At 66.4% G+C, this 57671-nt stretch carries 44 protein-coding genes (2 of these 44 only partly in view); 25 read left to right on the forward strand and 19 right to left on the reverse strand.

From position 1 onward, the window contains the following. The 3 genes from IHV84_RS05330 to glnE all read right to left on the reverse strand — a co-directional run. A protein-coding gene (locus IHV84_RS05330; protein WP_370541205.1) for an efflux transporter outer membrane subunit crosses the window boundary here: on the reverse strand, positions 1–1293 show its 5' portion. 126 nt of this gene lie to the left of the window's left edge; the window shows 1293 of its 1419 coding nt (coding positions 1–1293); the start codon lies at positions 1291–1293; its stop codon lies off the left edge, out of view. 41 nt (positions 1294–1334) lie between these two features. Then, a complete protein-coding gene (locus IHV84_RS05335; protein ID WP_198846113.1) occupies positions 1335–2006 on the reverse strand; it encodes a CerR family C-terminal domain-containing protein in 672 nt (223 codons plus the stop codon). Positions 2007–2296: 290 nt separating this feature from the next. Further along, positions 2297–5056: a bifunctional [glutamate--ammonia ligase]-adenylyl-L-tyrosine phosphorylase/[glutamate--ammonia-ligase] adenylyltransferase gene (gene glnE / locus IHV84_RS05340; RefSeq protein ID WP_198846114.1), complete on the reverse strand. Its 2760-nt coding sequence runs from the start codon at positions 5054–5056 to the stop codon at positions 2297–2299. 194 nt (positions 5057–5250) lie between these two features. On the opposite strand from glnE, the gene IHV84_RS05345 reads away from it, so the two are divergent. The 4 genes from IHV84_RS05345 (at position 5251) to IHV84_RS05360 (ending at position 13022) form a co-directional block, all read left to right on the forward strand. After that, entirely contained in the window at positions 5251–9465 is a 4215-nt protein-coding gene (locus IHV84_RS05345) for a YhdP family protein (RefSeq protein WP_198846115.1), read from the forward strand. Further along, complete coding sequence (locus IHV84_RS05350; protein WP_198846164.1) at positions 9465–10283, forward strand: carbon-nitrogen hydrolase family protein; 819 nt, start codon at positions 9465–9467, stop codon at positions 10281–10283. The genes IHV84_RS05345 and IHV84_RS05350 overlap by 1 nt, the downstream gene beginning before the upstream one ends. Next, positions 10280–12319 (forward strand): ATP-binding protein, encoded by a 2040-nt coding sequence (locus IHV84_RS05355; RefSeq protein WP_198846116.1) that lies wholly within the window; start codon positions 10280–10282, stop codon positions 12317–12319. The genes IHV84_RS05350 and IHV84_RS05355 overlap by 4 nt, the downstream gene beginning before the upstream one ends. Positions 12320–12392: 73 nt before the next feature. Continuing rightward, the gene (locus IHV84_RS05360; protein ID WP_198846117.1) at positions 12393–13022 is read left to right on the forward strand and encodes a response regulator transcription factor; all 630 of its coding nucleotides are present in this window, start codon (positions 12393–12395) and stop codon (positions 13020–13022) included. 71 nt (positions 13023–13093) lie between these two features. Here IHV84_RS05360 and IHV84_RS05365 read toward each other — a convergent pair whose 3' ends face one another. Both IHV84_RS05365 and IHV84_RS05370 read right to left on the reverse strand, forming a co-directional pair. Continuing rightward, entirely contained in the window at positions 13094–13738 is a 645-nt protein-coding gene (locus tag IHV84_RS05365; RefSeq protein ID WP_198846118.1) for an OmpA family protein, read from the reverse strand. A gap of 167 nt (positions 13739–13905) precedes the next feature. Continuing rightward, complete coding sequence (locus IHV84_RS05370) at positions 13906–14070, reverse strand: hypothetical protein (RefSeq protein WP_198846119.1); 165 nt, start codon at positions 14068–14070, stop codon at positions 13906–13908. On the opposite strand from IHV84_RS05370, the gene IHV84_RS05375 reads away from it, so the two are divergent. After that, positions 14069–15226 (forward strand): murein transglycosylase A, encoded by a 1158-nt coding sequence (locus IHV84_RS05375; RefSeq protein ID WP_370541199.1) that lies wholly within the window; start codon positions 14069–14071, stop codon positions 15224–15226. The genes IHV84_RS05370 and IHV84_RS05375 overlap by 2 nt on opposite strands. Before the next feature lie 117 nt (positions 15227–15343). On the opposite strand, the gene IHV84_RS05380 is transcribed toward IHV84_RS05375, so the two are convergent. From IHV84_RS05380 to IHV84_RS05390, 3 genes are all read right to left on the reverse strand, one after another. Continuing rightward, positions 15344–15790, reverse strand: a complete 447-nt coding sequence (locus IHV84_RS05380) for a hypothetical protein (RefSeq protein ID WP_198846121.1) — start codon at positions 15788–15790, stop codon at positions 15344–15346. A 128-nt stretch (positions 15791–15918) separates the two neighbouring features. Continuing rightward, positions 15919–17673, reverse strand: a complete 1755-nt coding sequence (locus IHV84_RS05385; protein WP_198846122.1) for an MFS transporter — start codon at positions 17671–17673, stop codon at positions 15919–15921. A gap of 147 nt (positions 17674–17820) precedes the next feature. After that, positions 17821–18309 carry an Lrp/AsnC family transcriptional regulator gene (locus IHV84_RS05390; protein ID WP_044395001.1) on the reverse strand — a complete coding sequence of 163 codons (489 nt, stop codon included), beginning with the start codon at positions 18307–18309 and terminating at the stop codon, positions 17821–17823. A 169-nt stretch (positions 18310–18478) separates the two neighbouring features. Here IHV84_RS05390 and IHV84_RS05395 point away from each other — a divergent pair, with 169 nt between their 5' ends. From IHV84_RS05395 to IHV84_RS05415, 5 genes are all read left to right on the forward strand, one after another. After that, positions 18479–22054 carry an indolepyruvate ferredoxin oxidoreductase family protein gene (locus tag IHV84_RS05395; protein ID WP_198846123.1) on the forward strand — a complete coding sequence of 1192 codons (3576 nt, stop codon included), beginning with the start codon at positions 18479–18481 and terminating at the stop codon, positions 22052–22054. A gap of 431 nt (positions 22055–22485) precedes the next feature. Continuing rightward, entirely contained in the window at positions 22486–22821 is a 336-nt protein-coding gene (yajC, locus tag IHV84_RS05400) for a preprotein translocase subunit YajC (protein WP_044394997.1), read from the forward strand. Between the two features lie 109 nt (positions 22822–22930). After that, positions 22931–24817 carry a protein translocase subunit SecD gene (gene secD / locus IHV84_RS05405; RefSeq protein WP_198846124.1) on the forward strand — a complete coding sequence of 629 codons (1887 nt, stop codon included), beginning with the start codon at positions 22931–22933 and terminating at the stop codon, positions 24815–24817. 11 nt (positions 24818–24828) lie between these two features. Next, positions 24829–25782, forward strand: coding sequence for a protein translocase subunit SecF (gene secF / locus IHV84_RS05410; RefSeq protein WP_066695417.1), 954 nt, complete (start codon positions 24829–24831; stop codon positions 25780–25782). A 17-nt stretch (positions 25783–25799) separates the two neighbouring features. After that, the gene (locus IHV84_RS05415) at positions 25800–28133 is read left to right on the forward strand and encodes a DUF1631 family protein (protein ID WP_198846125.1); all 2334 of its coding nucleotides are present in this window, start codon (positions 25800–25802) and stop codon (positions 28131–28133) included. 54 nt (positions 28134–28187) lie between these two features. Here IHV84_RS05415 and dprA read toward each other — a convergent pair whose 3' ends face one another. Both dprA and IHV84_RS05425 read right to left on the reverse strand, forming a co-directional pair. Beyond that, positions 28188–29378 carry a DNA-processing protein DprA gene (dprA, locus tag IHV84_RS05420; protein ID WP_198846126.1) on the reverse strand — a complete coding sequence of 397 codons (1191 nt, stop codon included), beginning with the start codon at positions 29376–29378 and terminating at the stop codon, positions 28188–28190. A gap of 86 nt (positions 29379–29464) precedes the next feature. Further along, entirely contained in the window at positions 29465–30661 is a 1197-nt protein-coding gene (locus IHV84_RS05425) for a LysM peptidoglycan-binding domain-containing protein (protein WP_198846127.1), read from the reverse strand. 201 nt (positions 30662–30862) lie between these two features. Between IHV84_RS05425 and def the strand changes: the two genes are divergently transcribed. The 10 genes from def to IHV84_RS05475 all read left to right on the forward strand — a co-directional run bounded on the left by def (position 30863) and on the right by IHV84_RS05475 (position 39586). Then, positions 30863–31372: a peptide deformylase gene (gene def / locus IHV84_RS05430; RefSeq protein WP_198846128.1), complete on the forward strand. Its 510-nt coding sequence runs from the start codon at positions 30863–30865 to the stop codon at positions 31370–31372. Beyond that, positions 31369–31923, forward strand: a complete 555-nt coding sequence (locus IHV84_RS05435) for a hypothetical protein (RefSeq protein ID WP_370541200.1) — start codon at positions 31369–31371, stop codon at positions 31921–31923. The genes def and IHV84_RS05435 overlap by 4 nt, the downstream gene beginning before the upstream one ends. A gap of 90 nt (positions 31924–32013) precedes the next feature. Next, entirely contained in the window at positions 32014–32994 is a 981-nt protein-coding gene (gene fmt, locus IHV84_RS05440; RefSeq protein WP_198846129.1) for a methionyl-tRNA formyltransferase, read from the forward strand. 29 nt (positions 32995–33023) lie between these two features. Then, complete coding sequence (locus IHV84_RS05445) at positions 33024–33821, forward strand: AzlC family ABC transporter permease (protein ID WP_198846166.1); 798 nt, start codon at positions 33024–33026, stop codon at positions 33819–33821. Further along, positions 33818–34153, forward strand: coding sequence for an AzlD domain-containing protein (locus IHV84_RS05450; protein ID WP_198846130.1), 336 nt, complete (start codon positions 33818–33820; stop codon positions 34151–34153). The genes IHV84_RS05445 and IHV84_RS05450 overlap by 4 nt, the downstream gene beginning before the upstream one ends. Positions 34154–34337: 184 nt before the next feature. Continuing rightward, complete coding sequence (locus IHV84_RS05455) at positions 34338–35534, forward strand: phosphoglycerate kinase (protein ID WP_198846131.1); 1197 nt, start codon at positions 34338–34340, stop codon at positions 35532–35534. Positions 35535–35658: 124 nt separating this feature from the next. Then, positions 35659–36489, forward strand: coding sequence for an orotidine-5'-phosphate decarboxylase (gene pyrF / locus IHV84_RS05460; protein ID WP_198846132.1), 831 nt, complete (start codon positions 35659–35661; stop codon positions 36487–36489). Between the two features lie 63 nt (positions 36490–36552). Then, complete coding sequence (locus tag IHV84_RS05465; protein ID WP_198846133.1) at positions 36553–37449, forward strand: LysR family transcriptional regulator; 897 nt, start codon at positions 36553–36555, stop codon at positions 37447–37449. A 152-nt stretch (positions 37450–37601) separates the two neighbouring features. Further along, positions 37602–38597 carry a tripartite tricarboxylate transporter substrate binding protein gene (locus IHV84_RS05470; RefSeq protein ID WP_198846134.1) on the forward strand — a complete coding sequence of 332 codons (996 nt, stop codon included), beginning with the start codon at positions 37602–37604 and terminating at the stop codon, positions 38595–38597. 2 nt (positions 38598–38599) lie between these two features. After that, positions 38600–39586: a succinylglutamate desuccinylase/aspartoacylase family protein gene (locus tag IHV84_RS05475; RefSeq protein WP_198846135.1), complete on the forward strand. Its 987-nt coding sequence runs from the start codon at positions 38600–38602 to the stop codon at positions 39584–39586. A gap of 27 nt (positions 39587–39613) precedes the next feature. On the opposite strand, the gene IHV84_RS05480 is transcribed toward IHV84_RS05475, so the two are convergent. From IHV84_RS05480 to IHV84_RS05495, 4 genes are all read right to left on the reverse strand, one after another. After that, complete coding sequence (locus IHV84_RS05480) at positions 39614–40060, reverse strand: acyl-CoA thioesterase (protein WP_066785759.1); 447 nt, start codon at positions 40058–40060, stop codon at positions 39614–39616. A 236-nt stretch (positions 40061–40296) separates the two neighbouring features. Further along, a complete protein-coding gene (locus IHV84_RS05485) occupies positions 40297–40722 on the reverse strand; it encodes a DUF779 domain-containing protein (protein WP_233099776.1) in 426 nt (141 codons plus the stop codon). Between the two features lie 4 nt (positions 40723–40726). Next, positions 40727–41881, reverse strand: a complete 1155-nt coding sequence (gene yiaY, locus IHV84_RS05490; RefSeq protein WP_044394970.1) for an L-threonine dehydrogenase — start codon at positions 41879–41881, stop codon at positions 40727–40729. A 127-nt stretch (positions 41882–42008) separates the two neighbouring features. Further along, entirely contained in the window at positions 42009–43532 is a 1524-nt protein-coding gene (locus IHV84_RS05495; RefSeq protein WP_198846136.1) for an aldehyde dehydrogenase family protein, read from the reverse strand. Between the two features lie 326 nt (positions 43533–43858). On the opposite strand from IHV84_RS05495, the gene IHV84_RS05500 reads away from it, so the two are divergent. Further along, a complete protein-coding gene (locus IHV84_RS05500) occupies positions 43859–45835 on the forward strand; it encodes a sigma-54-dependent Fis family transcriptional regulator (RefSeq protein ID WP_370541202.1) in 1977 nt (658 codons plus the stop codon). Between the two features lie 137 nt (positions 45836–45972). Further along, positions 45973–46848 carry an alpha/beta hydrolase gene (locus tag IHV84_RS05505; protein ID WP_370541203.1) on the forward strand — a complete coding sequence of 292 codons (876 nt, stop codon included), beginning with the start codon at positions 45973–45975 and terminating at the stop codon, positions 46846–46848. 67 nt (positions 46849–46915) lie between these two features. Here IHV84_RS05505 and uvrA read toward each other — a convergent pair whose 3' ends face one another. Beyond that, complete coding sequence (gene uvrA / locus IHV84_RS05510; protein WP_198846139.1) at positions 46916–49984, reverse strand: excinuclease ABC subunit UvrA; 3069 nt, start codon at positions 49982–49984, stop codon at positions 46916–46918. Positions 49985–50240: 256 nt separating this feature from the next. On the opposite strand from uvrA, the gene IHV84_RS05515 reads away from it, so the two are divergent. The 3 genes from IHV84_RS05515 (at position 50241) to IHV84_RS05525 (ending at position 53897) form a co-directional block, all read left to right on the forward strand. After that, positions 50241–51431 carry an MFS transporter gene (locus tag IHV84_RS05515; RefSeq protein WP_198846168.1) on the forward strand — a complete coding sequence of 397 codons (1191 nt, stop codon included), beginning with the start codon at positions 50241–50243 and terminating at the stop codon, positions 51429–51431. A gap of 152 nt (positions 51432–51583) precedes the next feature. Beyond that, on the forward strand, positions 51584–52114 hold the full coding sequence (gene ssb / locus IHV84_RS05520) for a single-stranded DNA-binding protein (protein ID WP_198846140.1): 531 nt from the start codon (positions 51584–51586) through the stop codon (positions 52112–52114). A gap of 229 nt (positions 52115–52343) precedes the next feature. Continuing rightward, complete coding sequence (locus IHV84_RS05525; protein ID WP_370541204.1) at positions 52344–53897, forward strand: hypothetical protein; 1554 nt, start codon at positions 52344–52346, stop codon at positions 53895–53897. Between the two features lie 114 nt (positions 53898–54011). Here IHV84_RS05525 and IHV84_RS05530 read toward each other — a convergent pair whose 3' ends face one another. The 4 genes in view from IHV84_RS05530 to IHV84_RS05545 are tightly spaced (at most 33 nt apart) and all read right to left on the reverse strand, a layout consistent with a single transcriptional unit that may run on beyond the window. After that, on the reverse strand, positions 54012–55148 hold the full coding sequence (locus tag IHV84_RS05530; RefSeq protein ID WP_198846142.1) for a cell division protein FtsQ: 1137 nt from the start codon (positions 55146–55148) through the stop codon (positions 54012–54014). Position 55149: 1 nt separating this feature from the next. Continuing rightward, the gene (locus IHV84_RS05535; protein ID WP_198846143.1) at positions 55150–56556 is read right to left on the reverse strand and encodes an MBOAT family protein; all 1407 of its coding nucleotides are present in this window, start codon (positions 56554–56556) and stop codon (positions 55150–55152) included. Between the two features lie 12 nt (positions 56557–56568). Then, positions 56569–57249: an alginate O-acetyltransferase AlgF gene (locus IHV84_RS05540; RefSeq protein WP_233099779.1), complete on the reverse strand. Its 681-nt coding sequence runs from the start codon at positions 57247–57249 to the stop codon at positions 56569–56571. A 33-nt stretch (positions 57250–57282) separates the two neighbouring features. After that, positions 57283–57671 carry the 3' portion of an SGNH/GDSL hydrolase family protein gene (locus IHV84_RS05545; RefSeq protein ID WP_198846145.1) on the reverse strand. The gene runs 259 nt beyond the window's last position, so 389 of the gene's 648 nt are visible here — the last part of the coding sequence; its start codon lies off the right edge, out of view; its stop codon occupies positions 57283–57285.

Consider the following 57671-nt stretch of genomic DNA (forward strand, 5'->3'; position numbering starts at 1 on the left):
CTGCGCAGCCAGCAGCGTGCGGCGGGCGTCTTCCAGCTCCACCAGGCTGGCCAGGCCACCGCGCCAGCGGGCCTCGGTCGCGTCAAACGATGTCTGGTAGCCCTGCACGGCGGCACGGGCGCTGTCGGCGCGCTCGGCGGTGCTTTGCAGGCGCACCAGGGCTTGCTCCACCTCGCTCACGGCCTGGCGCACGCGGCTCTGGTACACGGCCACGGCCTCGTCGTAACGGGCGCGGGCGGCGTCCACCCGGGCCGTGCGGCGGCCACCGTCGAGCAGCGGCAGGCTCAGTGCCAGCGGGCCGAAGGACCAGGTGCTCAGGTCGGTGGTGGTGCCCGCCGTGCGGCTCCAGGCCGTGCCCACGGTGCCGGTGAGCGACAGGCGCGGCCAGCGCTGGGCCTGGGCGTTGCCCACGTCGGCGCTGGCGGCGGCCACTTCGCGCTCGGCGTTGTACACATCGGGCCGCTGCGACACCACCTGCACGGGCAGGGCGGCAATCGTGAAGCGGGCTTCGTCAAACCCCGGCACAGGGGCGGTGGTGATTTGGCTGCGCAGGGCGGGCTCGGGCTCGCCGGTCAGCGCCACCAGGGTCTTGAAGTCCACGTCGCACTGCATGCGCTGCTGGGCCGCACGGGCCGTGGCCTCGGCCGCGCTGGCGCTGGCCAGGGCGGCGGTGGCGGGCGCGGTGAAGCCTGCGCGCTGGCTGTCTTGTGTGAGGCGTGCGGTGGCCTCGCGTGACTGGGCATCGCGCTCTGCCACATCCAGCTGCTGCAGGCAGGTGCGCAGGCTGCTCACTTGCAGCGCCACCTCGGCGGCCACGCTCACGCGGGCCTCGTGCCACAGGGCCTGGGCACCGGCCAGGCGCTCGGTGGCGGCATCGCGCGTGGCCTGGTTAGCGCCGAACAGGTCCATCTCCCACCCCGCCTGCAGCCCGGCCTGGGCGGTGGTGGCGGGCGTGGTCACGGGGGGCGTCACGCCCCGGCTGGCGCTGGCCTGCGCATCCAGCGTGGGCAGCAGGGCAGCGCGGGCGGTGGTCTGCGTGGCGCGGGCCTGTTCCACCCGGCTGCGTGCCTGGGCGAGGCTCGGGCTGATGCGCTGGGCGGATTCGATCAGCCCCACCAGCACCGGGTCATTGGTGTGCGCCCACCAGTCGGTGAGTTGCTGCAACTGCCCGTCGTGCGGCAGCGGGGCCTGCCAGCTGTTGGGGGTGGCGGGTGCCACCTGCGCGGGCGGGCGCGTGGTGGTGCAGGCCGTCAGGGCGGCGGCCAGGGGCAGCAACCACCCCAGGCTGCGCAGTGGGGTAGGGCGCTTGCGGGGCGCGAGGGAGGTGGGTGCGGTCACGGGGCATCTCCGGCTGGGGCCTGGCGGCGGCGGGTTTCGCCAGCAATCAGGTGGTGGGCAAAGTCGATCAGCCTGCGGGTGGTGGCTTGCAGGCATTCGGGGTCGTTCAGCAGTTGCGGTGCCATCTGCTGGATCAGGTCGCGGTGGGCGTAGTACTGCAGTGGCAGGGCCGAGATGGCCAGCGCCAAGCGGTGGATGTCGTCGTCGGGCGCGGGCGCGCCCACGGCCTGGCACAGCAGCCGGATGAGGGTGCTGTGCAGGGGCTTGATTTCGCTGTCCAGCTCCTGCTGCCACAGGCCGGTGGGGTCCAGCATCTCGCGAAAGTGCAGGCGCATGCACAGCTCCACCTGGTCGCCCATGTCCAGCGGGCGCATGAAGCCGGTGAGGAACTGCTCCAGAAAAATGTCCAGCGAATGGCCGTCGGGCCCGGCGTCGGCCTGCAGCGGCCCGCCCAGGGGCTCGGCATAGGCCGCGTTGTACAGGCCCTTCTTGTCGCCAAAGTAGTAGCTGATGAGGGCGGTGTTGGCCCCCGCCGCTTCGGCAATCTGGCGGATGGAGGTCTTGGCAAACCCGTGTTCGGCAAACAGCCGCAGCGCGGCGCTGAGCAGCCGTGCGCGCGAGTCGGCCGCGTCGGGCGTGGCAGGGGAAGGGTGGGGGGCTGGAACCATGGTGCGGGATTACACCACGGGTTAATCAATTGATTAATTAAATTTTTGTGTCAGAACGCTGCGGTGGTGTTGCAGCGCATTGGGCACGCCCGATGGCCCTGCGCTTGCAGGACGCCGCCGCGTGGGTGGGTAGGGCTGCGGGCATGGCACAGCGCCGCCGGGGGCAGCCTGGCTTGCCGCCAGCCTTGCGGCTGTGACCAGATGCCGCAGAGTGTGTGCTATCAAAAAAGTAGCTGCTGGCGCTTATCCATTAAGCGCCAGCAGCCATTTTGGCTTGAGGTGTAGCAGCCTCAGTGCCCGGCCCCGAACACTGCCTGCCACAGCGCCAGCACGGCATCGCGCTCGGCTTGCAGGGCAGGGGGCTCGACCTGGGTGGGGGCTTCGTCCAGCCGTGCGCGGTGTTGCACGCGGCGCAGTTCGCGGTAGGCGTTGGCGGCGGCGTGGCCCACGCCTGCGGGCAGCAGGCCCACTTGCTCGGCCCGTTCCAGCAGGGCGATGTTGCCCAGGTTGCCGCGCAGCTCGGGGTGGGCGCCAGATTGCGACAGCACCAGGTACTGCACGGCAAATTCGGCATCGACCATGCCGCCCGGGCTGTGCTTGACCTCAAACATGCCGCTGGGCACCGGATGTGCGGAGCGCACGCGCTCGCGCATGGTGACGATCTCCTCCTTGAGCGCGCTGGCATCGCGGGCCGAGGTGATGACGGCTTCGCGCACCGCATCAAAGCGGGCCTGCAGCTCGGGGCTGCCCAGCACGAAGCGGGCACGGGTCATGGCCTGGTGTTCCCAGGTCCAGGCGGTGTTGCTGCCGCGCTGCTGCTGGTAGTTGGCATAGGCATCAAAGCTGGTCACCAGCAGGCCCGAGTTGCCGTTGGGCCGCAGCGCGGTGTCGATCTCGTACAGGTCGCCCTCGCCGGTTTTGACGGTGAGCCAGTTGATGAGCTTGCGCACAAAGGCGGCATACACCTCGGGGGCGCGCTCGTCGTCGTCGTCGAACACAAAGACGATATCCAGGTCGCTGCCGTAGCCCAGCTCTTTGCCGCCCAGCTTGCCGTAGCCAATGATGCCGAACTGCGGCACCTCGCGGTGGCGGTTTTTCAGGCGGTTCCAGCACCATTGGGTGGTGATGCGCAGCACGCTGTCGGCCAGGGCGCTCAGGTCGTCGGCCACTTGCTCGACGGTGATGCGCCCGCCCACGTCGCGCGCCAGGGTGCGGAAGGTTTCGGCGTGCTGGGCACGGCGCAGCAGGTTCAGCAGGGTTTCGTCGTCGTCTTCGCCGGTGGACTGCAGCGACTTGAGCCGCTGGGCCAGTTCGCGCTCAAAGTCGGCCACCACAAAGCGCTCGGCCATCAGCGCGTCGCCCACCAGCTCGTCGATCACGCCGGGGTGCTGCAGCAGGTAGCGGGCGGGCCATTTGGCGGCGCCCAGCAGGGCCAGCAGTTGCTGGTGCACGGGGGGGCGCTCCAGCAGCAGGGCCAGGTAGCTTTCGCGGCGCATCAGGGGTTCGAGCCAGTTGGTCAGGCGCCCGGCAGCCTCCAGGCTGCAGCGGCCTTCGCCCAGCCACTGGGCGGTGCGCTGCACGATGCGGAACAGCCGCGCGCGGGCCTCGTCGCGCAGGTTGGCCACGCGCGGGTTGTTGCGCCACTCGGCCACGCGTGCGCGAAAGTCTTCGGGCAGTTGTTCCAGCAGGCTTTCCAGCTCGGGCGGTGGCGGAGCCGATGCCTTGGGGCCGCCGCAGCCGCCGCCGCTGCACTGCTTTTTCTCGTTGCCGCCCAGCAGGGTGTCGAATTCTTGCGCCACCAGCTCGCGGTGGGCGTCCAGCTCGTGCAAAAAGGCGCAGCAGTCAGGGTAGCCCATGGTGCTGGCAATCCAGGCCAGGTCGTCGTCGCGCGTGGGCAGCACATGGGTCTGCTGGTCGTCCAGGTACTGGATGCGGTGCTCCACCTGGCGCAAGAAAACGTAGGCGCGGGCCATGGCGTCGGCCGTTTCCTGCGGCATCAGCCCGGCTTGGGCCAGGCGCTGCAGGGCCTCCAGCGTGGGGCGGCGGCGCAGTTCGGGGAACTGGCCCCCGCGCACCACCTGCAAGAGCTGTACGGTGAATTCAATCTCGCGGATGCCGCCGCGCGAGAGCTTCACATCGTTGGCACGCTCGGGGTGGCCCGCGCTGCGCTTGGCGGCGTGGTCGCGGATCTGGCGGTGCAGCGAACGCAGCGCATCAAACACGCTGTAGTCCAGGTAGCGGCGGAACACAAACGGCAACACCACCCCGCGCAGGGCCTGTACCTCGGGGCTGCCAATGCAGCTCGTGGGGGCCACGACGCGGCTCTTGAGCCAGGCAAAGCGCTCCCACTCGCGGCCTTGCACCTGCAAATATTCTTCCAGTGCCGACAGCGAGATGGCTGCCGGGCCGGAGTTGCCGTTGGGCCGCAGGGCCAGGTCCACGCGGAAGACAAAGCCGTGCTCGGTGGTGTCGCCCACCAGGCTGTAGATGGCCTTGACGGCGCGGGCGAAGTATTCGTGGTTGGAGATGCGGCCCCGGCCGCCCTCGATGCCTGCGGTGTCGCCGTCGTGCTCATACACATAGATCAGGTCAATGTCGCTCGACACGTTCAGCTCGCGCGCCCCCAGCTTGCCCATGCCGATGATCCACAACTGCACCGGCTCGCCCTGCGGGCCCTGGGGCGCGCCGTGGCGGCTGTCCAGCTCTTCGCGGGCGTGGCGGCAGGCGTGGTCCAGGGCCAGTTCGGCCAGCTCGGTCACAGCGCGGGTGATGTCGCCCAGGGGCGCACGCGCTTCGCAGTCCAGGCGGATGAGCCGCTCCATGACCAGTTGCCGCACCGTGCGCAGGGCGCTGGCCATGTCCACACCCCGCGCGCGCAGGGCGGCCATGGCCTCTTCCATCGTGGCCCGGGTGGGTGCGCCCGGCGGCAGCAGGGCCAGGTCCTGCCCATAGCGGCGGTGCAGCCGCTGGAAAAAGCGCGAATGCTCGGCCTGCCCGTCACTGGGAGCAATGGTGGCGCAGGGGGAAAGGGCGGAGGCAATGTTCTGCATGGCAGGCGCGGCGATCGAAGAAGGCGGAAGGCTGGGGGTGGAACACGTCAGGCTCAACAAGGCCTGCAGGCCGGGCGCAAAGTGCCGGTCAGGGGTGGCAGTACGGGCGTAACAGGGGCTAACACGCTGGCAAAAACCTTGCGGAACCGAGCCCCTGGGGGCGGGTCATAATTCCGGCCACCTTCACGCGCAACATGACCGAATCGACCCCTCGCCCCACCCGCTTGCTCAAAATCGTGGCTGGGTTTGCGCGTTGGTCTTTGGGATTGATGCTGGCCCTGTGGTTGTTGCTGGCCATGGCCTGGGGTGCCCTTCATGGCTGGATTGTGCCGCGAATCGGCGAGTTTCGCCCTCAGATCGAGGCGCAAGCCACGCGGGCATTAGGGGTGGCCGTTCGCATCGGCGAAATCTCGGCCCGTTCCGAGGGGTTGATCCCCTCCATCGAACTGCTGGATGTGGCGCTGCTGGACGGCGAAAACCGGGCCGCGCTGCGCCTGCCCCGCGTGGTGGTGTCGTTGTCGCCGCGCTCGCTGCTGCACTGGGGTTTTGAGCAGCTGTATATCGCCTCGCCCGATCTGGACATTCGCCGCGCTGCTGATGGCCGGATTTTTGTGGCCGGCCTGCCCATCTCGCAGGGCACCGGCGACAGCAGTGCGGCCACCGACTGGCTGTTTTCACAAGGCGAGGTGGTGATCCGCGAGGGCACCGTGCGCTGGAACGACGAGATGCGCGGCGCCCCCGAGCTGTCGCTGCAGAAGGTGGATGTGGTGCTGCGCAACGGCAACTGGCGCCACAGCCTGCGCGTGGACGCCACGCCCCCCGAGGCCTGGGGCGACCGCTTCACGCTGGTGGGCATGTTCCGCGCGCCGCTGCTGCGGGTGCGTGACAGCAATTGGCAGCACTGGAACGGGCAGTTGTTTGCCCATTTCTCGCGGGTGGATGTCTCGCGCCTGCGCCACCATGCCGATGTGGGCATTGACGTGGCGCGCGGCCGGGGTGCCCTGCGGGCCTGGGCCGATGTGCAGCGCGGCCAGATCGTGGGCGGCACGGCCGACCTGGCGCTGGCCGACGTGCACGCCACCCTGGGCGCGGGGTTGCAGGCGCTGCAGTTGCCCTCCATCGAAGGCCGCCTGGGGGGGCGCCGCCTGCAGGGGGGCTTTGAATTTTCCACCCAGGGGCTGCAATTTGTGGCCGACGATGGCCTGCACTGGCCGGGTGGCAACCTCAAGCTGCAATACACCGAGGCTTCTGGCAAGGCGCCTGCGCAAGGCGAGTTCCGTGCCGACAAGCTGGACCTGGCCGCGCTGGCCCAGATTGCCAGCCGCCTGCCCCTGTCTTCCGCAGCCCACGATGCCATTGCCACCTATGCGCCCCAGGGCATGGTGCAGGAAATCCAGGCCACCTGGAAAGGGCCGCTCGACGCCCTGCAGCAATACCAGGTGCGGGGGCAGGTGCAGGGCCTCACGCTGGCCGGGGCCGCCCCGAAAGAGGCGAACCGTACGCTGGGCTTGCGCAACGCCAACGCGGAATTTGACCTGAACCAGGCCGGCGGCAAGGCCACGCTGGCCATCGAGGCCGGTGCCCTGGTGCTGCCCGGCGTGTTTGAAGACCCCGTGCTGCCGCTGGACGAATTCGGCGCCAATGTGCGCTGGCAGCTGGAGGGCGAGCGCATTGCGGTGCAGGCCAGCGACATCCACTTTGCCAATGCCGATGCCCAGGGCCAGGCCCGCGTGTCGTGGCACACCAGCGACCCTGCCCGCGTGGCGCATGGCTCGCGCTTTCCCGGGGTGCTGGATTTGTCGGGTGCGCTCACCCGGGCCGATGGCACGAGGGTGCACCGTTACCTGCCGCTGAGCATTCCGGCCGAGTCGCGCCGCTATGTCGAGCAGGCGGTGGTGGCGGGGGTGGCCAGCCATGTGGATTTCAAGGTCCGGGGCGACCTGCACGAGATGCCCTTCAACGACCCCAAGCGGGGCGACTTCCGCATCGCCGCGAAGGTGAAGGACGTGACCTATGCCTACGTGCCGCCCAGCCTGCAGCCGAACGAAGCGTTGCGCTGGCCGGCACTCACGCAGCTGGCGGGTGAGCTGATCTTTGAGCGCTCGTCCATGCAGGTGAAGGGGGCGACAGGCACCTTCATGGGGCTGCCGCAAACGCGCCTGACCAAGGTGGAGGCGCAGATTCCCAACCTGGATCGCACCGTGGTGGGGGTGAACGCCGAGGCGCGGGGGCCGCTGTCTGAGATGCTGGGCCTCATGGCCACCTCGCCCCTGGCGCGCATGACCGGCAACGCCCTGGCCCAGGCCAGCGGCACGGGCAATGCCGAGCTGCAATTGCGGCTGAGCCTGCCGATCAGCGAAATTGACAAATCCAAGGTGCAGGGCAGCGTGACGCTGGCGGGCAACGAGGTGCGCATCACCCCCGACACGCCCGCCCTGAGCAGCGCGCGGGGCGTGGTGCAGTTTTCTGACACCGGCTTCACCCTGAGCGGTGTGCAAGCCCGCGCGCTGGGCGGCGATGTGCGGCTGGAAGGCGGCATGCGCGCCCTGCCCGCCGGGGCGCCGCCGTCGGAGGCCGCCATCCAGCTGCGCGCGCAAGGCGTGGCCACAGCCCAGGGGCTGCAGCAAACCCCTTCACTGGGGTTTGTGTCGCAACTGGCGCAAAACGCCACCGGCAGCGCCCCCTACAGCCTGGCGCTGTCGTTCCGCCGGGGGGTGCCCGAGCTGCAGGTCAACACCACCCTGCAGGGCATGGCACTGGACCTGCCCGCGCCCCTGGGCAAGACGGCCGATGCCCAGCAACCCCTGCGCTATGAACAAATGGTGGCGCGCGAATCCCTGGTGCCCGTCGCTGCCGGGGCCACGCCGCCGCCGCTGCGCGACCAGGTGACGCTGGACCTGGGCAGCATCGGCTCGGCCACTTACCTGCGCGATTTGGCAGGCCCCCAGCCCCGGGTGCTGCGCGGCTCGATGGGCGTGGGCCTGTCGGCCGGTGAATCTGCGCCGGTGGTGGCCGAGGGCGTGGCCGCCAACATCCGGCTGGGCCGGGTGGATGTGGATGCGTGGGAGCGTCTGTTGAGCCAGTCCACCCGCGCACCCGGCAGTGCTGCGGGTGGGGCTGCTGGCGGTGCACGCCCCGGCGCCACCGCCGTGATGGGCCCCGGCCCGGCTCCGTCGCCGGCCATGGACTACCTGCCCAACGTGGTGGCCCTGCGCGCCACCGAGCTGTCGGCCCAAGGCCGCACCCTGCACAACCTGGTGGCCGGTGGGCTGCGCGAAGGCAACCTGTGGCGTGCCAACCTGGACGCCTCTGAACTCAACGGCTACGTGGAGTTTCGCCAGCCCACATCGGGCGACATGGGCAATGGCCGCCTGTTTGCGCGCCTGTCGCGCCTGAGCATGCCGCAGAGTGAAGCCACGCAGGTGGAGAACCTGCTGGCCGAGCAACCGGGCTCGCTGCCTGCAGTGGACGTGGTGGTGGACGACTTCGAGCTGCGCGGCCGCAAGCTCGGGCGCATTGAGATCGAAGCCCAGAACCGCAGCGCCGAAGGGGCCCAGCGCGAATGGCGCCTGGGAAAGTTCAACATCACCACGCCTGAAGCCACCCTGACCGCCACGGGCAACTGGGCCTTGCTGAGCCGTGCCCGGGGCGTGGCCGAGCCGCGCAGCCCCGAGCGGCGCACGGCGCTGAACTTCAAGCTCGACATCCGTGACTCGGGCGACCTGCTGGCGCGGTTTGGCATGGTTAACGTAGTGCGGCGAGGCAAAGGGCGCATGGAAGGGCAGGTGGGCTGGATCGGCGCGCCGTTCAGCCCCGACTTTCGCACCATGGCCGGGCAGATCAGCATCAACATCGAATCGGGGCAGTTTCTGAAGGCTGACCCGGGCCTGGCCAAGCTGCTCAGTGTGCTCAGCCTGCAGTCCCTGCCGCGCCGCCTCTCGCTCGATTTCCGGGATGTGTTCAGCGAAGGCTTCGCGTTCGATTTTGTGCGCGGCGACATGCTGATCGACCAGGGCGTGGCCTCCACCAACAACCTGCAGATGAAGGGCGTGAACGCTGCCGTGCTGATGGAAGGCAAGGCCGACATCGAGAAGGAAACCCAGGACCTGCGTGTGGTGGTGGTGCCCGAGATCAACGCCATGACGGCATCGCTGGTGGCCACAGCCATCAACCCGGTGGTGGGGCTGGGCAGTTTCCTGGCGCAGGTGTTCTTGCGCGGCCCGCTGATCGAGGCTGCCACGCAGGAGTTCCACATTGACGGGGGCTGGGCCGACCCCCGCGTGGTGCGCGTGCCCCGCCGCGGCCGCGAGGCCACGGCACCCGCGCAAGGTGCCAGCGGTTCCGGCCCCGCAGCGCCAGGGCCGCAAAATGCCACGCCTGAGCCCCCTCGCACCGGAGACCCCTCATGATGAAAGTCGCTGCGATCCAGATGGTGTCTGGCCCCCGGCCTGAGGAAAACCTGGCCACCGCCCGCGGTCTGCTGGAACAGGCGGCGCAAGCCGGTGCCGAACTGGCCGTGCTGCCCGAGTACTTCTGCGCCATGGGCCTGCGCGATACCGACAAGCTTGCCTACCAGGAGAGCTTTGGCGAGGGCCCCATCCAGAGCTTCCTGGCCCGCACCGCGCGCGAACTGGGGTTGTGGATTGTGGGCGGCACCCTGCCCCTGCGCACCACCGACCCCCAGCGCGTGCGCAACACCACGCTGGTGTTTGCGCCAGATGGCCGCTGCGTGGCCCGCTACGACAAGATCCACCTCTTCTGGTTTGACAACGGACGCGAGCAGTTCCATGAAGGCCGCGTGATCGAAGCGGGCGACAACGCTCCGGTGCAGTTTGATCTGCCCGCGCGCGACGGCCACCGCTGGCGCGTGGGCTTGTCGGTGTGCTACGACCTTCGTTTTCCCGAGCTGTTCCGCGCCCATGCCCGCGCGGGTGCGGATGTGTTGCTGGTGCCCAGCGCCTTCACCCATGTCACTGGTCAGGCGCACTGGGAAGTGCTGCTGCGCGCCCGCGCCATCGAAAACCTGGCTTACGTGGTGGCGCCCGCCCAGGGCGGTGTGCACGAAAACGGCCGCCACACCTGGGGCCAGTGCCTGGTGGCCGACCCCTGGGGCCAGGTGCTGGCGCAGCAGGCCCAGGGCCCCGGCGTGGTGCTGGCGGACCTGGATCCCGAGCGGCTGCGCAGCGTGCGCCAGCAGTTGCCGGCACTCACACACCGCGTTTTATGAGCACCATTTCGCGCGCCATCTGGCGCCGCTGGCGCAGCGCGTGGCGGCGCTGGTCGCTGTGGACAGCATTGATCGCCCTGGTGGTGTCCATGCTGGTCACCATGGTGTGGCTCGCGGGGCGGTACGAAGCCAGCCAGGTGCAAACGCGGCTGGAGCGTGATGCGGCCGATGCCGTCTCTGATGTGCGCGTGGCGCTGAACCGCAACCTGCAGAGCCTGCAGGCCCTGCACGCGTCTGACCCCGGCCTGCTGGCGTGGGAGGTGGAGGCGGCCGAACTGCTGCGCCTGCAGCGCGAACTGGTGCGCCTTGAATGGCGCGACAACGCCATGCGCCTGCGCACCCATGTGCAAACGCCCTACCGCGCCCTGATGTGGGACCGGGGCATGCGCGAGAACAGCCATTCGGAAGCCAACCAGGCGTGCAGCACCGCGCGGCGCCTCAGCGCCCCTGCGTATTCCGGCAGTTACTACCAGCCTCACGCAGACGGGCTCGGCTCGGAGCTGATGGAGCTGTGCCTGCCGCTGAGCGTCAACGGGCGTGCATCGGGCTTTTTGATCGCCACCTATTCGCTGCAATCGGTACTGGCCGACATGGTGGGGGCCAGCCTCACGCGCAGCCAGGAAGCCTCTTTCACCGAACCCGACGGCACCCGGCTGGCCGTGCTGGGCGCCTCGCGCCGGGGCACGCGCATGTTCACCGCGCAGCAGCTGCTGGACCTGCCGGGCACCACGCTGGTGTTGCGCCTGGACACCTGGCACACCGCGCCCAGCGTGTTCCCGAATGTGCTCACGGCCCTGGTCACGGCCATGTCGATCGCACTGGTCACGGTGGTGGGCGTGCTGGTGCGCGACAACCGACGCCGCCTGCGCGCCGAGCGCGACCTGGGCGATGCGCTGGCGTTTCGCAAGGCCATGGAAGACTCGCTGGTCACCGGCCTGCGCGCCCGTGACCTGCAAGGGCGCATCACCTACGTCAACCCCGCGTTCTGCGAGATGGTGGGCTTCACGGCGCAAGAGTTGCTGGGCTACAGCACCACCGCCCCCGCCTCGGCCCCGTACTGGCCGCCGGAACGGGTGGAGGAATACCGCCAGCGCCAGGCCCACCGCTTTGCCGGCAGCGTGCCGCCACGGGAGGGGTTTGAGTCCGAATTCATGCGCAAGGATGGAACGCGCTTTCCGGTGCTGATCATCGAGGCCCCGCTCATCAACGCCCAGGGCCTGCACACCGGCTGGATGAGCGCGTTTCTGGACATCAGCGAACAGCGCCGGGTGGAAGAGCTTTCGCGCGCCTCGCAAGAGCGCCTGCAGGCCACGGCCCGCCTGGCCACGGTGGGTGAGATGGCCTCGCTGCTCAGTCATGAGCTGAACCAGCCGCTGGCGGCCATCTCCAGCTATGCCACGGGTTCGCTGAACCTGCTGGAGTCGGTGTCCGGCGACCAGCCGGTGCCCTCAAGCCAGGACCTGGAAGACGTGCGCATGGCCATGCGCCAGATTGCGCGCCAGGCCGAGCGGGCGGGCCGCGTCATCAAGAGCGTGCATGACTTTGTGCGCCGCCGTGACCAGGCCCGCGAAGCCGTGCCCGCCCAGCAACTCATCGAGGCCATCTGGCCGCTGGTGAACCTGCAGGCCCGCAAGCTGGGCGTGAGCGTGCGTACCTCGGTCGAGCCCGACCTGCCCCCCGCGCTGTGCGACCGCACGATGGTGGAGCAGGTGCTGCTCAACCTGGCGCGCAACGCCATGCAGGCCATGGACGACCCCACCATCGCCCCCCGCGTGCTGGACATCCGCGTGCGGCGTGCAGCGTCCAAAGGGCACAGCGGGTGGCTGGAGTTTTCGGTGGCGGATGGCGGCAGCGGCATCCCGGAAGATGTGGCCAAGAAGCTGTTCACCCCGTTCTTCACCACACGCCCCGAGGGCATGGGCCTTGGGCTGAGCATGTGCCGCACGGTGGTGGAGCAGCACGGCGGGTACTTTGGGTTCGCGCCGAACGAGCCGCGTGGTACGGTATTCACTTTCACCCTGCCGGTCAAAATATGACATTCCCGGCGCGGGCTGCGCTGGCGTTCGAGTGGGCGTAACGAACGCAACACCCTCCCAACTGATATTTGCCATGGAACCCGTATCCAACGCGACTGTGTACATCGTTGACGACGACGCCGGCGTGCGCGAAGCGCTGGCCTGGCTGCTGCGCTCGCGCCGCCTGCCCAGCGAATCGTTTGACAGTGCCGAGGCCTTTGAGGCCATGCTGCAGACCCGGCCGCCCCAGCGCCAGCCCTGCTGCCTGCTGCTGGACGTGCGCATGCCCGGCATGAGCGGGCTGGCCTTGTTTGATTTGCTGGTGGCGCGGGGCAGCTTGCACACCATGCCCGTCATCTTCCTCACCGGCCATGCCGATGTGCCCACGGCGGTCGATGCCGTCAAACGCGGCGCCTTCGACTTTTGCGAAAAGCCGTTTTCCGACAATGCCTTGGTGGACCGCATCGAGCAGGCCCTGGCCCAATCGGGCGAGCGGCTGGCCGAACTGCGCGAGCGCAGCAGCCTGCAAGAGCGCTTCCGTGAGCTGACCGACCGCGAACGCGATGTGATGGACCTGGTGGTGGCCGGCTTGCCCAACAAGCTGATTGCCGATCAGCTCGACATCAGCGTGCGCACGGTGGAGGTGCACCGCTCACGCGTGTTCGACAAGATGCACGTCAAGTCGGCTGTCGAGCTGGCCAACCTGCTGCGCACCGGCCACTAAGCGCTGGATTGAGCGCTGGATTGAGCGCTGGTTCAAAACAGCGCTGAACTGCGCCTGAGCGCACCACCGCCTCAGCGGGCGCGCTCACCCACGAAAATCTCCACGCGTCGGTTGCGCGCGCGCCCTTCGGCGGTGTCGTTGCTGGCAATCGGGTAGCGCTCGCCCATGCCGTCGATGGCAATGCGGCGGCCGTCCACCCCGCGGTTCACCAGGTAGTTGCGGGTGCTGGCGGCGCGGTCTACCGACAGGGGGTTGTTCACTGCTTCGCTGCCCGTGCTGTCGGTGTGGCCTACGATGCGCACGTCCGAATACGGGTTGTTGCGCAGGCCCATCGCAAACTGGTCCAGCACCGGCGCAAAGTTGGGCTGGATGTCAGCGCGGCCCACGGCAAACGAGATGTCGCTGGGGATGTTCAGCATCAGCTGGTTGTCCGCCGTTTGCGACACGGCAATGCCTGTGCCGCGCGTGGCCTGTTCCATCTCGCGCTTTTGCCGCTCCATGTTTTGCGACCAGATGTAGGTACCCAGGGCACCCACGCCTGCGCCCAGCACGGCTCCCGTGCCCGCGTTGCCGCCGGTGGCCGAGCCGATCACTGCCCCCGCCAGGGCGCCCACCCCCGCGCCTGTGGCCGTGCGGCGCTGCGTGTCGTCCATGCTTGCGCAGCCCGTGGCCAGAATGACAACGGCGCTGACGCCCAGAAGAATGTGTTTGCGCATGTGTGTGCTCCTTGAAATATTGGCAGTGCAAGGTGGCATCGGCACAGGGTGTGCGGTACGCCTCGCTGTCGCAATGGTCGCGCACCGTCGCCGCGGGCGCCATCAGCACAGGCAGGCACGCGGTGTAGGACAACGCCGCACGTGTCCACGCAGGCGGCGCGGTCGCCTCAGCCGCCTGGCGTGGGCGGTTTGCGATCTTCCGGGGCTTTGGGGTTCGGGTCCTGGGCGGGCAGATCCAGCTCGCCGCCTTTGCGGCCCGAGAACATCGTCCACCACACAATGGCGATCAGCACCACCAGCGCCAGCAGCGCTTCAAGCAAAATCAGCCCCATGAAATTGACACTCCTGCGCCTGGTCGTAACGGCGCTGATTGTAGGAACGCTCGTTGCCTGCTCCACCCCGCCCGCGCCATCCCCTTCGGCCCCTGGGGACTTGCCGGCCACCCGCCCCACGGCGCCCCTGGCGCTGCCCGGCGATACAGGCCCGCTGCCCCCGCCCCTGTCGCAGCCCAAGAGCCGCTGGACGCCTGTGCGCTGGGCCGAGTTGCCTGGCTTTACTGAAGATGCTCTGCACGAGGCCTGGAACGCCTGGATCAAAAGCTGCGAACGGCCCGTGGCGCCATTCACCGCGCTGTGCAGCGAAGTGCGGCAGCTCAGCATTGCCAGCGGCGACGAGCAGCGCGCCTGGATGATGGCGCGCCTTCAGCCCTACCGCGTGGAAACCACCGACGGCAACCCCGACGGCCTGCTCACCGCCTACTACGAACCCCTGATGGACGCCGCCCGCCAGCCCGGCAACGGCTTCACCGTGCCCATCTACCGCCTGCCCGCAGGTTTTGGAGCGCGCAAGCCCTGGTACACCCGACAGCAGATCGAAACCCTGCCCGAAGCCCAGGCCGCGCTGCAAGGCCGCGCCATTGCCTGGCTGCGCGACCCGGTGGAATCGATGGTGCTGCACATCCAGGGCTCGGGCCGCCTGCGCGTGATGGAGCCCGACGGCTCCACCAGCCTGGTGCGCGTAGCCTACGCTGGCACCAACGACCAGCCCTACGGCAGCATTGGCCGCTGGCTGCTGGACCAGGGCTACACCCGCGACGCCACCTGGCCCGGCATCCGTGCCTGGCTGGCTGCCAACCCCCAGCGCACCAACGAGCTGATGTGGACCAACCCGCGCTACGTGTTCTTCAAGGAAGAACCTCTGGCTGGCATGGACGCCGCCTTCGGCCCCAAGGGCGCGCAGGGCGTGCCCCTCACCCCCGGCCGCTCCATCGCGGTGGACCGCCAGAGCATTCCCTACGGCACGCCCGTGTGGCTGGCCTCCAGCGGCCCCCAGGTGCAATTGAGCCGCCTGGTGCTGGCGCAAGACACGGGCAGTGCCATCCTGGGCGCAGTGCGGGCCGACTATTTCACCGGCTGGGGCCAGGAGGCGGGCGACATCGCCGGGCGGCTCAAGCAGAACCTGCGGCTGTGGGTGCTCTGGCCGCGCTGAGGGTTTGAAGGAATTTGGCCTCTAGCGCTTTTTGGATAAGCGCTGGCAGCTATTAAAAAGAGAGCGGAGTGTGTCGCGTCCGCCGCGCCTTTCCACCGGTCTCCAGCAGCCCCCTGCTCAGGGGCAGGCGATCCTGATCGCTTCGGTTTCCGTGCGCGGGCCAGTCGCTGAGGCATCTGGCGCCGTCGCAGAGGCAACGCTGGCGGTGTGCAGCCGCTCCCCTTCGATGCGGTAGGCGTATTCGCGCGTCGTGCGGGCCATCTCTGTCCTGACCGTGCTGCCCGCCAGGGTGGTGGCGTACACCTGGGGCCGCACGATCTGGTATTGGTAGGTGGTGGTTGCCAGGCCCTGGGTGGTCCGGCAGGTGGATTCAAGCCGATCTTCCTTGAACCGCAGCGTGCAGCGGCCCGAGCGGTCTTCCAGCCTGGCACCGTCTGTCGTGTGCAGCACGATGGTGGTGGCGCGCCAGCAGCCAAGCAGTGCGGGGTCCGGGGCGGTGGCCTGGGCCCACGAGGCGGTGCAGAGCAGGCCGAGCAGCCAGGGCGTGTGAGCGATGCGGGTCATGGGCAGGGATTTTCAACGGGCGGGGCAACGATGCCGCTTTGTCGGATTGGTGCGCAACTTTGCTATTTTATTGATAGCTGCTGGCGCTTTATCCATAAGCGCTAGAGCCTCAAAACGCTCTAAACCCCTCACCGCTCCACTGTCCACCGCGTCACCTTGGGCGGCGCATCGCCGGTGTGGAAGGCCAGCTTGCGCTCGCGCAGGGCGACGTCGGAGGCGGTCACGCGGTCGAAGCGGCGCAGGTGTTCCGTCCACGACTCGTCTTCGATGCGCTCCACGTAGCGTGTGGGGTTGCTGATGTCGTGCATCAGTTGCCAGTCCAGTGCGCCCTGGCGCAGGCGGCTGCGGCGGCTTTCCTGCATCACGGCGCGAAACTCGTTGGCGCGGGCGGGGTGGATGAAGTATTCGATGGTGACCACCACGCGCCCGGCCTCGGGCGGTGTCGGGGCGGTGGGTGCCTTGAAGGCGCGCGAGGGGCTCAGGTCTTCCTCGATGGCGCGGTCGGCCACCAGGCGCTGCACCACGGCCATCACGATGCCGCCACTCACGGCCGCCATGCCCAAGCTGGTTTGCACATCGGTGAGCGAGGCCACCTGGCCCCACAGGGCCGCGCCTGCGGCGGTGGCACCCATGATGCTCATCTGGTAGATGGACATGCCGCGCGCCCGCACCCAGTTGGGCAGGGCCAGCTGGGCTGACACGCTGAGCGTGTTGGCGGTGGTGATCCACGCCATGCCGGCCAGCACCATGGCGGGCACGGCCACGTACACGTTGGGGGCCCAGGCCATCACCCCGGTGGCGGCGGCCTGCACCAGCGTGCCGCGCAGCACCAGCGCATCGCGCGGCATGGCCTGGCGCAGGCGGGGCAAAAACAGCGCGGCCACGATGGCGCCCGCGCCCATGCTGGCCAGCAGCAGCGTGAAGGTGCCCGCGCCGCCGCCCTCCAGCCCCTTGGCCACCAGCGGCAGCAGGGCCATGAGGGCGGTGGCGTGCAGGAAGAAGACGGAGATGCGCCACAGAACGGCGCGCATGCGGGGCGACTGGCGCACAAACTGCACGCCCACGCGCATGGCGCTGGGCAGGCGCTCACGCCCCAGCGGGCTGGGGATGTGTTGGCGCTTCCAGCGCATGATGACCAGGCCCGAGAGCACCGACAGCACGGCGTTGAGCACAAACACCCAGGCGCTGCCCGCGCTGGCAATGATGGCGCCCGCCAGCAGCGGGCCCACGATGCGCGAGGCGTTCATGGCCACGCCGTTCAGGGCCAGGGCGGCAGGCAACTGCGGGCGGCTGACCAGCTCGGGCACGATGGCTGCAAACACCGGCCAGCGCATCGCCAGCCCGATGCCGTTGGCAAAGGTGAGGGCCAGCAGCAGCGGCGCCGTCATGCCGCCCGACACGATGGCAAAGGCCAGCACCACGGCCACCGCAGCCACCCAGAACTGCGTGGCCATGAAGTAGCGGCGCCGGTCCAGGATGTCGGCCAGCGCGCCGCTGGGCAGGCCCAGCAGGAACACAGGCAGGGTGGAGGCCGACTGCACCAGCGCCACCAGCACGGGCGAGGTGGTCAGCGTGGTCATCAGCCAGGCGGCGGCCACGTCGTTCATCCACATGCAGGTGTTGGCCGCCACCCAGGTCAGCCACAGCATGCGGAACACGGGCACGGACAGGGGTGCGAAGGGCGAGAGGGAAGCGTCGGAATGCACGGCCCCGGTGGAGGCGCTTTGCTCCAGGCTGTGCTGGGCGGCTTCTTCGGTGCCCTGGGCCAGGGCCGCGCGCTCGGCGGCGGTGTTCACGCTGGCGGCGGGAGCGGCCGGGCTGGGCGGGGTCGCCGCAGGGGGCGCGATGTGGTGGGGGGTGTCGTGGTGGGGCTGGGGTGGCATGTGGCCCCATTGTGCGATGTCTGACCTCGTCCCGCCCGCAGTGCAGCGCGCGACCCGGTTTGTTTCATGGGCTCTGATAGGAAAAAGTGGCTCTAGCGCTCTCCCATCAAGCGCGAGCAGCTATCGAAATAAGAGCAAATGAGCCACTCAGCGGGACTTGAGCGCCGTGAGGTGCGCCAGCGGCAGCGCCCCGCTGGCCTTGACCTCGCCCAGCGAGAAGCTGGTGTGCATGTCTTTCACGTTGGGCAGGTTCAGCAACACATCGCGCGCAAACTGCGAAAAGCTGTCCAGGTCGCGCGCCACCACCTGCAATTCGAACGTGCCGGTGCCGCTGATGTAGTGGCAGGCCACCACCTCGGGGATTTGGCGGATGGCTTCTTCCATCGCCCGCGTCAGGTTGCCGGTGCTGCGGTCGGCATCGAGCCGCACAAAGGCCAGCACGCCCAAGCCGATCTTGTGGCGGTCGATTTCGGCGCGGTAGCCTTTGATGAAGCCGGCTTCTTCCAGCGCCCGCACCCGGCGCCAGCACGGCGCGGCCGACAGGCCCACGCGCTGGGCCAGTTCGGCATTGGTCAGGCGGGCATCGGCCTGCAATTCTTGCAAGATGGCGACGTCGTATTTGTCAAGAGTGTTCATGTTTTGCCAATTTTAAGAAAGATTCTTTCTGAAACAAGGGTAAACACGGCACAAGAACGAAAGCACATATCCCGGCGCAATCCCTACACTGCGCTGCACACCATTGAAAAATGCTGCGCCGCCGCCCACAAGGCGCGTTGCGCATGCAGCCACCCCACAGGAACCCGCCATGAATGCCCCTCTGCCCGACTCCATCCGCAAAGCGCTGGAGACTGTCACGCTAGACGACAAATACTCTTTAGACAGTGGCCGCGCCTTCATGAGCGGCGTGCAGGCCCTGGTGCGCCTGCCCATGCTGCAGCGCCAGCGCGACGCGGCGGCGGGGCTGAACACGGCGGGCTTCATCAGCGGCTACCGCGGCAGCCCGCTGGGCACCTACGACCAGGCGCTGTGGGCGGCCAAGAAACACCTGGCCGAAAACCACATCGTCTTCCAGCCCGGTGTGAACGAAGAGCTGGGCGCCACCGCCGTGTGGGGCACGCAGCAGCTTGACCTGTACCCCGAGAAGAAGAAATACGACGGCGTGTTCGGCATCTGGTACGGCAAGGGCCCAGGGGTGGACCGCTGCGCGGACGTGTTCAAGCACGCCAACATGGCGGGTACGTCAAAGCACGGCGGCGTGATCGCGATTGCGGGCGACGACCACATCAGCAAGAGCAGCACGGCCGCGCACCAGAGCGACCACATCTTCAAGGCCTGCGGCACGCCGGTGTTCTTCCCCAGCAGCGTGCAAGAGATTCTGGACATGGGCCTGCACGCCTTTGCCATGAGCCGCTTCTCAGGCGTGTGGTCGGGCATGAAGACCATCCAGGAAGTGGTCGAGTCGTCCAGCAGCATCAGCGTGGACCCGGACCGCGTGAAGATCATCCTGCCCGAAGACTTCGCCATGCCGCCCGGCGGCCTGCACATCCGCTGGCCCGATGGGCCGCTGGAGCAGGAAGCGCGCCTGATGGACTACAAGTGGTATGCCGCCCTGGCGTACATCCGCGCCAACAAGCTCAACTACAACGTCATCGAAGGCAAGAACGACCGTTTCGGCATCATCGCCAGCGGCAAGGCCTACAACGACATGCGCCAGGCCCTGGTGGACCTGGGGCTCGATGACGACACCTGCCGCAGCCTGGGCATTCGCGTGCACAAGGTCAACGTGGTGTGGCCGCTGGAAGCCACCATCACGCGCGACTTTGCGCAGGGCCTGCAAGAGATTCTGGTGGTGGAAGAAAAGCGCCAGGTCATCGAATACCAGCTCAAGGAGGAGCTGTACAACTGGCGCGCCGACGTGCGCCCCAATGTGCTGGGCAAGTTCGACGAAGTGCCGGGCGACAACTCGGGCGGCGAGTGGAGCATGCCCAACCCCAGCCAGAACTGGCTGCTGCGCCCCAAGGCTGATCTGACCCCCGCCCTCATCGCCAAGGCCATTGCCAAGCGGCTGAAGAAGCTGGGCGTGCCCGAGCACGTAGTGCAGCGCATGGACGCCCGCCTGGCCATCATCGAAGCGCGTGAACGCGCACTGGCCGAGACCCAGGTGGACCCTTCTGGCGACCGCACGCCCTGGTTCTGCAGCGGCTGCCCGCACAACACCAGCACCCGCGTGCCCGAGGGCTCACGCGCCGTGGCCGGCATCGGCTGCCACTACATGGTCAACTGGATGCCCGACCGCCGCACCAGCACCTTCACGCAGATGGGTGGCGAGGGCGTGACCTGGGTGGGCCAGCAGCCCTTCACCCATGAAGAGCACATCTTCTCCAACCTGGGCGACGGCACGTACTTTCACAGCGGGCTGCTGGCCATCCGCCAGAGCATTGCGGCGGGGGTGAACATCACCTACAAGGTGCTCTACAACGACGCTGTGGCCATGACCGGCGGGCAGGCCGTGGGCGAACGGCCCGAGGGCCACTCGGTGCTGCAGATCATGAACAGCCTGAAGGCCGAGGGCGTGGCCAAGCTGGTCATCGTGACGGACGAGCCGCAGAAGTACGACGGCGTGGCCCTGGCCCAGGGCGTTACGGTGCACCACCGCGATGAGCTGGACCGCATCCAGCGCGAGTTCCGCGAGATCAAGGGTTGCACCGCCATCATCTACGACCAGACCTGCGCCACCGAAAAGCGCCGCCGCCGCAAGCGCGGCAAGCTGGCCACGCCCGACAAGACCGTGGTCATCAACGAGCTGGTGTGCGAGGGTTGCGGCGACTGCTCGGTGCAGTCCAACTGCCTGTCGGTGGAGCCGGTGGAGACGGAATTTGGCCGCAAGCGCCGCATCAACCAGAGCACCTGCAACAAGGACTACTCGTGCGTGAAGGGCTTCTGCCCCAGCTTCGTCACGGTGGAAGGCGGCCAACTCAAGAAGCCCAAGAAAGACAAGAAGGGCGATCTCTCGGCGCTGCCCAACATCCCCGAACCCGTGCTGCCCGTGGCCGATGTGGCCTGGGGCATTGTGGTGGCGGGCGTGGGCGGCACGGGGGTCATCACCATTGGCTCGCTGCTGGGCATGGCGGCCCACCTGGAGGGCAAGGGCGTCATCACGCAAGACGCTGCCGGACTGGCCCAGAAGGGCGGCGCCACCTGGAGCCACATCCAGATTGCCAACCGGCCCGATGCCATCTACACCACCAAGGTCGATACCGCCAAGGCCGATCTGGTGATTGGCTGCGACGCCATCGTGGCCGCCAACAAGGCCACGCTGGCCGTGCTGCAACCGGGCCGCACTTTTGTGGCGCTGAACACGCACCGCACGCCCACGGCTTCGTTCGTGAACAACCCCAATTGGCAGTTCCCCGACGCGCATTGCGACACGGCCATCACCAGCGCCCTGGGCGACGGCAGCGTGGGCAGTTTTGACGCCGAACAGGTGGCCACGCAGCTGCTGGGCGACAGCATCTACACCAACCCGCTGCTGCTGGGCTACGCCTGGCAAAAGGGCCGCGTGCCGCTGACCCTGGCCTCGCTGATGCGCGCCATGGAACTCAACGGCGTGCAGGTGGAGAACAATAAGGCCGCCTTTGAATGGGGCCGCCGCTGCGCCCACGACCTGCCCGCCGTGCAGGCACTGTTCCAGGCGGCACAGGTGATCCAGTTCGTGAAGAAGCCCGCCCTGGCCGACATGATCGCCAAGCGCGTGGATTTCCTCACTGGCTACCAGAACGCCGCCTACGCCGCCGACTACCAGGCCTTTGTGCAAAAGGTGCAGGCCGCCGAGGCCCAGCTGGGTACCACCACCCGCCTGACCGAGGCCGTGGCCCGCTACCTGTTCAAGCTCATGGCGTACAAGGACGAGTACGAAGTGGCCCGCCTGCACACCGACAAGGCGTTCATGGACAAGATCGCCGCGCAGTTTGAGGGCGACTTCAAGCTGGTGCACCATCTGGCGCCGCCGATGTCTGCCGCCAAGAACGAGAAGGGTGAACTGGTGAAGAAGCCCTACGGCCCCTGGATGCGCAACGTCTTCGGCCTGCTGGCCAAGATGAAGGGCCTGCGTGGCACGGCCTTCGACGTCTTTGGCAAGACCGAAGAGCGCCGCACCGAGCGCGCTTTGATCGTGGAATACCGCGCCTGCATCGACGAGCTGCTGGCCGGCCTGACTGCCGACAAGCTGGCCCTGGCGGTGGAGATTGCGCGCATTCCGGAAGACATCCGTGGCTACGGCCATGTCAAGGAGCGCCACCTCAAGGCTGCGCGCGCCAAGTGGAATGGTCTGATGGCGCAGTGGCGCAGCCCCGGCGCACCTGCCCAGCGCCAGGCGGCCTGAGCCTTTGCGAACTGGCACTGCCGTGGCACGGCGGTGTCGGTGAAATCATTTGCTATTAAATTAATAGCTTCTGGCGCTTGATGGATAAGCGCCAGAAGCTATTTTTATGGATAGATGAAAACCCTCTGCGGTCAGCCAACCCCCCCAGGCCCATCCGGTCTTGGGTGATGACATAGGCGCCGCATACAATGTCCGGTTACCCCATGGCGGGCGCCCAGGGTCCCGAATTGGGAATTCGTTGCATAAAGACGCCGAGCATCGCCGCCAGGCCGCGTTGCCAATCCTCGCGATAGCGATGGCTATCGCGAGGATTGGCGCCTTGCCTGACGGCGATTTCGACCTCTTTACTGCGTCAACGAACTCCCCATTCGGCACCCTCCGCTGGCTGTGTGGAATTTCGAATTTTTGATCCTCTGCTGGGAGTCCTTGACGTGTTTATTTCTTCTGCCTTTGCTCAGACCGCTCCTGCCGCCGCTGCAGGTGGTGGCGACCTGATGTCTTCGCTGACCGGCATGCTGCCTCTGGTGCTGATGTTCGTGGTGCTGTACTTCGTCATGATCCGCCCCCAGATGAAGCGCCAAAAGGAACACCGCGCCATGATTGACGCGCTGGCCAAGGGCGACGAAGTGGCCACCGCTGGCGGCATCATCGGCAAGGTCACACGCCTGTCCGAAGGCTTCCTGCACATCGAAATCGCCAACAACGTGGAAGTGCAGATCCAGCGCAGCGCCGTGGTGCAAGTGCTGCCCAAGGGTACGGCGAAGTAAAGAGTCTGAAGTCGGGGCGTGGTGGCGGTGGTCGTCGCCAGCCCTCGTCAGGGGCAGGGGCCGCCGTGCTGCCCGCCCCACAAGCTTTCCGTGAGGTAAGAGCGCGATCATGAACCGATATCCGGTCTGGAAGTGGGCGATCCTGGTGATCGTGCTGCTGGTGGGTGCCTTGTACAGCCTGCCCAATTTCTTTGGTGAAACCCCTGCAGTGCAGGTTTCTGCGGTCAAGAGCGGCGTCAAGATCGACGACGCTGTGGCGCAGCGGGTGGAGCAGGCCCTGGCCGCCGCCAGCCTGACGGCCGAGCGGGTGGCGGTGGAAGGCACTTCGGTGCGCGCACGCTTCGACACGCTGGAAGACCAGCTCAAGGCGAAAGATGTGATCCAGAAGGCCCTGGTGCCCGATGCGAACGACCCGAGCTTCGTCGTCGCGCTCAACCAGATTTCACGCACCCCCGCGTGGCTCAGTGCCATCCATGCCCGCCCCATGTTCCTGGGGCTGGACCTGCGGGGCGGCGTGCACTTCATGCTGCAGGTGGACATGCAGGCGGCCCTCACCAAGAAGGCCGAGGCTTATTCCGGTGACATCCGCACCGCGCTGCGTGAGAAAAATGTGCGCCACAGCGGCATCTCGCGTGACGGCCAGACCATCGACATCAAGGTGGCGGACGAAGCCACCCAGAACACGGTGCGCAACATCATTGCCGACCAGTTTGCCGACTTGCAGGTGGTGAGCCAGCCCGATGGCGACGGCCTGCGCCTGCGCGCCAGCATCAAGCCCGAGGCCGCTCGCAAGGTGCAAGAGCAAGCCGTCAAGCAGAACATCGTCACGCTGCACAACCGGATCAACGAGCTGGGCGTGACCGAGCCCGTGATCCAGCAGCAGGGCCTGGATCGCATCGTGGTGCAACTGGCCGGCGTGCAAGACACCGCCCAGGCCAAGGACATTCTGGGCCGTACGGCCACGCTGGAAGTGCGCATGGTGGACGAAAGCACCGAGGCGCGCGCCGCCGAGCAAGGCCGTGGCCCCGTGCCCTTTGGCTCCGAGCGCTACCCAGAGCGCAGCGGCCAGTCGGTGATCGTGAAGAAGCAGGTCATCCTGACCGGTGAAAACCTGACGGACGCCCAGCCCGGCTTTGACAGCCAGACGCAAGAGCCCACCGTGAACCTCACGCTGGACGCCAAGGGCTCGCGCATCTTCCGCGACATCACCCGCGAGAACATCGGCAAGCGCATGGCCATCGTGCTGTTTGAAAAGGGCAAGGGCGAAGTGGTGACGGCGCCCGTCATCCGCTCTGAAATCGGTGGTGGCCGCGTGCAGATTTCGGGCCGCATGACCACGGCCGAGGCCAACAACATCGCGCTGCTGCTGCGCGCCGGTTCGCTGGCCGCGCCCATGGAAATCATCGAGGAATACACCATCGGCCCCAGCCTCGGTGCCGACAACATTGAGCGTGGTATCCACAGCGTGGTGTGGGGCCTGGCCGCCATCGCTGCATTCATGTGCGTGTACTACCAGCTGTTCGGTGTGATCTCCAGCATTGCGCTGGCGGTGAACGTGATGCTGCTGGTGGCCATCTTGTCCATGCTACAGGCCACGCTCACGCTGCCCGGTATTGCCGCCATGGCGCTGGCCATCGGTGTGGCCATCGACTCGAACGTGCTGATCAATGAGCGTGTGCGCGAAGAGCTGCGCGCTGGCGTGGCCCCGCAAGCGGCCATCCACACGGGCTACGACCGTGCCTGGGCCACGATTCTGGACTCCAACGTGACCACGCTGATCGCGGGCCTGGCCCTGCTGGCTTTTGGTTCGGGCCCCGTGCGCGGTTTTGCCGTGGTGCACTGCATCGGTATCTTGACCAGCATGTTCTCGGCCGTGTTCTTCTCGCGAGGTCTGGTGAACCTGTGGTACGGCCGCCAGAAAAAGCTCAAGAGCGTTTCCATCGGCCAGGTCTGGAAGCCTGAGTCGGACGCCACTGCCGTGGCCAAGTCGCAATAAAGGAGGAAGACATGGAATTCTTCCGAATCAAAAAAGACATTCCCTTCATGAAGCACGCGTTGATCTTCAACGCGATCTCCTTCATCACCTTTGCACTGGCAGTCTTCTTCCTGCTCACCCGTGGGTTGCACCTGTCGGTGGAGTTCACCGGTGGCACGGTGATGGAAGTGGCCTACAGCCAGCCCGCTGAGCTGGCCAAGGTGCGCGAGACGGTGTCCGGCCTGGGCTACACCGATGTGCAGGTGCAGAGCTTTGGCACGCCCCGTGATGTGCTGATTCGCTTGCCCGTGCAAAAAGGTGTCACATCCGCCCAGCAAAGCGAGCAGGTGCTGCAGGCGCTCAAGGCGAACGATGCGGACGTGACTCTGCGCCGCACTGAGTTTGTCGGTCCTCAGGTGGGGGAAGAGCTGGTGCACGGGGGCTTGATGGCGCTGGCCTTTGTGGTGCTGGGCATCGTGATCTACCTGGCCTTCCGCTTTGAATGGAAGTTCGGTGTGGCGGCCATCATCGCCAACCTGCACGATGTGGTGATCATTCTCGGCTTCTTTGCCTTCTTCCAGTGGGAGTTCTCGCTGTCGGTGCTGGCGGCTGTGCTGGCCGTGCTGGGCTACTCGGTCAACGAGTCAGTTGTGATTTTTGACCGGATCCGTGAGGCCTTCCGCAAGTACCGCAAGATGACCACCTCAGAGGTGATCGATCACGCCATCACCAGCACCATGAGCCGCACCATCATCACCCACGCCTCGACCGAGGCGATGGTGCTGTCTATGCTGTTCTTTGGTGGCCCCAGCCTGCATTACTTTGCCATGGCGCTGACCATCGGTATCTTGTTCGGTATCTATTCCTCGGTGTTCGTGGCCGCCGCCATTGCCATGTGGCTGGGCGTCAAGCGGGAAGACCTGGTGTCGGCACCGCGCAAAGAAGGTGGTGATCCGAACGATCCCAACGCTGGGGCGGCCGTTTGAGCCGGTAATATCGACGCATGCAATCCTCTGAAACGCTCGTTGCGCAACGCCGCCTGGCGCGCCAAGCACGGCAGCGTTTCGTCGAGGGTTTGTGCGCCACCCTGCCTGACCTGCACAAAACGGTGGGTGAGTTCCTGTCGGCGCTGATGGCGCAGACAGGCACCCAGCGAGAAATGCAGACCCGCCGCGATGCCTGGCTGCTGTACCAACAGCACCAGGCCGCATGGCTTGACGGCACCGCCAAGGCGTGGCGTGATGCGGTACTGCCCGCCTCCAGCGCTGGCCCGGGTGGCCGCGCGGTGAATCTCTCCTTCGAGTTGCTCAGCGACGATGTGGTGGAAAACAAGATCGTCGCCTCTCGCATGGCCCTCACGGTGGCCGAGCAGGTCAGCCAGCAGTTCGACTCCTTGCGCCAGCGCACCCAGGTGCTGGAGGGGCAAGACATGGACAGCACGGACATCTTGCGGGCGGAGACCATCTGCCTGAAGCTGGTGGAGCAGTGGGTGGAAGCAGGGTTGCCTCGCACCGATTTGCTGCGGGTGATTGATCCGCTGCAGCGCGAGTTGGCCAACCAGGTGCAAAAGCACTACCAGGCCGTCAACGTCTTTTATGTGGAACAGGGCGTGGCTGCGCCCACGGACATGCGCAACCGTGTTCGCCGAACCACCGCAGGGGCTTCGGGCGCCGCGGCCTTGGGGGCGGACCGATCCGATCGCGTGGCTGGCCCTGCGTCAGGCCGTGGTGAACCCCTGCGGCGCCCCCCTATGGGACCCATGGGTGGCTCCATCCCACGGGTGCCTGGGTCGTACCCCGCGATGGCGGGTGGTGGTTTGGGCGCCGTCACCGGCATGACTCCCTTGATCCGTGCCCGGCAACGGGCGCAGGGAGTGATGGGGCAACTGCGCCGCCTGTTGTCCCAGCCTGTAACGGGCTTTGACATGACCCAGGCACCGCCTGCCTCGGCGGCGCTGGCGCATGCACTGTCGGCCCAGCGCGTGCAGGCGGAAACGCATTACAGCGGCATGGTCACCATTGCGGAAGATTACAGCCCTGCGGCGGTAGTGCAGGTGGCCGGGGCGGTGCGCGAGCGTTCCGCCGAGCTGAAGAAAAAAGCCGTTACCCCTGGTGAGAAAGCCATCATCGAGGTGGTGGCGCTGATGTTTCAGAGCATTCTGGCGGAAGACCGCATTCCGCCGGCCGTGCGCGTGTGGTTCGCCCGCCTTCAGGTGCCCGTGCTGCGTGTGGCGCTGGCCGAGCCGGAGTTTTTCAGCAACCTGGATCACCCCGCACGCCAGCTCATTGATCGCATGGGCGCTTGTGTGATGGGCTTTGATGCCACCGCCATCAACGGCAGCGCACTGGAGGCGGAAATTCGCCGTGTGGTGCAGGTGATTGAGCAGTACCCGGAAACGGGGCGGCGGGTGTTTCAGCTGGTGCACGAGGAGTTTGAGAAATTCCTCTCCAAATTTCTCACTGAAAAGCAGGCCACTTCACGTTTGGTCAGCGTGGCCCAGCAGGTAGAGCAGCGCGAGATGCTGGCCATCCAGTACACCATTGAGCTGCGCACCATGCTGCGCGACATGCCGGTGCGCGACGAGATCCGCGAGTTCCTGTTCAAGACCTGGGCTGAGGTGCTGGCACTGTCGGCCGTGCGCGACGGCGCGCAGCACGCCGACACCGTCATGTTCAAGCAAACCGCGGCCGACCTGGTGTGGGCGGCCAGCGCCAAGCCCAATCGCAGCGATCGTGCGCTGGTGATCCAGCAATTGCCGGGGCTGCTGCAACGTTTGCGCCAGGGCCTGACCTTGATCGGCGTGACGGGCGCGGACCAGGACGCCACCGTCAAGGTCTTGACGGATACCCTGGCGGAAGCCTTTCTCTCCAAGACGGCCAGCATTCCGCAAGCCCACATCGAGGCGATGTCCAAGCGTCTGGCCAACCTGGAAGACTTCATCAACGATGCCACCTTGGGTGACATGCCGCTCAATTCTGAAAGCATCGAGATGATGCTGGGCATCGATGCCTCGTCGATCTTTGTCATCGCTGACAACGACGCACCTGTGGACGATGCGATGGTGGCCTGGGCCCAAGAGCTCAAACCCGGCACCTGGTACACGCTGGACCACAACGGCTCTTCTGCCCAGGTTCAGTATGTGTGGCAGAGCAAACGCAAGCAATTGCACTTGTTTGCTGCCGTGGATGGCAGCAGCTACCTGATCCAGCTGCGCAGACTGGCGGCGTACCTCCAAAGCGGGCTTCTGGTGGCCCAGGATGAAGAAGGCCTCACCATGCGCGCCACCCGCGACGCCTTGGCCAAGCTGGACGCTAACCCGGAACGCTTGCTCGACTGAGCCCGGCAGCGATCTCTGCGTTTTGGCTCACCGCCAGCCTGGCCTATCTCGCGTTCAGCCCCGCCCCACCCGCTGGAACAGTGCACCGGGCAAACGGGCGACCACACCGTCCAGCTCCAGTTCCAGCAATTGCACTTGTAGGCTCGCGGCATCCATTCCCGTGCGGTTGACCAAGGCATCCAGCCCGACGGGGTCGTAGCCCATGGCTTGCAACAGCGCACTTTCCCGGGGTGCAGTCGCAGCAGGTTCGTCCGTACCGACGGCTGTGTCGTCAGCCGTGAATGAGCTGGCGGCCGGTAGCGCCCAACGGCATTCTTCGAGCACGTCTTGTGCACACTCCACCAGCTTGGCCCCTTGCTTGATGAGGGCGTGACAACCCCGGGATTGCGGGGCGTGGATCGAACCCGGAATCGCAAACACCTCGCGTCCTTGTTCCGTCGCCAGCCTGGCGGTGATCAGTGAGCCAGACGCCAGGGCTGCCTCCACCACCAGCGTGCCCTGCGACAGGCCTGAAATGATGCGGTTGCGCTTGGGAAAGTTGGGGGCCAGCGGGGGGGTGCCCAGAGGGTACTCGCTCACCAGCAAGCCGTGCCGGGCAATGCGGTGCGCCAAGTCGAGATGGCGGCTGGGGTACACGCGGTCCAACCCTGTTCCCACCACGGCGATGGTCGTGGGTGCGTCGCCTTCTTTCAGGGAACGATCTGGCGCGATAGGGGCCAGAGCGCCTTCATGGGCTGCCGCATCCACGCCCAGTGCGAGACCCGAGACGATCGTGAGCCCTGTGGCCCCCAATGCCTTCGCAAATTGGTAGGCGTTGTCCGCGCCTTGCGCCGTAGGGTTCCGGCTACCCACCACGGCCAGGCAGCGCCCTTCGGCGAAGGGCTGACCTTGCACCACAGCGCGGGCGCCCACCACGTAGAGCATGAGCGGCGGGTCCTCGGTGTCGAGCAGTTTCTTGGGATAGCGCACATCCCCCAGGGTGATGATGGCGCGCGCAGTGCCTTCGGCCAAGTCGCTGGCGTGCAGCCATTGCCAGGTCTTTTCCAGCAGTTCAGGCCACGATGGGGGCACCGTGACCAGAGCGCGTGCATGCCGCTCGCTGACGCACTGGCTCAGCACTGCCTCGGGTTGTGCAAAGAGAGCTGTAGGCAGCCCAAAGGTAGCCAGCAATTTGCGCGCGGTCTGGTTGCCGATGCCCGGTGTGGTGGCAAGCCGCAGCCATGCGCCTAGTTCATCGCGGTCCATGAGCGGGCTCAGAGGAAGATTGAGAGGCTACGTAAAAACGGGGCCCGCAGGCCCCGTTGGATGGGGCACGCTGGTGGGCGCAACGCTTATTGGGGGTTGGCCAGACGGTCACCCACGCGCACACCGGTGCGCACGTCCAGCAGCAGTGCGTAGGAAACGCGCTCGAACGTCAGGAACACCATGGCCAGGCCATTGTGCTCGCTGGGCAGCTTGATGGTGGGCTTGCCCTCTGCCGTCGTGTCCCTCACGCGGTCGCCCTGGGTGAGCAGCGTCAGCACATGGCCTGGCTCCATGCCCTGGGCGGTTCCCATGTTGATGGCGATCACCTGGTTTTGCCCAGCCACGGCGACGGGGGTGGAGCCGTAGATCGACACCACCCGTGCATTCACGCTGGTCTGGGGCTCGTGCGGAATGTAGTTTTTGAAGGTGCGGGGTGGCTCGGGCAGCATGCGGTCACCGGCGCGAATTTCTTCCTTGGTGGATGTGATGTCCACCGTGGCGGGCACGGGCTCTTGCTTGAGGCTGCCCTTGCCGTCGCTGATTTCTTCCGTGGTTTCGCTGCGCGCGAGTTCGGCGTTGCCCAGGTAACGTGCTTCATAACCCAGCACCTCCCCGGTAACGGGGTCCTTGAGCGGAATGGCTTCCCGGAAGACGCGGAAGCTGCGGGGCTGGCCGGGTTTGGTGCTCAGCGGTGCGTCAGGGTTGCCGCGTGCGTACACCCGGTCGCCAGCGGCCATCAGCACACGTTGGTCGGTGGTGGCGACAAGGCGCGGGGCTTGCTCGATGGTGGCGGCATCAGCCACCAGCGGCTCCACCAGGAACGGTGCGATCAGGTGGGTCTTGAGCGTGGGCAGCGCCAGGCTGGCAAGGCTGTCTGTGCGGGTGCGGGGTGACAGGCGCACCGTGTCGGACCCGCCCGTGGGCTGGGTGCGCAGGCGCGCGTAGCCATCGCTCTTGTCCAGGTACAGCGTTTGCCCCGGGAAGATCAGGTGCGGATTGGGCAGCGCCTTGAGGTTCATGCCCCACAGCTCTGGCCAGCGCCAGGGGCTCTTGAGGTACATGCGAGAAATATCCCACAGCGTATCGCCACGTTTGACCAAATAGATGTCTGGCGCGTTGGGCGCCAATTCAGACACGGGAACACCTTTTTCAGCCACCTGATGGGCAGTGCTGCGCTGGGCATCGGTAATGGGGTATTTCTGGGCGAAAGTAGGTGTGCAGGTAAAAGCGGCAATGACTGCCAGCGCTCCCAAGGCTGTTTTCTGTGCGCTGGTGAAAGCCATCCTGTTTTTCCTTTTTTGATGCATTGGTATACGCCCCCTCACTGATGCCAGCAGCCTTTTTTCCACGAAACTGCTGGCAAATACATTACAAACCATCTCAGATTCTCTGCTCAAGCCCTTGATTGGGCAATGAATATTGGCTTGGGGGCCAGCGCCTTTGCTCAAAAGTGGCGAAAATAGCGACACTTATTACCTGGTTTCATGGCAATTCTTCCTATTCTTTGTTTCCCCGATCCGCGCCTGCACAAGGTGGCAAAGCCTGTGGCAGCGGTGGATGAACGCATCCAGACCCTGGTGGCCGACATGCTGGCCACCATGTACGACGCCCACGGCATCGGCTTGGCGGCCACGCAGATCGACGTGCACGAACGCGTGGTGGTCATTGACGTATCTGAGGAGCGCGACCAGCCGCTGGTGCTCATCAACCCGGAAATCACCTGGGCCAGCCCCGAAAAGCAGGTGGGCGATGAAGGCTGCCTTTCCGTGCCAGGCATATACGACGGCGTGGAGCGTTCCACCCGCATTCATGTGAAGGCGCTCAACGAGAAGGGCCAGCCGCATACTGTGGAAGCCGAGGGTTTGCTGGCGGTTTGTATTCAACACGAAATGGACCACCTGCTCGGCAAGGTGTTTGTGGAATATCTGTCGCCCCTCAAACGCAACCGCATCAAAACCAAAATGCTCAAGCAGCAGCGAGGTAATCGGGAGTGAATACCTCCGCACCTGCTGCACAACCCCACCACCATGCTCCGCGCGCCCGTTGGGCGCAGGTGCTGCGTTGGCTGGTGGTGTGCAGCGCAGGTGCGGTGTGCGCTGTGATGGTGGGCTGCGCAGTGCCGGGCAAAGAGGCTCTGGGCTCCGCGCGGGCCGACGTGGCTGCGCGCCTGGGGCCACCCACCGCCATGTATCCCCGCCCCGAAGGCGGCGAGCGGTGGCAATACTCTGAACTGCCCGCAGGCGTGCAGGTCTACAACCTGGATTTCGACGCCACGGGGCGCCTGGTGCGCAATGCGCCAGCGCTGACGCAGGCCTGGCTGGAGCAGATTCCCGTCGGGCAGTGGACGGTATCGGACGTGCGCTACTGGTTGGGAGCGCCCCAGCGGGTGGAGCGCGTAGCCCGGTTTGAGGGCGAAGTCTGGACGTACCGGTTCCTTCAGCTGTCCGACCCGCGCTTTGCCTACCTCCACATCGATTCATCGGGCACGGTGCAGCGTGTGCTGTTTGTGGACGATGTATCCAACGCCCCTGACGACCGCCCATGACGGTGGCGCGGCGCCTCATTCTTGGCGCCCCTTGTTCCACCAGCCCGCGCGGGCCGTTGCCCGGCTGAGCCGTATTGCGAGAGATTTGCCATGAGAGTGATTTTTGCCGGAACCCCCGAATTTGCCCGCGTGGCCCTGGCGCGCCTGCTGGCGGCGGGGTTCACCGTGCCATTGGTGCTGACGCAGCCCGACCGCCCTGCAGGCCGTGGCATGAAGCTGCAGGCCTCCCCCGTCAAGCAATGCGCGCTGGACCATGGCATTGCCGTGGCGCAGCCGCGCAGCCTGCGGCTGGACGGTAAATACCCCGAAGACGCTGCCGCCGCCCGCGATGCGTTGCTGGCTGCCCAGGCCGATGTGATGGTGGTGGCCGCCTACGGTCTCATCCTGCCCCAGTGGGTGCTGGATATGCCCGCCAAAGGTTGCCTCAATATCCACGCCAGCCTGTTGCCCCGCTGGCGTGGCGCTGCGCCCATCCACCGCGCCATCGAGGCGGGCGATGCCGAAACCGGCGTCACCATCATGCAGATGGACGCAGGGCTGGATACGGGCGACATGCTGCTGGTCGAAAAAACCCCCATTGCCCCCACCGACACCACAGCGGTGCTGCATGACCGCCTAGCCGACCTGGGTGGCCGCATGATCGTGGAAGCGCTGGAGCTGGCCGCCTGTGGTGGCCTGCAGCCCGTGCCCCAGCCTGCCGAGGGCGTGACCTACGCGCACAAGATCGAGAAGGCCGAGAGCGAGATCGACTGGTCTTTGCCAGCCCATGTCATTGGCCAGCGCATTCGCGCCTTCGATCCCTTCCCGGGCGCCAGCACCGCTTTGCAGGGCGAGGCGATCAAGGTGTGGGGCTATGAAATTGATAGCTACCAGCGCTTATCCAATGAGCGCTGCGGGCAGATTTTGGCATCAGGCCCAGAGGGCGTGACGGTGGCTTGTGGCGAGGGCGGCGCCCTGCGCCTGACCACCCTGCAGCGCGCCGGGGGCAAGCGCCTGCCGGTGGCAGACTTTCTGCGCGGCTTTCCGCTGCCTGTGGGCCAGGTGCTGGGTGCCAGCACGGTGGCCGCGTGAGCGCGTCGCCCTGGGCCCGTGCACGGGCCATGCTCAGCCACCCGTCGTTTCGGCTGGCGGGCAAAGACATGGCGGGCACCTCGGTGGGCATTGGTGCCTGGGGGCTGGTCACGGGCGTGGCCATGATCAAGAGTGGCATGTCACTGCCCATGGCGGTATTCATGTCGCTAGTGGTGTACGCAGGCAGCGCCCAGCTGGCCGTCATCCCGTTGCTCACGGTGGGTGCGCCGCTGTGGGTGGTGTGGCTCACGGCGTCGTGCGTGAACCTGCGCTTTGTGATTTTCAGCAGCATGTGGCGCAACTACTTTGCGCACCTGCCGCTGCGCTGGCGGCTGGCCACCGGTTACTTCAGCGGCGATGTGATCTTTGTCGCCTTCATGAAGCGCTTTCCCGAGCAAAAGCCCGAGCCGGATCAGGTTCCCTACTTCTGGGGCGCGGCCTGCACCAACTGGCTGGCGTGGCAGGTGCCTTCGCTGGTGGGTATCGCCCTGGCCAACGTGGTGCCGTTGTCGTGGGGCCTGGGTTTTGCGGGTGTGCTGGCGCTGCTGGGCGTGCTGCTGTCGCTGCTGTTTGACCGCGCCACGTGGATCGCCACGGGCGTGGCAGCCACCGCCGCCATTGCCGCGTTTGCGCTGCCGCTCAAGCTCAACATTCTGGTGGCCATTGCGGCTGCCGTGGCCGTGGGCTTGCTGATCGAGGCCGTGGAGCACCACCGCAACCCGCCCGAGTTGCTGCTGGTGCCCGCTGAAGAGGATTTGCCGGCCGATGAACAGCAGCATGTGCGCGACGGCGACATAGTGCCTGTGCGAGAGGAGCGCCATCCATGAACTGGTCCTGGGTTGAACCCGTCATTGCCATCCTCGGGCTAGCAGTCATCACCGTGGTGTCGCGGTCGTTCTTCATGATCCCCGAGCGCGAGATGTCCATGCCCAGCTGGCTCAAGCGGGGCCTCAAGTACGCGCCCCTGGCCGCACTCACAGCCGTGATCGCGCCAGAGATCCTCATGTCGCAGGGCCAGCTCATCAACACTTTTCAGGATGCCCGGCTGCCCGCCGTGCTGTGTGCCACCGGCTACTACTTCTGGCGGCGCGGCATCCTCGGCACCATCGTGGTGGGCATGGCGGTGTACCTGCCTTTGCACATCGGCTGGGGCTGGTAGAGATAGCACCCCCCTGAGTCGCCTTCGGCGCCTTCCCCCTCTCTCGCTTCGCGGGAGGGGGACGCACCCGGTGGCCTGGCAAAGCCAGTTCCACGGGTGCACTGGCACAGACGGCGGGGCACCCTCTGCTGCGGTTACTAAAATGGCCGCCGCGAAAGCCCTCCTTTCCCTTTACACCTCTGCTATGAACATCCTTCGCTTTTCCGATCTGTGCGCCCAGGGCAAGGCCCGCAACCAGCGCGTCTTCATCCGTGCCGACCTGAATGTGCCGCAAGACGACGCCGGCAATATCACCGAAGACACCCGCATCCGTGCCTCCATCCCCGCCATCCGCATGGCGCTGGACGCCGGTGCCGCCGTCATGGTGACCAGCCACCTGGGCCGCCCGACCGAGGGCGAATTCAAGCCAGAAGACTCCCTGGCCCCCGTGGCCAAGCGCATGGCCGAACTGCTCGGCCGTGATGTGCCGCTGGTCGCCAACTGGGTGGACGGCGTGCAAGTGGCCCCCGGCCAGGTCGTGCTGCTGGAAAACTGCCGCCTGAACGTGGGCGAGAAGAAGAACAAGGAAGAGCTGGCCCGCAAGATGGCTGCGCTGTGCGACATCTTCGTGAACGACGCGTTTGGCACAGCCCACCGCGCCGAAGGCACCACCTACGGCATCGCACAGTTCGCCCCCATCGCCTGCGCAGGCCCGCTGCTGTCGGCTGAAATCGATGCCCTGACCAAGGCCCTGGCCCAGCCCCAGCGCCCCCTGGCCGCCATCGTGGCGGGCTCCAAGGTGTCCACCAAGCTCACCATCTTGCAAAGCCTGGCCGACAAGGTGGACCAGCTCATCGTGGGCGGTGGCATTGCCAACACCTTCATGCTGGCGGCAGGGCTGCCCATCGGCAAGAGCCTGGCCGAGCCCGACCTGCTGGACGCTGCCAAGGCCGTGATGGCCGCGATGAAGGCCCGTGGTGCTGAAGTGCCAATCCCTACCGACGTGGTCGTGGCCAAGACCTTTGCGGCCGATGCGCCCGCCACAGTGAAGGCCGCCACCGATGTGGCCGAAGACGACATGATTCTGGACATCGGCCCCGAGACGGCGGCCCGCCTGGCTGCGCAACTCAAGTCCGCTGGCACCATCGTCTGGAACGGCCCCGTGGGCGTATTCGAGTTTGCGGCCTTTGAAAACGGCACCAAGCAGATCGCCCAGGCGATTGCCGAATCGCCTGCCTTCAGCATTGCGGGCGGTGGCGACACGCTGGCTGCGATTGCCAAGTACGGTATCGAGAAGCAGGTGGGCTACATCTCCACCGGCGGCGGCGCTTTCCTGGAAGTGCTGGAAGGCAAAACCCTGCCCGCGTTCGAGATTCTGGAAAAGCGCGCAGCCGGAAACTAAAACATTCCGCGCGTCGTCAACAGGTTCTAAGGGCCACCCTGCGGGGTGGCCTTTTTCATGGGCAGACCTGCACGAACAGGTTCCATGGCCCCCGCCCAGCGGCGCCCACCTAAAATCACCCCCCATGACCTTCATCGACACACTGCGCGCTGCCACCACGCAAAACCAATCCATGCTGTGCGTGGGCCTGGACCCCGAGCCTTCCCGCTTCCCCGCCCACCTGAAGGGCGACGCCAGCAAGATTTACGATTTCTGCGCGGCCATCGTCGATGCCACGGCTGATCTGGTCTGCTCGTTCAAGCCGCAGATTGCCTACTTTGCCGCCTACCGGGCCGAAGACCAGCTCGAACGCCTGATGGAGCACATGCGCCGCACGGCGCCCCAGGTGCCGGTGATTCTGGACGCCAAGCGCGGCGACATCGGCTCCACCGCGCAGCAATACGCCAAAGAGGCATTCGAGCGCTACGGCGCGGATGCGGTCACGCTCTCGCCTTTCATGGGTTTTGACTCCATCGAGCCCTACCTGGCCGCCTACCCCAGCAAGGGGGCTTTCTTGCTGTGCCGCACCTCCAACCCCGGTGGTGACGACCTGCAAAACCAGCGCCTGGTCAGCATCGAAGGCCAGCCCCTGATGTACGAGCACATTGCCAAGCTGGCCCAGGGCCCCTGGAACCTGAACGGCCAGCTCGGTCTGGTGGTGGGTGCCACTTACCCGCAAGAGATTGAGCGCGTGCGCAGTATTGCGCCCACGCTGCCCCTGCTGATCCCCGGCGTGGGCGCGCAGGGCGGTGATGCGGTGGCCACCGTGCGCGCAGGCCTGCGCAGCGACGGGCCCATCATCGTGAATTCTTCGCGTGCCGTGCTGTATGCGTCTTCGGGCGATGACTTTGGCGCGGCCGCCCGCGCCGAGGCCCTGCGCACACGCGCGGTGCTGGAGGCCGCGCGCAGCGCCTGAGCGCCCTCCCCGAGCCGTCCTCATCGCCTGCGGCCCCACCCGTTCCACCCAGGAGCCTCGCCCATGCAACTGAAATGGCTGGAGGACTTCGTGGCGCTGGCGCAGGAGCGCAGCTTTACCTGCGCGGCCGAGCTGCGCCATGTCACCCACCCGGCCTTTGGGCGCCGCATTCGCGCGCTGGAGTCCTGGGCGGGCACACCGCTGATCGAGCGAGAGGCCGGCCCCGTCAAGCTCACGGCTGCGGGCCAGGCGTTTCTGGACACCGCGCTGCAGATGACGCGCCACCTCGCGCAGTCACACGACGAACTCATGGCCATTGCAGGCCGCCAGGGCCGCACCGTGACGCTGTGCACCGGCCGCACCCTGGCGCGCACCATCGTGGCCGACTGGCTGGTGCGGCTGCAGCCCTATCTGGCCGATGGCGAGTTGCGCATTTCCACCCGTTCGCTGGCGGATGCGGTGCATGACCTGCAGCACGGCCTGGCCGACTTTTCCATCCTGTACCACCACCCCTCGCTGGTGGTGCCGCTGGACGGCCGGCAGTTCGAGCATGTGGCGCTGGCCACGGACCGGCTGCTGCCCGTTTCACGCACCGATGCCAGCGGTGCCCCGATGTACTTCCTCGAAGCGGGCTGCGCGCCCGTGCCTTACATCGCCTACGACCGCACCCTTGCGCTCGGGCGCCTGGTGGAAGACCTGCTGGCCCATCACCCCCTGGCCGCCCACCTCAAGCGGCTGGTGGAATGCGATTCGCCCGATGCCAACTACGAGTACGTGCGCAAAGGGCTGGGCGTTTCATGGCTGCCCTGGTCTGTGGTGCATGCCGACGTCAAATCGGGCCTGCTGGCCCCGGCCGGTGCCAAGGGGCTGGAGGTGAAGTTTGATGTGCGCATGTTCCGCCCCAAGCGCCGCCTGAGCGCGCTGGCCGAGTCTCTCTGGTCCACCATTGCACGCCGCTAGTAACGAATCTCCAACTCGGGACACTGGGGGGCAGGGCGCCTGGCGCAGCGCAGTCGCCGGGCTGAAAAGGCTGGTTTCGGTGCCGTTTTGGCACCGCAGCGCCCTACCGTGCTTCGCACAATGGGTGTTCCATTCCCATCGAGGAGATCACCATGCGTCCTGTTCCATCGGCCCTGCGCCGCAGCGTTTTTCATTGGGCGGTCGGTGCACTGGCTGGCCTGGCCCTGGCCCCTGCAGCCCTTGCGCAAGCCCCGGCCTACCCCAGTAAGCCCATCACCATCGTGGTGGGTTACCCACCGGGCGGCAGCACGGACCTGATGGGCCGCATGGTGGGCACCGAGTTGTCCAACCGCCTGGGCCAGCCCGTGGTGATTGAGAACATCGGCGGCGCGGGCGGTGCCATTGGCGCGCAGAAGGTGGCCAGCGCCCAGCCTGATGGCTACACGCTGCTGGTGGGCGCGAGCAATGAGCTGGCCATCAACAAGCTGGTGACCAAGAAGGTCAAGTACGACATCAAGGACTTCACCGCCATTGGCCTGGTGGCCTCGCAGCCGCTGGTGCTGGTGGCCTCGCCCGCCTCGGGCGTGAAGAACGCGGCAGATTTCATCCAGCTCGTCAGCAAGAACCCCGGCAAGTACAGCTACGGCAGTTCGGGCGTGGGCACATCGCTGCACTTGGCGGGCGAGATGCTCAAGAGCCAGGGCAACTTGTTCATGACGCACATCCCCTACCGCGGCGTGGCGCCGCTCACCAACGACCTGGTGGGCAACAACCTGGAGTTTGGCGTGTTTGTGCTCTCCAGCGGCCTGCCGCACATCAAGAGCGGCAAGGTGATGGCTCTGGGCACCACCGAAGCCAAGCGCTCGCCCATCACGCCCGACATTCCCGCGCTGGCTGAATCGCCCCAGTTCAAGAACGTGGACATTGGCGTGTGGTTTGCCCTGATGGCCCCCGCCAACCTGCCCAAGCCCGTCCACGACAAGCTGCGCAAGGCGCTGACCGATGCGCTGCAGTCGCCCGAATTCCGCAAGAAGCTCGAAGCCACGGGCTCGGTGGTGGCCTCGCCCACGGTGGACACCGACAAGTACATCGCCAGCGAGATCGACAAGTACCGCAAGATCGTGCAATTCGCCAAGATTGAAGAATGAACATGACCCTGAACAACGCACCCGCCCCGCTGCACTTCGCTTTGCCGGTGCCGGACATCAGCGCCTGGCGTGCCGGCAACACCGGCGTGGAGGGCGTGTGGCACTTTGACAGCGGCAAACCCGGCCGCAACGTCATGGTCAGCGCGCTGGTGCACGGCAACGAGCTGTGCGGTGCCTGGGCGCTCAAGGGCCTGCTGGAGGCCGGTGTGCGGCCCGAGCAGGGCAGCCTCACGCTGGCGTTCTGCAATCTGGCAGCCTTTGACCGCTTTGACGCAGCCCACCACGACGCCTCGCGCTTTGTGGACCAGGACCTGAACCGCCAGTGGCTGGACGAGCGCATGGACGCTGGCGACAGCAGCGAGCGCCGCCGCGCCGCCGCGCTGCGGCCTTTTGTGCAGCGGGCCGACTGGCTGCTCGACATTCACTCCATGCACGAGTCTTCGGCGCCGTTGCTGCTCACCGGCGTGCAGCCGCGCAACCTGGCGCTGGCGCGGGCCATGCGCGCGCCCGAGCACATCGTGGTGGACGCCGGGCACAAAGACGGCGTGCGCATGCGCGACTACGGCCGCTTCGGTCTGCCGGATGACCAGGCGGGCGACACCCGTTCGCTGCTGATCGAGTGCGGCTTCCATGGCGACCCGGCCAGCCTGCAGGTGGCCCAGGACCAGTGCGTGCGCTTCATCGAACAGTCGGGTGTGATCTCTGCCGCAGCGCTGGCGCAGCAACTGCCCGGCTGGCGACTGCCCGATGCGCCCCGCCAATGGGCGCTGGAAGTGACCCAGCCCGTGGTCGCCCGCAGTGCGGCATTCCGGTTTGTGGAGCCCTTCACCGGGCTGGAGTGCATTGAGAAGCAAGGCACGGTCATTGGCGACAACGACGGTGAGCCGGTGCTCACTCCGTACGACGATTGCGTGCTGGTGATGCCGTCCACGCGGCAGGCGCAGAGCGGCGTGACGGTGGTGCGCTACGCACGGCGCACCTTGCTGTAACCCGGCCCGGGGGCCTCAGTGTGAGCGTCAGTGCGTGGGGCGCCCGGCCTCGATCTGGTTGCGCACCAGCTGCGCCAGCGCCATGTCGCCGGGGGTCTCGGGCGTCCAGGTGTCCACAGGGCGAGGGGTGCCATGTTCGTCGGGCGAGACGAACACCGCCACGCAGTGCGTCACCTCCTGGTAGGCCTCGCTGATCTGCGGGCCGCTGCGCACTTCAATGAAGATGTTCATGCTGGTGGTACCCGTGTAGGCCAGGCGGGCTTCCACCTCCACCAGGGCACCAGCCACCACGGGGTGCGCGAAGCGGATCTTGCCAAAGCTGGCCGCCACGCAGGGGCTCTTGGCCCACTGGTGGGCCACCACGGCAGCGGCTTCGTCAATCCACTTCATGACGGTGCCTGCGGCCACGCGGCCGCCGGGGCTGTCGGCAGAGGCTTCTGCCACAAAACGCAAGATGGTCGAGGTGGTGGTCATGGGCTGCTGCGGGGCCAGGCTGGCCCGCAAAAGTTCTTCATGCAACCCATTATTCATGAGAGCTGCGACAGGGTGGCCGCCGTTGCCCGCCTGAATGTGACCGTTTGTAGGGGCAAGGCAGCCCGCCGCACCGGCAGGCTTGCCAGCACGGCGGCGCTTATTTGCTATTGTATTGATAGCTAATTGCGCTTGCTAGGTAAGCGCTGGAGGGCTATTTCTTACTCAAAACCCACAGATCAAGGCGCAGGCGCCTGGATGCCCAGGGCCGCCAGTTCTTCGGGGCTGAACACCCGCGAGCGGGTGTGAAAGGCCTTGCCCTCGGGCCCCTCCAGCGAGAAGGTGCCGCCGCCATGCCCGTCGATCACATCGATGATGAGCTGCGTGTGCTTCCAGGTCTCGTACTGGGCCTTGCCCATGTAGAAGCGGCAGCCGCCGATGTCGCCCAGGTACACATCGCCCGCACCCATGGTGATCTCGCCGGGCAGGTAGCAGTTGGCGGCGCTGTTGTCGCAGCAGCCCCCGCTTTGGTGAAACATCAGGTCCTGCCCATGCTTGGCTTGCAGCAAGGCCAGCAGCTCCAGCGCGGCGGGCGTGGCCACCACCCGTGGGGGTGGCAGGGTGCCGCTGGCGTGTGTGGAATCCACTGCGTCCATGGCCTTCATGGCGTCAGGCCGTCATGGCCCCGCGGAAGATGCCTTCAATGTCCGCCTGCGTGGCGGTGCGCGGGTTGGTCAGGCCGCAGGCATCTTTCAATGCATTGGCGGCCAGCAGCGGAATGTCCGCCTCCTTCACGCCCAGGTCGGCCAGACACTTGGGAATGCCCACATCCAGCGCCAGCTGGCGGATGGCAGCGAGGCAGGCTTGTGCACCGGCTTCGGCGTCCAGCCCCGCCACGTTCACACCCATGGCGTGGGCCACGTCGCGCAGACGTGCGGCCGACGTGGGCACGTTGAACGCCTCCACATGCGGCAGCAGCAGCGCATTGCACACGCCGTGGGGCAGGTCATAAAAGCCGCCCAGCTGGTGCGCCATGGCATGCACATAGCCCAGCGATGCGTTGTTGAACGCCATGCCGGCCAGGAACTGCGCATACGCCATCTGCTCGCGGGCGTTCAGGTCGTCGCCATGGTTGACGGCGGTGCGCAGGTGGCGGGCAATCAGCTCCACGGCCTTGAGCGCGCAGGCGTCGGTGATGGGCGTGGCGGCGGTGGACACATAGGCCTCCACCGCGTGGGTCAGCGCGTCCATGCCGGTGGCAGCCGTCAGGCCCTTGGGCTTGGCCAGCATCAGCTCGGGGTCGTTGACGGACAGGATGGGCGTGACATTGCGATCCACGATGGCCATCTTGATGTGGCGCGTCTCGTCGGTGATGATGCAAAAGCGCGTCATCTCGCTGGCCGTGCCCGCCGTGGTGTTGATGGCCACCAGGGGCAGCTGCGGTTTGGCAGAGCGGTCCACTCCTTCGTAGTCGGCAATCTCGCCGCCGTTGGTGGCGCACAGGGCAATGCCCTTGGCGCAGTCGTGGGGCGAGCCGCCGCCCAAAGAGATCACGAAGTCGCACTGCTCGGCCTTGAGCTGCGCCAGCCCGGCACGCACGTTGCCCACCGTGGGGTTGGGCTGGGTGCCATCAAACACTACCGAGGCAATCTGCTGCCCGGCCAGCTGGGCCTGGATGCGCGCCGCCACGCCGAGCTTGCTGAGCACGGCGTCGGTAACGATCAGCGCCTTGCGAAAGCCGTGACCCTTCAGGGCCACCATGGCTTCCTGCAGACAGCCTGCGCCCATGATGTTGACACTGGGCATGAAAAACGTACTGGTCATCGTGAACCTCCTTGATGGATCAAACGACGGCCTGGGCTGCAGGGCCTGCAGCGGGCCGCTTCGCCAAAAATCGTACGCCCGTCAGGGCGCGGCGAAGCGGCCAGGCCGCTTCAACTCTTGACGTCCGTCAAAAGAAGCCCAGCTTGTTCTCGGAGTAAGACACCAGCAGGTTCTTGGTCTGCTGGTAGTGGTCCAGCATCATCTTGTGGTTTTCGCGGCCAATGCCCGATTCCTTGTAGCCGCCAAACGCTGCGTGCGCGGGGTAGGCGTGGTAGCAGTTGGTCCACACGCGCCCGGCCTTGATGGCGCGGCCCATGCGGTAGGCCACGTTGCCGTTGCGGCTCCACACACCGGCGCCCAGGCCGTACAGCGTGTCGTTGGCAATGGCCAGCGCTTCGGCCTCGTCCTTGAAGGTGGTCACGGCCAGCACGGGGCCGAAGATTTCTTCCTGGAAGATGCGCATCTTGTTGTGGCCCTTGAACAGCGTGGGCTGCACGTAGTAGCCGCCCTCCAGGTCGCCACCCAGGTGGGCCTGGCCGCCACCGGCCAGCACTTCGGCGCCTTCTTGCTTGCCCAGGTCCAGGTAGCTCAGGATCTTGGTGAGCTGCTCTTTGCTGGCCTGCGCGCCCATCATGCTGTCGGTGTCCAGCGGGTTGCCGTGTTTGATGGCGGCCACGCGCTTCAGGACACGTTCCATGAACTTGTCGTAAATGCTCTCCTGGATCAGCGCACGCGATGGGCAGGTGCAGACCTCGCCCTGGTTGAAAGCAAACAGCACCAGACCTTCAACGGCCTTGTCGAGGAAGGCATCGTCTTTGTCCATCACATCAGCAAAGAAGATGTTGGGGCTCTTGCCGCCCAGCTCCAGCGTGGCGGGGATGAGGTTGTTGGCGGCAGCCTGGGCAATCACGCGGCCGGTGCTGGTCGATCCGGTGAAGGCGATCTTGGCAATGCGCTTGCTGGTGGCCAGCGGCATGCCGGCTTCACGGCCAAAGCCGTTCACGATGTTGAGTACGCCCGGCGGCAGCAGGTCGGCAATCAGCTCGGCCAGGATGAGGATGGAGATGGGGGTGCTCTCTGCGGGCTTGAGCACCACGCAGTTGCCCGCGCCCAGGGCGGGTGCCAGCTTCCAGGCGGCCATCAGGATGGGGAAGTTCCACGGAATGATCTGGCCCACCACGCCCAGCGGCTCATGGAAGTGGTACGCCACGGTGTTCTCGTCGAGGTTCGACAGGGCACCTTCCTGCGCGCGCACGCAGCCCGCAAAGTAGCGGAAGTGATCGACGGTGAGCGGAATGTCGGCGTTCAGCGTCTCGCGGATGGCCTTGCCGTTGTCCACCGTCTCGGCATAGGCCAGCAGCTCCAGGTTCTGCTCGATGCGGTCGGCAATCTTCAGCAGGATGTTGCTGCGTGTGGCGGCATCGGTCTTGCCCCAGGCGTCTGCTGCGGCGTGGGCGGCATCCAGCGCCAGCTCGATGTCTTCAGCGGTAGAGCGGGCGGCCTGGGTGTAGACCTTGCCGTTGACGGGCGAGATCACATCAAAGTACTGGCCCTTGACGGGGGGCACGAACTTGCCGCCGATGAAGTTGTTGTACTGGGCCTTGTAGGCGATCTTGGCGCCAGCGGCGCCGGGGGCTGCGTAAACGGTCATGTGTTGTCTCCTGTCAGTGTTTTGGACATCTGCTGCGCGTGTTGCGGCGGCAGATGACAGCACCTATACAAGACCCATGCCAGCCCTTGCATGCCTGCTGGGCAAGGGTTGCTTGCGCGCTAAGTGGCTGATTTGTTTGGGTTTTGGTGTGTGAGGGCTCGGAGTTGTGACGCGTTGGCGCCATGCGTTACGTTCCAACACAGAACACCTGTCACGAAATGGAACAGTTGGACAGTTTCCCTGTGCAAACGCTATTGCACCGCCTTTCGCACCCGGCCATACTGCCCCTTCGAAGCGGGTGCCATGACGCCCGTTCAGGAGACAGCGTGCGCACCACCCCATCCCCCCTGCTGGCCTTGCAACAGGCCCGGCGACATCTGCTGGAACACGGCCATTGCCCCACGGGCCTGGTGGATGAGCGCCTGGCCCGTTCCTGGGGGCGCAGCATGGCCGCAGGCCTGGCCCCTGCCGGGCGCGCAGCGGCCGATTTGCCCAGCCCCGGCGAGCTGCGTGAGGCCATGGCCTGCAACCACAGCCTGCTCACGCATTCGCGCCCCATCATGGAATACCTGTTCGACCAGGTGCGCCACAGCCACAGCGTGGTGGTGCTGGCCGACCGGGCCGGCATGCTCATGCACACGCTGGGCAGCCCCGGCTTTGTGGACAAGGCCGAGCGCGTGGCGCTCACCTGCGGCGCCTCGTGGCACGAATCCCACCGGGGTACCAACGCCATCGGCACGGCGCTGGCCGAAGGCACGGCGGTGGAAGTGCACGGCGGCGAGCATTTTCTGGAGCGCAACAGCTTTCTCACCTGCGCGGCCTCGCCCATCCTCTCGGCCACGGGCGAGCTGCTGGGCATCCTCGACATCTCGGGCGACCACCGCAACGGCCACGCCCACACCCTGGGCCTGGTCAGCACTGCCGCCCGCATGATCGAAAACCGCCTGCTGGTGGCCACCTGCAAGCGCAATGTCCGCCTGCACCTGCACCGCGAGCCCGAGGGCATTGGCAGCGTGGCCGAAGGCATCGTGGCCGTGTCGGCCGATGGCTGGATCGTGGGCGCCAACCGCGTGGCCCTCACCCAGCTGGGCCTGCACATGGGCGACGTGGGCGCCACCCCGCTGGCACAGGTGCTGGACGTGCGGCTGGATGACCTGCTCTCGCACCACCACCGCCGCCCCCAGCAGCCCCAGGCGCTGCGCCTGCGCGGTGGGGCGCTGCTGTATGCGCAGGTGCAGCTCGACGCTGCCGCCTGGCCCGCCGCCCGCTGGGTGCGCGGCACGCCGGGTGCCCCCGCCGCCAACGAATCCGCCGACGACGCCCTGGCCCGGCTGGACACGGGCGACGCCCGCTGGCGTGCCGCCGCCGACAAGGCGCGCCGCGTGGTGGGCAAGCCCATTGCGGTGCTCATCCAGGGCGAATCGGGCGTGGGCAAGGAAGTGTTTGCGCGCGCCCTGCACGCCAGCGGCCCACGCCGCGCCGGGCCCTTCGTGGCCATCAACTGCGCGGCCATCCCCGAGCACCTCATCGAATCGGAGCTGTTCGGCCATGTGGCTGGCGCCTTCACCGGTGCCCGCAAGGAAGGCAGCCTGGGCCGCCTGCGCGAGGCCCACGGCGGCACGCTGTTCCTGGATGAAATCGGCGACATGCCGCTGCCCCTGCAAACCCGCCTGCTGCGCGTGCTGCAAGACCGCAGCGTGACGCCCGTGGGCGCAGGCCACGCCGTGCCGGTGGACTTTTGCCTCATCAGCGCCACGCATTGCCAGCTGCTGCAGGCGGCCGAGCAGGGGCGCTTCCGGCACGACTTGTACTACCGCCTGAACGGCCTCACGGTGCAGCTGCCCGCCCTGCGCGAGCGCACCGACTTCGCCGCCCTGACGGAGCAACTGCTGGCCGACCTGGCCACCGAGCAGGGTCTGCCCCACCCCGTGCAGGTGGCGCCTGACCTGCTGCAACGCCTGGCCGCCCACCCCTGGCCCGGCAACCTGCGCCAATACGCCAGCGTGCTGCGCACCGCCTGCGCCATGCTGGCCGAGGGCGAAGACACGCTGGGCTGGGAGCACCTGGGCGACGACATCGTGCAGGCGCTGCAAACGGCGGCCCCGCCCTTGTCCGCAAGGCTGCCAGGGCTGACCACCGCCAGGCCGGTGCCTGCGGCAGCGGTGCTCAGCCTGCAAGAGCTCTCCAGCGCCGCCATCGACCAGGCGCTGCAAAGCGCGCGCGGCAATGTCTCGCAGGCGGCACGCCAGCTGGGCATCAGCCGCCAGACGCTGTACCGCAAGCTGGCTGCGCGGGTGCATTGATTTGCTATTGAATGCATAGCTGCTTGCGCTTATCCATCAAGCGCTACAGGCCATTTATGCTTCTTTCTGTTTTCAGGGGGCTTGTGTCCGCCAGTCCTTCTCCGCTGCGCCGGGCATTCCTTCGCCAAACCGCATCCGTGGTCGCCACCTTGTGGGTTGTCGCCGCGGCTTGGCCTGCCCATGCCCAGCAGCGTTCCGCGCCGCTACCGGCCGGGGTGCAGCGCATTGCCGACGTGCCCTACGGCCCAGACCCGGCCCAGCGCATGGATGTGTATGTGCCTGCAGGTACTACCGCAGGCGTCAGCGCGCAGCCTGCACCCGTCATCTTCATGGTGCACGGCGGTGGCTGGCGGATTGGCGACAAGGCCATGGGCCGCGTGGTGCAGGAGAAGGTGAACCGCTGGGTGCCCAAGGGCTTCATCCTCATCTCTGCCAATTACCGCATGCTGCCTGCGGCCCCCGTGTCGGCGCAGGCGCGCGATGTGCAGGCTGCCCAGGTGGCGGCGCAGCAGCGTGCCAGCACCTGGGGCGGGGATTCCGGCCGCTTCATCCTCATGGGCCATTCGGCAGGCGCCCATCTGGTGGCCTTGCTCAACGCCCACGCGCCGCAGGCCCAGCGCGAAGGGGCGGTGCCGTGGCTGGGCGCCGTGGCGCTCGACAGTGCCGTGATGAACGTGCCCGCCGCCATGCGCGCGCGGCACCTGCGGCTGTATGACGATGCGTTTGGTAGCGACCCCGCCCATTGGGCCGCGCTGTCCCCGTTCCACCAGTGGACGGTGGGCGCGCCCCCGCTGCAGATGGTGTGCTCCACCCAGCGCGCAGACCAGCCCTGCGCCCAGGCCGAAGCCATGGCTCGCCATGTGCGCCACCTGGGCGGCCGCGCCGAAGTGCTGCCCCAGCCTCTGAGCCACGGCGAGATCAATGCCCGGCTGGGCCTGGACAGCGACTACACCCGCGCGGTGGAAACCTTCATGGGATCGCTGGATGCCGAGGTGGCCCGCCACCTGCAGTGATGCGAAGGTAGATTGCTACTGAATCAATAGCTGCTAGCGCTTGCAGGATAAGCGCTAGAGCCCGTTTTCATTCAGATTCTTTGCGCAGATATGGTGCCAGATACCGCCCCGTGTGGCTGGCCGGGTTGGCCGCCAGTTCCTCCGGCGTGCCCACGCCCACCACGGTGCCCCCGCCCGCGCCGCCTTCGGGGCCCATGTCGATGAGCCAGTCGGCGGTTTTGATCACGTCGAGGTTGTGTTCGATGATGACGATGGTGTTGCCCGCATCGCGCAGTTGGTGCAGCACTTTCAGCAGCAGGTCGATGTCGGCAAAGTGCAGGCCGGTGGTGGGCTCGTCCAGGATGTAGAGCGTGCGGCCCGTGTCGCGTTTGCTCAGCTCCTGCGCCAGCTTCACGCGCTGCGCCTCGCCGCCCGAGAGCGTGGTGGCCGCCTGGCCCAGGCGGATGTACGACAGGCCCACGTCCAGCAGCGTCTGCAGCTTGCGGGCTATTGTTGGAACGTCCTTGAAGTACGCCGCAGCATCCTCCACCGTCAGCTCCAGAATCTGCGCAATGTTCTTGCCCTTCCACAGCACTTCCAGCGTTTCGCGGTTGTAGCGCTGGCCGTGGCAAATGTCGCAGGGCACGTACACGTCAGGCAGAAAGTGCATCTCCACCTTCACCACGCCGTCGCCCTGGCAGGCCTCGCAGCGGCCACCGCCGGAGGATTGCGACACGTTGAAGCTGAAGCGTCCCGGGCCGTAGCCGCGCTCTTTGGCGGTGTTGGTCTCGGCCATCAGCTCGCGGATCGGCGTGAACAGGCCGGTGTAAGTCGCAGGGTTGCTGCGCGGCGTGCGGCCGATGGGGCTCTGGTCTACGTTGATGACCTTGTCGAAGTACTCGATGCCCACGATCTCCTCGTGCTCGGCCGGTTCCTCGTGCGCGCGGTGAATCTGCCGCGCCACGGCGGCATACAGCGTGTCGTTGACCAGCGTGCTCTTGCCCGAGCCCGACACGCCTGTGACGCAGGTGAGCAGCCCCACCGGGAAGTCCACCGTCACGCCCTTCAAATTGTTGCCGGTGGCACCCACCACGCGCAGCGCCTGCACGGCGCCCTGGCGTGCGTGGTGTTCGGCCATGCGTTCGGCGCGGCGCTTGCTGGCCTCGGTTTGTGGAAAGCGCGATTTGGCTTTGGTCTCGACGACCGGCGCGGGCTGGTCCAGCACGGGCAGCCACGGTGTGCGACGCTTTGGCACGGCAATCGTGCGCGTGCCCGACAGGTACTGGCCGGTGAGCGACTGTGCATTGGCGCGCACCTCGTCGTAGGTGCCCTGCGCCATCACCCGCCCGCCGTGCACGCCCGCGCCAGGGCCCATGTCGATCACATGGTCGGCGGCGCGCATCATGTCTTCGTCGTGCTCCACCACGATCACGCTGTTGCCGATGTCGCGCAGGTGCTGCAGCGTGGCGATCAGCCGGTCGTTATCGCGCTGGTGCAGGCCGATGCTGGGCTCGTCCAGCACATACATCACGCCCGTCAGGCCCGAGCCGATTTGCGATGCCAGGCGAATGCGCTGCGCCTCGCCGCCCGAGAGCGTTTCGGCGCTGCGGTCCAGGCTCAGGTAGCTCAGGCCCACGTCGTTCAAAAACTGCAATCGCGTGGCGATCTCGCGCACCACCTTGTCGGCAATCTCGGCCTTGGCGCCGGTGAGCTTCAGCGCGTGGAACCACGCGTGCGCATCGCTCAGCGTGGCGTGGCTCACTTCATAGATGGCGCGGGCCTGTTCGCCTTCGCCCACCTTCACATGGCGCGCCTCACGGCGCAGGCGCACGCCGTGGCATTCGGGGCAGGGCTGGGTGCTGCGAAAGCGCGCCAGGTCCTCGCGCACCACCGCCGAATCCGTCTCGCGGTAACGGCGGGCCATGTTGGGGATGATGCCTTCGAAGGGGTGCTTCTTGATGACGGTTTTGCCCTTCTGGGCGCCACTGTCGAGGATGTAGCTGAAGGCAATCTCTTCGTCGCCCGAGCCATGCAGGATGGCGTGCTGCACCGGCGCAGGCAGCGATTCAAACGGCGTTTCAATGTCAAACGCGTAGTGCTTGGCCAGGCTCTCCAGCATCGCAAAGTAGTAGCCGTTGCGCCGGTCCCACCCCTTGATGGCGCCGCTGGCCAGGCTGAGCGTGGGGAAGGCCACCACGCGCGCCGGGTCGAACACCTCACGCTGGCCAATGCCGTCGCACGCCGGGCAGGCACCCATGGGCGAGTTGAAGGAGAACAGGCGCGGCTCCAGCTCGGCCAGCGAATAGCTGCACACCGGGCACGCGAACTTGCTGCTGAACAGGTGCTCCTGCCCCGTGTCCATCTCCAGCGCCAGCACGCGGCCATTGCCTTCGTGGCCGCCGACACCTGACCCGATACGCAGGGCCGCTTCGATGCTCTCGGCCAGGCGCTGCTGCAGGTCGGCCCGCACCTTCACGCGGTCAATCACCACGTCGATGTCGTGCTTCTCGGTCTTCTTGAGCTGCGGCAGGTTCTCGTGTTCGTAAATCTGCCCGTCCACCCGAAAGCGGATGTAGCCCAGCGCCTGCATCTGTGCAAACAGCTCGGTGAACTCGCCCTTCTTCTCGCGCGCCACGGGGGCCAGCAGCATGAGGCGGGTGTCTTCGGGCAGTGCCAGCACGGCATCCACCATCTGGCTCACCGTCTGCGCCGCCAGCGGCAGGCCGTGGTCCGGGCAAAACGGCGTGCCTGCGCGGGCGTACAGCAGGCGCAGGTAGTCGTGAATCTCGGTCACCGTGCCCACGGTGGAGCGCGGGTTGTGGCTGGTCGCCTTCTGCTCGATGCTGATGGCGGGCGCCAGGCCCTCAATCAGATCCACATCGGGCTTGTCCAGCCGCCCCAGAAACTGCCGCGCATAGGCCGACAGGCTCTCCACATACCGCCGCTGCCCCTCGGCATACAGCGTGTCAAACGCCAGACTGGACTTGCCCGACCCCGACAACCCCGTGATCACCACCAGCTGGTTGCGCGGAATGTCCAGGTCGATGTTCTTGAGGTTGTGCGTGCGCGCGCCACGGATGCTGATGCGCTGCTCGCGCAGGGCGCGGGCGAGGTAGGTGCCGTCAGCGGGCGATGTGGGGGCAGAAGAGTCGGTCACGGGCGGCAAGTCGCAGAGGGCAAGAAAACCCACCATGATAGGCCAGCCGCTTTTTCCCTGCGGGGGTGTCTGCCTGGGCTTTTCGGGGGCTGGGCAGTTCGTGGCGGTCAGTGTCTCTGGCGGGCTTTCAGCGCTGCCTGTGCCAATCGGTGAAAATCCTGCTTTGCATCACTAGGCCACAGTGCACACCGTGCCGGATTCTTCTTCCTCCCTGCCCCACGCGGCTGCAACCCGCCCCGCACCCCCCGCAGAGCGCATGACCGCGCTGGAGCGCCGCTCCAGCGTGAGCTTGGCGCTGATTTTTGCCTTGCGCATGCTGGGCTTGTTCCTGGTGCTACCCGTTTTTGCGCTGGAGGCCCGCAAGTACCCTGGCGGTGACGACCCCGCGCTGGTCGGGCTGGCCATGGGCATTTATGGCCTGACGCAGGCGGTGCTGCAGTTGCCGCTGGGCATGGCGTCTGACCGCTTTGGCCGCAAGCGCGTGATTGTGCTGGGCCTGCTGGTGTTTGCCGCAGGCAGCCTGCTGGCCGCGCTGGCGGATTCGCTCACCGGTCTGCTGCTGGGCCGTGCGCTGCAAGGCGCTGGTGCGGTGTCTGCCGCCGTGACGGCGCTGCTGGCCGACCAGACGCGCGATGCCGTGCGCACCAAGGCCATGGCGCTGGTGGGCGGCAGCATTGGGCTGATGTTTGCGGTGGCCCTGGTGGCCGCGCCGGTGCTGACGGCGGCGCTGGGTTTGTCGGGCCTGTTTGGCCTGACCTGTGCGCTGGCCCTGGCGGGCGTGGCCGTGGTGCTGTGGTGGGTGCCGCCTGAACCTGCGGAACTGAAAAACGCGCCCCGTGGCCGCCTGGCCGACGTGTGGGCGCACCCTGATTTGCTGCGCTTGAACCTGGGCGTGTTCGTGCTGCACACCGTGCAGCTGTCGATGTGGGTGGCCGTGCCAGCCATGCTGGTGCAGGCCGGGCTGGGCAAGGACCAGCACTGGCAGGTGTACCTGCCGGCTGTGGTGCTGTCGTTCGTGGCCATGGGCGGCCTGTTTGCACTAGAGCGCCGGGGTCGCTTGCGCGCTGCCCTGCTGGGCGCCATTGGCCTGGTGCTGGCGGTGCAGGCCGGGCTGGGGGTGTTGTCTGCCAGCGGTGCCGTGCCATCGCTGTGGGTGCTGGGGCCGCTGCTGTTTGTGTTCTTTTGCGGATTCAACGCGCTGGAGGCCAGCCAGCCCAGCCTGGTGTCGCGCATGGCGCCGCCCCAGGTGCGGGGCGCGGCGCTGGGCAGCTACAACACGCTGCAGTCGCTGGGCCTGTTTGCTGGCGGAGCACTGGGGGGCGCGCTGGTGAAATGGTCGGGCCCCGTGGGCTTGTTTGCCGCCACCACTGCGCTCATGGCACTGTGGCTGGCCGCGTCCTGGAAGCTGCGCCCCGTGGGGCGCAACGAGGCTGGCGCCGGGCACTGAAAACCCGCCCGAGGGCGCGTTACCAACACAGCCCCTGGGGGCTGCGCCGGGCCTGCCGCCAGCGGGCCGGTTGCGGCACAATGGCGGCTTTCTTCCATCTGGCGCACGGAAATTTCTTCAAATCCGGCGCTTTTTCATTGCAAGGTACAGCTATGGCATCCATCAATAAAGTCATCATCGTCGGTAACCTGGGCCGAGACCCCGAAATGCGCACGTTTCCCAGCGGCGATCAAGTGGCCAACGTGACGATTGCCACCACCGACAAGTGGAAAGACAAGCAAACTGGCGAAATGCGCGAAGCCACCGAATGGCACCGCGTGGTCTTCAACGGCCGCCTCGCCGAAATCGTGGGCCAGTACCTGCGCAAGGGCTCGCAGGTGTACGTGGAAGGCAGCCTGCGCACCCGCAAGTGGACCGACCAGGCCGGCGTCGAGAAATACAGCACCGAAATCCGCGCCGACCAGATGCAGATGCTTGGCGGCCGCCAGGGCATGGGTGGTCCGCAAGGTGGCGGCCATGACGACGGCGGTTACGGTGGCGGTGAAGAGCAGGCCCCGCGCCGTGCCCCCCCACCGCGCGCGCCGATGGCGGCGCCCGCCCCGCGCCCGGTGCCCCAGGCCCCGGCACCCGCGCCCCGTGCGGCTTCGGGGTTTGACGATATGGACGACGACATTCCGTTCTAAAAGCTTTTTTCAATCAATTACCGGGTGGGTATAGCGGTAATTTGGAACCATCCCGCCCGGTCCCGGGTTTTTTTGATATTCACTGCCTGTCATGCCTTTGTCCCCTCTTATCCGCTTTTCCCGCTCCATCCCCTTGGTTGCGCTTTCTTTTGCTGCGGTGCTTGCTGGTTGTGGCGGTAGCGGTGGTGACCCTGGAGGAAGCACAGGAGAGGGCGGAGCTTCCTCCGCCGTGCAGCAATACCCCGCTGGCATCTGGGAAGGCACGGTGGGTTCAGGCACCAGCCAGCGCACGATGGTGGGTTTCATTGAGGCCGGTGAGGACGGCAAGGGCGGCGACTTTTACCTGGCCCGTGGGGCAGCGGGCGCGGGGGGGTACGACGCGATTTTTGGGCTGCTGCGTACCAACTTGACGGCCGTCGTCGCCTCCGGCGTGACGTATTTCTCCTCGCAGGATGGCAAGTTCGCCCCGAACCTGACGCTGCGCGGCACGGCTGCGCCCAATCCAGCCACGGGCAAGATAGCGACCATCAACGGTAACTATTCCAACCCCGCAGGCACGGCGGCCGCCACCGGGGGCTCCACATCGTTCAAACTCAACTACAGCAAGCTCAACGACTATCAGGCCAGCGCGCAGCTGATCGAAGGCACCTACCGGGGCACAGGTGTGTTCGGTGGCAATTGGGTGATCACGGTGTCGGCACGCGGGGCGCTGTCGGGCCGCATGGGCGGTTGCACCGTCCAGGGCTCCATCGCGCCGCGCTCGCAGGATTCTGCGGCGTATGCGGTCACGATGAATCTTTCGGGCGATGAGTCTTCCTGCGGTTCGCGGGGCACGCAGCAGTCGGGACTGGCAGTGTTGCGCTTCGACACGAGCAACCTGCCCAATGGCATCTGGGTCTTCACACGCAACTCCATCGGGCCGAACAATACGTTCGTGCTCAACGGCTTGGCCGATCCGCGCCAACCCTCGATTCCCTCGACCACGCCGCTGTCGGCCGCCGGCAACTGGGCGGGTACCTTGACCCTTCCCCCCGGTGTGAGCGGCGACCCCGACATACACGGCATGCTGCTGCCGGATGGCGGCTTCTTTTTCTACACCAACAGCAGCTTCAACCATAACGTGCTCCATGGGCGGTTCATCCGCTATGGCAACGATATCACCACCAACCGTTTCGTGACAGCCAACGACAGCGTGTTCTTTGACCGCTTGACCGTCGGCACGGTTGGCGGCAAGGGGGGCTACATTGACGGTGTGCTGGTCGATGCCACGCTGGAAAGCGCTGGTAACAACGCCATGGCAAGCCGCCTGACCGGCACCTACAACTACGCAAGCCAGCCGGGTGGCTACCCGACGCGGTTCACAATGCAGCCCGACCCCCTCTACGCCCTGCCCGCGGGCAAGCAGCCCAACGTCAACGCGATCGTGGGCACCTACCGCATGGCGGGCAGTAGCTTTGGCGGGCACCAGGTCGACATCGACATCGCGGCGGACGGCTCCATCACGGGAGCCACGAGCAACGAATGCGTCATTGTGGGCAAGCTGCTTGGCGACCTGGGAACCAATCACAACCTGTACCGCGTGGAGGCCTTTGGTTTCTTGAACAGCCCCACGACGCCAGACAACTTCATCGGCTGCGAACTGTCCTCTGGCCCGTCTCAGTCGGGGTCTGCGTCAGCACTGTTTGACAACCAGGGCAATGTGATCGGCCTGCGCATCCTGACTGCTGGCCTGTCCCAGGGCGGGCAACGCTCGCACACCGTGTTCGTGGGCAGCAAGCGCTAGGCTCCATTGGGATTTTGGATGAAATAAGGCTCCAGCGCTTTTGTATCCAGCGCTGGATGCTTCTATTTTGATAGTGAATATGCCGGATGCAGCCGGGAATCAATTGCCAGACGATCAGCCGGGCAAGGCGCGCCACTCGGCTCGTTCTGCCGCTGTGGCTGGCGGCTGGAGCGTGCGCTCGGGGATTTCCCAGATAACGAGGCGCGGTGGCGTCTCCCGCCAGTCAGGGGCTTGAAAGTAGGCGGCGGCACCTCCCGAAAAATTGCCACCGTCGCGCCCAAAGTGAGCCACCGGAGTGTGCAGCGCCTGGGCAAGATAGCCCGCGAAACCCGAGGTGCGCGAAAACGATGTTCCTATCAGCACTGTGCGCGGGAGTTTGGCGTCGCCGAACAGGTCATCTTCTTCGGCTGCGCTGCGGGGTGTGAAGCGCGCACTGCGCGCGGTCTCGGGAGCTGGTTGCCAGCGTGCGGGCAAGCCCTCGATTCCGGCGAGCCGCACCAGGTCGCCAGGCCGCACTGCTGGCGCCTCACGCACGGCGTCATATTCCTGCACGGGCTCCGGGCTCCAACCGGACGCTTGTGCCGCCAGCGCCACCGCCTGCGCCGCACGCTGCGCACCGTCCTCGGTCCAGTGGGTATCGGTGCGAAAGAACGCCTCTTCGCCACGGGTTTGCATCGCTTCCAGGACTGTTTCGAGGTCGAGCACCGGCACGCCACTGTCCTGTAGCAAGGTGATCCACGCAGCCACCCGCCCTTGCAAGGCGGTGCTGCGTTGCAGGCCGCACAGATGGTCATGCGCGATGCGGCTTTTGTCGGGCACCACCGCAACCAGCAGGCGGATGCCGTCGCGCTGCAGCGCCCGATGGACTTGCGCAACCATTGCGGCGCGCTGGGCCATGTTGCCCGCCGCGCCTTCGTGCGGCGCCAGTTCTTCTGCCAGGAACAGCCAATCTGGACAGCCCTGGCGAACCTGAGGGCCCAGGTCGTTCAGCAGCAGCCAGTTGGCGGCGCGGGCTGCATCTGCTGCCACGCGCGGTTGCGGCGCACGGGCCAGTGCGTCAGCGATGCTCCGCATGGTCTGTCCATTGAGAAAACCCGAAGCGGTCACGGGTCCGCTCCACAACGCCAGCCGGCCCGTGCCCACGGCATGTAGTGTGCTCGCCAGACCCGCAACCAGCAGCATCGCCAGCGATACGGCAGGCAACGCTGCGGCAATTCGGGTCAAGGGGGACTCGGAGGTGGGACGGGTCATTTCAGAACTGGAAATACAGGAAGGGAACGGCGCCCCGGCTCGCAATGAGCGCGAATGACAGCAGGAAGGCCGGTATCGGCCACAGCGCAATCACGGCTGCAAGCCGGGTTCCGGCATGGCGCGTCTCCCAGTGGGGACGGAACGCGGGCAGGATAACGCAAACGACTCCCACGACGGCGGCGACGGCATGGCCCGGGCGCAGCAGGGCGTGCAGCGTGTCTCCCATCGCCAATCCATGAAGCCCGAACTGGCCGGCATACATGCGCAACGCGGCCTGCATGTCAGGGGCGCGGAACAGAGTCCAGGCCAGCATGACGAAAAGCAGCGTCAGCAACCGCGACAGGCCGGGCGGCACCGGCAAACGCTGCGGCCAAGCCCGCGCCAGGCACAGTGCCATTCCGTGCGCCAGGCCCCAGAGCAGGAAGTTCCAGCTATCGCTGCCATGCCACAGACCAGCGATCGCCATGGTCAGCAGCAGGTTGCGGTAAGTTGCGAACGTGCCGCCGCGATTGCCGCCCATCGGGATGTAAAGGTAGTCGCGAATCCAGCTCGACAGGGACAGGTGCCAGCGCCGCCAGAAGTCCTGGATGCTGCGCGCCAGATAGGGGTGGTTGAAGTTTTCCGGGAAATGGAAGCCGAGCATCTGGCCGATGCCGATGGCCATCGCGCTGTAGCCGGCGAAGTCGAAGAACAGTTGCAGCGTGTAGGCGCCGCAGCCAATCCAGGCGTCAGCCAGCGAGGGCGCGGACTGCGCGAACACCGCATCGGCCACCGGCGCCAGCGAGTCCGCCACGAGCACCTTCATGCTCATGCCGACCATGAAGCGGCGCGAGCCTGCGGAGAAGCCCGCCCAGTCGAAGCGCCGCTGCGTGATCTCGTGCTGAACCCACTCATAGCGGATGATAGGCCCGGCGATCAGCTGGCCGAACATCGCCTTGTAGGCCGCGAAGTCGATGAAGCTGCGTTGCGCCTTGACGGTTCCGCGCCAGACATCCACCAGGTACGAGATGGCCTGCAGCACTATGAACGACAGCCCGATCGGCAGCACCACGCGTTCCCAGGGCAGCGGATCGGCGCCAACCCTGCCCAATACACCGTTGACGGTTTCTGCCAGGATGTTCGCGTATTTGAACCAGCACAGCGTGCCTGCCAGCACGGTGATCATAAAGGCAAGCAGGATGCGCTTGCGGCGCACGGGCGTGGCGGGAGCGTCCAATACCACGCCACCTATCCAAGTCAACCAGGTCAAACCGATGAACATCAGCAGGAAGATCGGGCTCCACCACCCATAGAACACCCAGCTGGCACCCAGAAGTACCGTATTGCGGGCGTTGTACGGACTGACTGCATACGCGATCAGAAACAGCGGAAAGAACAGCAGCAGGAATTCGAGAGACGCGAAAACCATGGGCTACCTGAACTATCGGGCCACGGTGTCGGCCGCAAAGACCACGCGCGGCGCACCGCCCGCGGCGGGCATCAGCAGCACGCTGTAGCGTTGCCCCGCCTCCAGCTGCCCCAGATCGACCACGCCGCCCACCGGCTTGCCGCCGCAGGTGGCCTGCACCGTGAGCTTGACCGGGTTGATCTGGCGGCGCTGGAGCTGCTCCAGGGCCACGCCGGAAAACAGCGCCACCCCTTTGCCTGCAGTCTGCAGACCGGCAGGCGCGCACGCTTTATCCAGGCTCGCAAAACCCAGCGAAGCGCGTAGCGCACTGAAATCGTCTGGCACCTCTGTGAGCACGGTCACTGTGAATGGCTTGCCCGCGCCCGCGGGCTTGGCCACCACGGTTGAAAAGGCGCCCGGGGCGGTTTTTACAGCTACGCCCGCTCGCTGGCCCCGCGCCTCGAAAGCGCCCTTGATGACCGTGTCCGGCCGCACCGGCAGAAAGTCCCCGAGAGGCTTGCTGGTTGGCAAAGACAACCTGGCGCGGCCGCCTTCGGGCACGACCTCCACCGCATGATCCAGCCCGTTGACGAAGCGCACGAACGCGGAGTCCTGCGCGGGGCCGGTTTCATAGAGCATGGGGCCTGCCGCCTGCGCGGAAACGGCCGTGCACGTCATCAGTGTGGGCACAATGTATTGAGACAATGGTTTCATTGGCGTGGCTCGCATCACGGAATTCACGCCGCGTCACTTTTTCACTGCAGGAGAGGTCGCGATGGCCTTGGCGATGGCCTTACCCCACTCTTTGTAGCCCGTCGGCGTGAAATGCTGCCCGTCGATCGTGCGCCACTGGCCGGGCTTGGAGAAATCCAGCGAATTCACATAGGTGCAGGGCGCCACGTTGTTGGCCAGGAATTCCGACGTTTCGCGCACGCGATCGAAGGTTTTGCCGAACTTGCCTCCCTCGCTGCCCCATGCCGGCCCAACCCAGGCGCACTTGACGCCGGTGGCGCCAATCTCCTTGGTCAACGCCGTGACCTGCTGCCAGGCCCATGCACGGGGAAAGGTGGGTTGCTTGTAGCCCCCAATCGTGTCGCCCATGATGACCACCACGAGATTGGGCTTTTCCGACTGGA

It is taken from the genome of Acidovorax sp. IB03, from assembly GCF_016406015.1.
In the GTDB taxonomy this organism is placed as follows: Bacteria; Pseudomonadota; Gammaproteobacteria; order Burkholderiales; family Burkholderiaceae_C; genus Acidovorax; species Acidovorax temperans.

What these genes read in the sequence shown, in the direction of transcription:
- IHV84_RS05335 (WP_198846113.1), bottom strand. Translation starts at nt 2,006, where the DNA reads ATGGTTCCAGCCCCCCACCCTTCCCCTGCCACGCCCGACGCGGCCGAC.
- glnE (WP_198846114.1), bottom strand. Translation starts at nt 5,056, where the DNA reads ATGCAGAACATTGCCTCCGCCCTTTCCCCCTGCGCCACCATTGCTCCC.
- IHV84_RS05345 (WP_198846115.1), top strand. Translation starts at nt 5,251, where the DNA reads ATGACCGAATCGACCCCTCGCCCCACCCGCTTGCTCAAAATCGTGGCT.
- IHV84_RS05350 (WP_198846164.1), top strand. Translation starts at nt 9,465, where the DNA reads ATGAAAGTCGCTGCGATCCAGATGGTGTCTGGCCCCCGGCCTGAGGAA.
- IHV84_RS05355 (WP_198846116.1), top strand. Translation starts at nt 10,280, where the DNA reads ATGAGCACCATTTCGCGCGCCATCTGGCGCCGCTGGCGCAGCGCGTGG.
- IHV84_RS05360 (WP_198846117.1), top strand. Translation starts at nt 12,393, where the DNA reads ATGGAACCCGTATCCAACGCGACTGTGTACATCGTTGACGACGACGCC.
- IHV84_RS05365 (WP_198846118.1), bottom strand. Translation starts at nt 13,738, where the DNA reads ATGCGCAAACACATTCTTCTGGGCGTCAGCGCCGTTGTCATTCTGGCC.
- IHV84_RS05375 (WP_370541199.1), top strand. Translation starts at nt 14,069, where the DNA reads ATGAAATTGACACTCCTGCGCCTGGTCGTAACGGCGCTGATTGTAGGA.
- IHV84_RS05370 (WP_198846119.1), bottom strand. Translation starts at nt 14,070, where the DNA reads ATGGGGCTGATTTTGCTTGAAGCGCTGCTGGCGCTGGTGGTGCTGATC.
- IHV84_RS05380 (WP_198846121.1), bottom strand. Translation starts at nt 15,790, where the DNA reads ATGACCCGCATCGCTCACACGCCCTGGCTGCTCGGCCTGCTCTGCACC.
- IHV84_RS05385 (WP_198846122.1), bottom strand. Translation starts at nt 17,673, where the DNA reads ATGCCACCCCAGCCCCACCACGACACCCCCCACCACATCGCGCCCCCT.
- IHV84_RS05390 (WP_044395001.1), bottom strand. Translation starts at nt 18,309, where the DNA reads ATGAACACTCTTGACAAATACGACGTCGCCATCTTGCAAGAATTGCAG.
- IHV84_RS05395 (WP_198846123.1), top strand. Translation starts at nt 18,479, where the DNA reads ATGAATGCCCCTCTGCCCGACTCCATCCGCAAAGCGCTGGAGACTGTC.
- secD (WP_198846124.1), top strand. Translation starts at nt 22,931, where the DNA reads ATGAACCGATATCCGGTCTGGAAGTGGGCGATCCTGGTGATCGTGCTG.
- secF (WP_066695417.1), top strand. Translation starts at nt 24,829, where the DNA reads ATGGAATTCTTCCGAATCAAAAAAGACATTCCCTTCATGAAGCACGCG.
- IHV84_RS05415 (WP_198846125.1), top strand. Translation starts at nt 25,800, where the DNA reads ATGCAATCCTCTGAAACGCTCGTTGCGCAACGCCGCCTGGCGCGCCAA.
- dprA (WP_198846126.1), bottom strand. Translation starts at nt 29,378, where the DNA reads ATGGACCGCGATGAACTAGGCGCATGGCTGCGGCTTGCCACCACACCG.
- IHV84_RS05425 (WP_198846127.1), bottom strand. Translation starts at nt 30,661, where the DNA reads ATGGCTTTCACCAGCGCACAGAAAACAGCCTTGGGAGCGCTGGCAGTC.
- def (WP_198846128.1), top strand. Translation starts at nt 30,863, where the DNA reads ATGGCAATTCTTCCTATTCTTTGTTTCCCCGATCCGCGCCTGCACAAG.
- fmt (WP_198846129.1), top strand. Translation starts at nt 32,014, where the DNA reads ATGAGAGTGATTTTTGCCGGAACCCCCGAATTTGCCCGCGTGGCCCTG.
- IHV84_RS05445 (WP_198846166.1), top strand. Translation starts at nt 33,024, where the DNA reads ATGCTCAGCCACCCGTCGTTTCGGCTGGCGGGCAAAGACATGGCGGGC.
- IHV84_RS05450 (WP_198846130.1), top strand. Translation starts at nt 33,818, where the DNA reads ATGAACTGGTCCTGGGTTGAACCCGTCATTGCCATCCTCGGGCTAGCA.
- IHV84_RS05455 (WP_198846131.1), top strand. Translation starts at nt 34,338, where the DNA reads ATGAACATCCTTCGCTTTTCCGATCTGTGCGCCCAGGGCAAGGCCCGC.
- pyrF (WP_198846132.1), top strand. Translation starts at nt 35,659, where the DNA reads ATGACCTTCATCGACACACTGCGCGCTGCCACCACGCAAAACCAATCC.
- IHV84_RS05465 (WP_198846133.1), top strand. Translation starts at nt 36,553, where the DNA reads ATGCAACTGAAATGGCTGGAGGACTTCGTGGCGCTGGCGCAGGAGCGC.
- IHV84_RS05470 (WP_198846134.1), top strand. Translation starts at nt 37,602, where the DNA reads ATGCGTCCTGTTCCATCGGCCCTGCGCCGCAGCGTTTTTCATTGGGCG.
- IHV84_RS05475 (WP_198846135.1), top strand. Translation starts at nt 38,600, where the DNA reads ATGACCCTGAACAACGCACCCGCCCCGCTGCACTTCGCTTTGCCGGTG.
- IHV84_RS05480 (WP_066785759.1), bottom strand. Translation starts at nt 40,060, where the DNA reads ATGACCACCACCTCGACCATCTTGCGTTTTGTGGCAGAAGCCTCTGCC.
- IHV84_RS05485 (WP_233099776.1), bottom strand. Translation starts at nt 40,722, where the DNA reads ATGAAGGCCATGGACGCAGTGGATTCCACACACGCCAGCGGCACCCTG.
- yiaY (WP_044394970.1), bottom strand. Translation starts at nt 41,881, where the DNA reads ATGACCAGTACGTTTTTCATGCCCAGTGTCAACATCATGGGCGCAGGC.
- IHV84_RS05495 (WP_198846136.1), bottom strand. Translation starts at nt 43,532, where the DNA reads ATGACCGTTTACGCAGCCCCCGGCGCCGCTGGCGCCAAGATCGCCTAC.
- IHV84_RS05515 (WP_198846168.1), top strand. Translation starts at nt 50,241, where the DNA reads ATGACCGCGCTGGAGCGCCGCTCCAGCGTGAGCTTGGCGCTGATTTTT.
- ssb (WP_198846140.1), top strand. Translation starts at nt 51,584, where the DNA reads ATGGCATCCATCAATAAAGTCATCATCGTCGGTAACCTGGGCCGAGAC.
- IHV84_RS05530 (WP_198846142.1), bottom strand. Translation starts at nt 55,148, where the DNA reads ATGACCCGTCCCACCTCCGAGTCCCCCTTGACCCGAATTGCCGCAGCG.
- IHV84_RS05535 (WP_198846143.1), bottom strand. Translation starts at nt 56,556, where the DNA reads ATGGTTTTCGCGTCTCTCGAATTCCTGCTGCTGTTCTTTCCGCTGTTT.
- IHV84_RS05540 (WP_233099779.1), bottom strand. Translation starts at nt 57,249, where the DNA reads ATGAAACCATTGTCTCAATACATTGTGCCCACACTGATGACGTGCACG.